Source organism: Collimonas silvisoli (assembly GCF_018305005.1).
GTDB classification, from domain to species: Bacteria; Pseudomonadota; Gammaproteobacteria; order Burkholderiales; family Burkholderiaceae_D; genus Collimonas; species Collimonas silvisoli.
In genome coordinates, this window is record NZ_JAGQEG010000047.1 from 1 (window position 1) to 43,991 (window position 43,991).

Annotated in this window: 28 protein-coding genes, 1 tRNA gene and 3 pseudogenes; 12 read left to right on the forward strand and 20 right to left on the reverse strand. The window is 54.7% G+C overall.

All coding sequences use genetic code 11. The features are described 5' to 3' along the window. Window positions 1-143 precede the first annotated feature (143 nt). The 7 genes from pcaD to KHU33_RS14105 form a co-directional block, all read right to left on the reverse strand. Entirely contained in the window at window positions 144-923 is a 780-nt protein-coding gene (pcaD, locus tag KHU33_RS14075; RefSeq protein ID WP_211463936.1) for a 3-oxoadipate enol-lactonase, read from the reverse strand. A 51-nt stretch (window positions 924-974) separates the two neighbouring features. After that, window positions 975-1,772, reverse strand: a complete 798-nt coding sequence (locus KHU33_RS14080; RefSeq protein ID WP_211463938.1) for a 1,6-dihydroxycyclohexa-2,4-diene-1-carboxylate dehydrogenase — start codon at window positions 1,770-1,772, stop codon at window positions 975-977. Between the two features lie 2 nt (window positions 1,773-1,774). Further along, window positions 1,775-2,794 (reverse strand): benzoate 1,2-dioxygenase electron transfer component BenC, encoded by a 1,020-nt coding sequence (gene benC / locus KHU33_RS14085; RefSeq protein ID WP_211463940.1) that lies wholly within the window; start codon window positions 2,792-2,794, stop codon window positions 1,775-1,777. A 38-nt stretch (window positions 2,795-2,832) separates the two neighbouring features. Then, the gene (benB, locus tag KHU33_RS14090) at window positions 2,833-3,324 is read right to left on the reverse strand and encodes a benzoate 1,2-dioxygenase small subunit (protein WP_211463942.1); all 492 of its coding nucleotides are present in this window, start codon (window positions 3,322-3,324) and stop codon (window positions 2,833-2,835) included. Then, window positions 3,321-4,691, reverse strand: a complete 1,371-nt coding sequence (benA, locus tag KHU33_RS14095; protein WP_211463944.1) for a benzoate 1,2-dioxygenase large subunit — start codon at window positions 4,689-4,691, stop codon at window positions 3,321-3,323. Before benA ends, benB begins: the two co-directional genes overlap by 4 nt. 54 nt (window positions 4,692-4,745) lie before the next feature. Beyond that, on the reverse strand, window positions 4,746-5,666 hold the full coding sequence (gene catA / locus KHU33_RS14100) for a catechol 1,2-dioxygenase (protein WP_211463946.1): 921 nt from the start codon (window positions 5,664-5,666) through the stop codon (window positions 4,746-4,748). 180 nt (window positions 5,667-5,846) lie between these two features. Continuing rightward, window positions 5,847-6,956, reverse strand: coding sequence for a muconate/chloromuconate family cycloisomerase (locus KHU33_RS14105; RefSeq protein WP_211463948.1), 1,110 nt, complete (start codon window positions 6,954-6,956; stop codon window positions 5,847-5,849). Window positions 6,957-7,058: 102 nt separating this feature from the next. Here KHU33_RS14105 and KHU33_RS14110 point away from each other — a divergent pair, with 102 nt between their 5' ends. Then, the gene (locus KHU33_RS14110; protein ID WP_211463950.1) at window positions 7,059-7,973 is read left to right on the forward strand and encodes a LysR family transcriptional regulator; all 915 of its coding nucleotides are present in this window, start codon (window positions 7,059-7,061) and stop codon (window positions 7,971-7,973) included. Between the two features lie 340 nt (window positions 7,974-8,313). Continuing rightward, window positions 8,314-9,213 carry an amino acid ABC transporter substrate-binding protein gene (locus KHU33_RS14115; RefSeq protein ID WP_211463952.1) on the forward strand — a complete coding sequence of 300 codons (900 nt, stop codon included), beginning with the start codon at window positions 8,314-8,316 and terminating at the stop codon, window positions 9,211-9,213. Between the two features lie 130 nt (window positions 9,214-9,343). On the opposite strand, the pseudogene KHU33_RS26410 reads toward KHU33_RS14115, so the two are convergent. Beyond that, window positions 9,344-9,514 (reverse strand): annotated as a pseudogene (locus KHU33_RS26410) (RNA-guided endonuclease InsQ/TnpB family protein); the annotation flags it as partial. A 118-nt stretch (window positions 9,515-9,632) separates the two neighbouring features. Between KHU33_RS26410 and KHU33_RS14120 the strand changes: the two are divergent. After that, entirely contained in the window at window positions 9,633-10,649 is a 1,017-nt protein-coding gene (locus KHU33_RS14120; RefSeq protein ID WP_211463954.1) for a hypothetical protein, read from the forward strand. Window positions 10,650-10,704: 55 nt separating this feature from the next. Here the strand turns inward: KHU33_RS14120 and KHU33_RS14125 are convergent. The 3 genes and pseudogenes from KHU33_RS14125 to KHU33_RS14135 all read right to left on the reverse strand — a co-directional run. After that, window positions 10,705-10,782 (reverse strand): annotated as a pseudogene (locus tag KHU33_RS14125) (transposase); the annotation flags it as partial. A 122-nt stretch (window positions 10,783-10,904) separates the two neighbouring features. Further along, window positions 10,905-12,212 carry a M20 family metallopeptidase gene (locus tag KHU33_RS14130; RefSeq protein WP_211463956.1) on the reverse strand — a complete coding sequence of 436 codons (1,308 nt, stop codon included), beginning with the start codon at window positions 12,210-12,212 and terminating at the stop codon, window positions 10,905-10,907. A gap of 296 nt (window positions 12,213-12,508) precedes the next feature. Next, entirely contained in the window at window positions 12,509-13,903 is a 1,395-nt protein-coding gene (locus KHU33_RS14135) for an aminotransferase-like domain-containing protein (protein WP_211463958.1), read from the reverse strand. Between the two features lie 427 nt (window positions 13,904-14,330). On the opposite strand from KHU33_RS14135, the gene KHU33_RS14140 reads away from it, so the two are divergent. The 9 genes from KHU33_RS14140 to prpE are packed head-to-tail and all read left to right on the forward strand — an operon-like array spanning window position 14,331 to window position 23,363. Next, a complete protein-coding gene (locus KHU33_RS14140; RefSeq protein ID WP_211463960.1) occupies window positions 14,331-14,813 on the forward strand; it encodes an MSMEG_0572/Sll0783 family nitrogen starvation response protein in 483 nt (160 codons plus the stop codon). Between the two features lie 16 nt (window positions 14,814-14,829). Next, on the forward strand, window positions 14,830-15,909 hold the full coding sequence (locus KHU33_RS14145) for a Nit6803 family nitrilase (protein ID WP_211463962.1): 1,080 nt from the start codon (window positions 14,830-14,832) through the stop codon (window positions 15,907-15,909). Further along, complete coding sequence (locus KHU33_RS14150) at window positions 15,842-16,954, forward strand: MSMEG_0568 family radical SAM protein (RefSeq protein ID WP_211463964.1); 1,113 nt, start codon at window positions 15,842-15,844, stop codon at window positions 16,952-16,954. The genes KHU33_RS14145 and KHU33_RS14150 overlap by 68 nt, the downstream gene beginning before the upstream one ends. Next, on the forward strand, window positions 16,951-17,535 hold the full coding sequence (locus KHU33_RS14155) for an MSMEG_0567/Sll0786 family nitrogen starvation N-acetyltransferase (RefSeq protein ID WP_211463966.1): 585 nt from the start codon (window positions 16,951-16,953) through the stop codon (window positions 17,533-17,535). The genes KHU33_RS14150 and KHU33_RS14155 overlap by 4 nt, the downstream gene beginning before the upstream one ends. Next, entirely contained in the window at window positions 17,532-18,548 is a 1,017-nt protein-coding gene (locus KHU33_RS14160) for a sll0787 family AIR synthase-like protein (RefSeq protein WP_211463968.1), read from the forward strand. Before KHU33_RS14155 ends, KHU33_RS14160 begins: the two co-directional genes overlap by 4 nt. A 1-nt stretch (window position 18,549) precedes the next feature. Next, entirely contained in the window at window positions 18,550-19,755 is a 1,206-nt protein-coding gene (locus KHU33_RS14165) for an MSMEG_0565 family glycosyltransferase (RefSeq protein WP_211463970.1), read from the forward strand. Further along, window positions 19,748-20,035, forward strand: coding sequence for an MSMEG_0570 family nitrogen starvation response protein (locus KHU33_RS14170; protein WP_211463972.1), 288 nt, complete (start codon window positions 19,748-19,750; stop codon window positions 20,033-20,035). Before KHU33_RS14165 ends, KHU33_RS14170 begins: the two co-directional genes overlap by 8 nt. A gap of 55 nt (window positions 20,036-20,090) precedes the next feature. Beyond that, complete coding sequence (locus tag KHU33_RS14175; RefSeq protein WP_211463974.1) at window positions 20,091-21,380, forward strand: MSMEG_0569 family flavin-dependent oxidoreductase; 1,290 nt, start codon at window positions 20,091-20,093, stop codon at window positions 21,378-21,380. Between the two features lie 21 nt (window positions 21,381-21,401). Next, a complete protein-coding gene (gene prpE / locus KHU33_RS14180; protein WP_211463976.1) occupies window positions 21,402-23,363 on the forward strand; it encodes a propionate--CoA ligase in 1,962 nt (653 codons plus the stop codon). Between the two features lie 517 nt (window positions 23,364-23,880). Here prpE and KHU33_RS14185 read toward each other — a convergent pair. The 9 genes and pseudogenes from KHU33_RS14185 to hemW form a co-directional block, all read right to left on the reverse strand. Then, a complete protein-coding gene (locus KHU33_RS14185) occupies window positions 23,881-25,245 on the reverse strand; it encodes a TolC family outer membrane protein (protein ID WP_211463978.1) in 1,365 nt (454 codons plus the stop codon). After that, window positions 25,242-26,615, reverse strand: a complete 1,374-nt coding sequence (locus KHU33_RS14190) for an HlyD family type I secretion periplasmic adaptor subunit (RefSeq protein WP_211463981.1) — start codon at window positions 26,613-26,615, stop codon at window positions 25,242-25,244. Before KHU33_RS14190 ends, KHU33_RS14185 begins: the two co-directional genes overlap by 4 nt. A gap of 39 nt (window positions 26,616-26,654) precedes the next feature. After that, the gene (locus tag KHU33_RS14195) at window positions 26,655-36,488 is read right to left on the reverse strand and encodes a beta strand repeat-containing protein (protein ID WP_230414266.1); all 9,834 of its coding nucleotides are present in this window, start codon (window positions 36,486-36,488) and stop codon (window positions 26,655-26,657) included. 423 nt (window positions 36,489-36,911) lie between these two features. Then, a pseudogene (locus KHU33_RS26875) lies at window positions 36,912-37,367 on the reverse strand (lipase family protein); the annotation flags it as partial. A gap of 41 nt (window positions 37,368-37,408) precedes the next feature. After that, window positions 37,409-37,948, reverse strand: coding sequence for a hypothetical protein (locus tag KHU33_RS14200; protein ID WP_211463984.1), 540 nt, complete (start codon window positions 37,946-37,948; stop codon window positions 37,409-37,411). Between the two features lie 308 nt (window positions 37,949-38,256). Next, a complete protein-coding gene (locus KHU33_RS14205; protein WP_230414267.1) occupies window positions 38,257-40,407 on the reverse strand; it encodes a peptidase domain-containing ABC transporter in 2,151 nt (716 codons plus the stop codon). A gap of 176 nt (window positions 40,408-40,583) precedes the next feature. Continuing rightward, entirely contained in the window at window positions 40,584-41,804 is a 1,221-nt protein-coding gene (locus KHU33_RS14210) for a glycosyltransferase family 4 protein (protein ID WP_211463986.1), read from the reverse strand. Between the two features lie 788 nt (window positions 41,805-42,592). Beyond that, window positions 42,593-42,682 (reverse strand) — tRNA-Ser (locus KHU33_RS14215). Between the two features lie 92 nt (window positions 42,683-42,774). After that, on the reverse strand, window positions 42,775-43,991 hold a 1,217-nt coding region (hemW, locus tag KHU33_RS14220; RefSeq protein ID WP_211463988.1), incomplete at its 5' end, for a radical SAM family heme chaperone HemW.

Consider the following 43,991-nt stretch of genomic DNA (forward strand, 5'->3'; position numbering starts at 1 on the left):
AAAACAATCGTAGGCTTGTTGCTCATGATTAGTTTCCAATCTAAAATTAAAAATAGCTCACCAAATAAATACCGCCACCCATCTACGCCGCACAAAGGCTTGAGCCAACGGCGATGAGTAACAATGCTTGTGCGACAGTCGATTCAGGCTTTTAAAAAATCAGATAAAGCCTGAGTAAATAATTTCTCAGTTTCGATATTGGAGAGGTGTGATGCTGGTAGCGTCATCATTTCAGAATCTTTAATTTTTTTGTGCATCAATATTGCATCCGATTCGGTTGTCACTAGATCATATTGACCGGCGATGATGAGCGTGGGGTTAGGGATAGCGTGTATTTCATCGCGTAAATCGGCATCTGCCAACGCCTCGCAACAATTTGCATAACCACCGCCATTTTCGGAGCGCAAATGCGCGACCAGCCTGGAAATGATTGCCGAATGGCTTTTCACGAATGATGGGCTGAACCAGCGCGAGGCCGCGCTATCGGCAATCGCATTCAAGCCTTCTGCTCTCACTGCTTTCGCCCTGTTAAGCCAGGCATTTGCCGTTCCAACCTTCGCTGCGGTATTCGTCACGACCAATTTCTTCAAACGCTCAGGTGCATGGATACCCAGCCACTGCCCAATCAATCCTCCCATCGATATGCCGCAAAAATGCGTTTTTTCTATGTGGAGAAAATCGAGAAGAGCTATCACATCTTGCCCCAACTGTTGCAATTGATATGGTCCTTCCGGCGCGGCTGATCGACCATGCCCGCGCGTATCATAACGAATCACATAAAAATCCTTGGCGAGTGCATCGGCCTGCGCTTGCCACATGCTGAGATCTGTTCCCAACGAATTCGAGAACACGACAGCGGGGTGATCAGGGTTTCCTTCGGCGAGAAAAAAAATGTCCGTTTGATTGATGTTGGCGATAGGCATGCAGAGTCCTTTTATGAAATATCGGGAGACAAAAAAACAACCGATCTGGTCCTACCCCTGATCGCCGCCTCCGACAGGAAGCACCGTTCCGGTAATGTATGAAGATTCATCCGAGGCAAGGAACAAAATAGCGTTCACTTGCTCATCAATCGTTCCGTAGCGATGCATCAAGCTGGTCGCGATGGTTTGATCGACAATGCCTTGATACCAAACCTCCTCTTCCTTGCTCAGCTTATTGGCATTGCGCGGTATTTTCCTCGGTGGTGCTTCTGTCCCGCCCGTGGCTACTGCGTTGACACGGATGCCATCCTCTGCATGTTCAAATGCGAGACTGGCGGTGAGTGCATTGACGCCACCTTTTGCTGCGGAATAGGGAATGCGATGAATGCCGCGTGTCGCAATGGACGACACATTGACAATGACGCCGCGCTTTTGCGCGATCATGCTCGGCAAGGCAGCGCGGCAGCACCATAAGGTCGGAAACAAAGAGCGGCGAATCTCCGCTTCAATTTGCGCTTCTTCATACTCTTGATAGGGCTTGGCCCAGATCGTTCCGCCTACGTTATTAATGAGAATGTCGATTCGCCCAAATGCATTGAGACTCGCTTCGATGAGTTCTTTCGCACCGGCATAGGTTTCCAAATCCACCTTGGCGACGATTGCTTTTGCCTTTTCTGTTGTTTTCAATTCGCTGATTTCAGCAGCAACCTCATTAATCAGTTCAGAGCGATCTGCCAAGACGACTTGCCCGCCTTCACGCGCAATCGCTAGCGCGACACTTCGTCCGATCCCTTGTGCGGCGCCGGTCACAATCACGATGTTATTCTCGAAGCGTTGAGAGTGACGCATGATCAAACCCCGCTGCTTGCCGAGAATTTCTCGTAATGGAAATTCGCTGGTTTTACACCTATCTCGCCCAGCCAATTTCTCACGGCATCGACCATGGCGACTGGCCCGCACAGATAGATATCGACATCGCCGCCATTGAGCCAATCGGATTCAACATGCTGAGTCACATAACCTTTACGCGGATGCCGGCTATCCGCGGCTGCAACGCAAGTGCGGTATTCAAATTGCGGATGTTTCGATGCAAGCTGGTTCAATTTGTCCAGCGCGACCAGATCCGCGTCATTGGTTACCCCAAATACCATACGGACGGGTTGCGTAAAGCCGTGAGCGTCGAGCACATCCAGCATCGACAAAAACGGGGCAATACCCGTCCCGCCGGCTAACAGCAAAACAGATCGTTTCACTTCGCGCAGAAAGAAACTGCCGTAAGGGCCGGAAAATGTCATTTTCTGACCAGCCTGCGCCTTCTCGGCCAAAAACTGGCTCATGCGGCCATTCGGCACATTACGCACCACAAATGCAGCTTGCGGTGCGCCTGGCGGGGAGCTGAACGAGTAAGAGCGCGTCAGCGTCGTTCCGGGAATCTCTACATTGACATACTGGCCCGACAAGAAATCAAGGCCGGACGGGCTATCTAAATCTATCGAGAAGTTGATGGTTGAGTCGGAAAGATGCTGCACCGACGCGACACTGCCAGAAAAACTGGATACGGCAGTTTTACAAGCACTCGACGTAGCTGGAATTCTGACGACGCAATCCGACTTAGGCCGCATCTGGCACGCCAAGATATAACCCTCTGCCGCATCCTTCGGGTCCAAGGCATCTTCAATGTAACTCGACTCGGGCAAATCATAGTTACCCGATTCACAAAACCCGCGGCAAGTGCCGCACGCGCCATCACGACAATCTAGTGGAATATTGATTTTCTGACGGTATGCCGCATCTGACAGCTTTTCATTTTCGTTGCATGAAATGAAGCGGGTAATGCCATCTTCAAATTGAAGTGCTATGTGGTAGTTCATCGACTTGTCTCCTCGATGTTACGAAGGTGAAACTTGTTTTAAATGTGATAAACGTCGATTACCTGATTGATGTAATCGTTTTTCAACACCACGTATTTGTTCAAAATCTTCGGACTGCCGCCGGAAAAATCGATGACGTATCGCGACATGCCGAAGTAGCTGTAGTTCGTCTTATAACGATGACTCAGAGTGTGCCAATTGAACCGGACAGTACATACATCGCCTTCCTGCTTTTCCAGTTCCACGTTCGCGATGTTATGGCTGGTTCGGGTATCCGGCGTGGTGGCGCTGGAGCGCTCTGTCTTGATGCGGAATACCCGATCCTCCAGACCCTGCCTGTTGGGATAGAAAATGAGCGAAATTTCTCGTTGCGGATCGGTGACCAGCTTATCGTCGTCGTCCCATGACGGCATCCAGAACTGCGCATCGGCGTCATAGCACTCCAGCCACTCGTCCCACTGCTCATCGTCCAGCAAGCGGCTTTCGCGGTATAGAAAGCCATTGATTTCAAGCAGGCTGATGTTCTTCATGCTTTGCCCCCCTCTTCACGCAAGGCTTTTTTCATCACGTCCAGCCAATAGCGATGCTGTATGGTGTACAGGCCTTCATCTTCGGTTTTGACACCGCTCATCACCGGTTGCAAGCCGATTTCTTTGGCAGCGTCGTCCGCGCCTTCGATCCAGTGCTGAGAACCGCGGCACATATCGTTCCATCCCAGGGAAATCCCCGCGAAACCTTGCTGGCAGGCGCGGAACTCTTCCAGATCGTCGGGCGTCGCCATCCCGCTGACATTGAAAAAATCTTCGTATTGGCGGATGCGATGTGCACGTGCTTCATCGGATTCGCCTTTGGGAGCGATGCAATAAATCGTGACTTCTGTTTTATCGACAGAAATCGGGCGCAACACGCGAATTTGCGAACCGAACTGGTCCATCAAGTACACGTTGGGGTACAAGCAGAGATTGCGCGAGCGCTCGATCATCCAGTCGGCCGTCGCCTGGCCAAAATTCTTGGCAAATTCTTCGCGACGCGGATAGTTAGGACGATCTTCCGGATTGGCCCATGTCGTCCACAGCACGAGGTGCCCATGGTCGAAGGCATAAAATCCACCGCCCTGCTTGCCCCACTTGCCGGCATCCATCGCTCGGATATTATCCTCACGCCTTGCATCTTGTTCCTTGCGGTGATTGGTGGTTGCCGCATAATTCCAATGCACAGCCGAGACGTGATAGCCATCCGCGCCGTTTTCGGTTTGCAGCTTCCAGTTCCCTTCAAAGGTATAAGTGGACGCGCCGCGTAACACTTCGAGGCCGTCAGCGGACTGATTGACGATCATGTCGATGATCTTGCCTGCCTCGCCTAAAAATTCCGCGAGCGGAGCCACATTTTCGTTCACGCTGCCAAACAGAAAGCCTTTATAACTCTCGAAGCGGGCTACCTTTTTCAAATCGTGCGAGCCTTCTTTATTGAAGCACTCTGGATAGCCGGCATCGTCAGGATCTTTGACTTTCAGCAGCTTGCCGCTGTTGTTGAAAGTCCAGCCATGAAATGGACAGGTGTAAGTGGCCTTATTACCGCGCTTATAGCGGCACAGCTGCGCACCACGGTGGCTACAGGCATTGATGAATGCGTTCAACTTCCCCTGACGATTACGCGCAATGAAGACTGGCTGACGACCGATATGCGTGGTGTAGTAATCATTGTTATTGGGAATCTGGCTCTCGTGCGCCAGGTAAATCCAATTGCCCTCGAAAATATGCTTCATTTCCAAGTCAAATAAAGCTTCGTCGGTAAAGGCGCTGCGATGCAAGCGATAGTCACCTTTTTCCTTATCTTCAATCAGGTAGTCGTCCAGGCTTTTCAGCCTTGGCGTATTGTCGGGATGGATGGGGATCATGATGGTTTCCTTCTGTTTAAGGAACGGGCGGTGGATCAGCACCGTCCGTTTTTTTTACGCAGCGGCGCGGGTACGCTCAACCTCAGTGGAAGGCGCAGCAGGCGTTTCTGAGTACAGATGGAAATCAAAATCAATCGAGGAAAAAGGCTGGCTTAAACCTTTTGCAGCGAGTTGATCCCTAGCGGAGATTTTATGTATGGCGGGCACCAAGCCTTCGCGACTGGCAAACGCGAAATCGTCCCACAGATATTCATCGCCATCGATATTGATTTGGGTGGTCAACTTGCGGTGACCAGCGCCGGTGACAAAAAAATGAATGTGCGCAGGACGACGACCGTGACGGCCTAAGAGATCCAATAATTGCTGCGTCGAGCCATCAGGCGGACAGCCGTATCCCGCAGGAACAATGCTACGGAACTGGTATCGCCCGTTGTCATCGGCAATGATCGTGCGACGCAGATTGAATGCCGGCTGCGACTTATCAAAGAAAGAATAGTTGCCCAGCAGGTTGGCGTGCCAAACTTCAACCTTTGCGCCCGGCATTGGTTTGCCATTGGCATCAAACACAGTGCCTTGCATGAATAGAATTTCTGCCGGACCGTTTTCCGTCCCGTCATCCAAACGAGCGAAACCCTTGCTTTCCGGCGCACCGGCAACGTATAAAGGACCTTCGATCGTACGCGGTGTACCGCCTGTCAATCCTGCCTTTGCTTCAGCCTCGTCAGCGCGGATATCAAAAAACCGCTCCAGGCCTAGGCCCGGAGCAAGCAAACCAAGTTCGTTTCTTGCGCCAGCTGCAGACAGATATTCCAAGCCTTTCCAGAATTCGCTGGCCTGAATGTCGAGGTCTTCAATCGCCTTGCACAAATCTCCGACCAACCGCAGGACGATGTGCTGTACGCGCGGATTCGCTTCGCGGGTAGCGGAATCAATGATCCAGCTCTTTACCAGAGCGTCGATTTCGGTATGTGTCATTGCTGTCTCCTGAAAAATTAGTTAATAGTTATAAGGGGTATTGAAAAATTTGCTGCTACGCTGTATTGCAAAAACCGGTCATCGACCAGGTACTTATCTGTCATCCTCTCGAATGGAGGACGGGTGACGGCATAAAGGCATGACAAGGTTTGACGGGGTCTAAAGCAGCTGCGGGCATGCTTATTTGCGGCGCAGGAAGTTTAATTTTTCACGGTCAATTTCAACACCTAAACCTGGTCTGGTCGGAACCTGAAGCATGAAATCCTTGTAGACCAACGGTTCGCGCAGCACTTCCTCGGTCAGCAACAAAGGGCCGAACAGCTCTGTGCCGTAAGACAAATCGCTGAAAGTGGAAAAGACATGGGCAGACGCCGCGGTTCCAATGCCGCCTTCCAGCATCGTTCCTCCATACAAACTAATCCCTGCGAGCTGGGCGACAGTCGCGACCTGAATGGCGGGCGTCAAACCACCGGATTGCGTGATCTTCACAGCGAATACATCCGCCGCTGTTTTTGTTGCCAGATCAAATGCATCCATTGGTCCATGCAAAGCTTCATCAGCCATCACTGCGACCGAGAAGCGATGCGCCAATCGTCCCAAACCTGCTTTGTTGTCTGCGCGTACAGGCTGTTCGATTAGATCAATACCACCAGCTTCAAGGGCCGCTATGCCATTGACTGCATCCAGCTCACTCCATGCCTGATTCACATCCACACGCACGCTGACTTCATCACCCAGCGCTTTTTTGATGGCCAGAACATGGGCGACATCGTCTGCCACCGAACGCAAACCGATTTTGAGTTTGAAAATGCGGTGGCGGCGGAGCGCCAGCATTTTTTCGGCTTCAGCAATATCTTTGCTTGTATCGCCGCTCGCCAACGTCCATGCAACGGGTAAAACATCTCGCACGCGTCCTCCCAGCACTTCACTGAGCGGGATATTCAAGCGACGCGCCTGCGCATCCAATAAGGCCGTTTCAATCGCGCATTTGGCAAACCGGTTGCCCTGAATGATTTTGCGAATCTTTGCCATCGCTTTGGCAACGTGATTTGCATCCATCCCGACCAGCAAAGGAGCAATATGGGTATCAATATTGGTCTTGATACTCTCAGGACTCTCTTCGCCATAGTTCAGGCCGCCGATTGTTGTCGCCTCGCCCCATCCCTCAACGCCATCGGCACACACCACACGCACCAGTACCAGCGTTTGCGTGTTCATGGTCGCTACCGATAGCTTGTGCGGACGTATTGTCGGCACATCAACAAGAATGGTTTCTATACTTTGAATCATATTTTATTCGTATAATTAAACGGGATAACGGCAGGTTAGGTCAGCAAAACCCCATCGTCCAACACCGATTTGCTCTCGATTCAATACTTTCCAGGTATAGATATGGAATTACGCCATTTACGCTACTTTGTGGCTGTTGCAGAGGAGAAGAATTTCACTCGCGCCGCCAAACGGTTATTTATTGCCCAACCGCCATTAAGTCGGCAAATGCAGCAATTGGAAGAAGAATTGGGCGTTTCTTTGATTGAAAGAGATTCGCGCCCGCTACGGCTCACCGAAGCAGGCCGTTTTTTTTACTCACATGCGCAGCAGCTATTGGGCGAGGCAGCTGACCTGAAATCAATGACACAACGTGTCGGGAAAATTGAAAGGACGCTTTCCATCGGATTTGTGGCGTCAACGCTTTACGGAATGCTGCCAAAAATCATTCGGCGTTTTCGCTCCGAATACAACGCTGTCGAAATCAGCCTTCATGAAATGACCACGATGGAGCAAATCCAGGCGTTGAAGGACGGTCGCATTGACGTTGGATTTGGACGAATCAGATATGAAGATTCCAGCATCCGACGCATTGTGCTGCGTGAGGAGCGATTGATTGTGGCATTACCTGTAGGTCACCCGCTAACCGAATCCGCAACCCCGCTTAGTCTGAAGGATTTGATTCACGAAACGCTGATTGTATTTCCGAAAGCGCCGCGCCCCAGCTTTGCCGACCAGGTGTTAGCGGCCTTTAGCGATCGCGCGATACATCTGGAAAAAATTCTCGAAGTCAGAGAACTGCAAATTGCTGTTGGTCTTGTGGCTGCCGGAGAAGGCATCGCAATTGTTCCTGCCAGCTTGCAAGGGATGAAAAGAAATGATGTCAGTTACATGGAGCTCGGTGAAAAACATACGACCTCCCCGATCATTTTCAGCGTGCGTATGTCGGATCAGTCAGATGAGTTGAGAAAGCTGCTTCGACTAATCTACGACGTCTATGATGCTGAAAACATTCCGCATGTTAAGGAATTTTTATGAGTTCATTATTGACCGCCATCCAGCTCCTGCGCCACGCCGTAAGTGATCAATACAAAGCGCGCCAGCCTGAACTTTGATCTCCGCCTACGTGTTTGCCCTTCACCAACGGTGGTTTGGATTTTCTTTGTAATTTAATAGTTATCTAATACCGCAATGAAACAAACGTTGAATTTAAAATATTTTCGCAACGTTTATTGCTTTCTGTAAACCCCTGCGTTATTCTCGTACCTGACCTCCAGCGAAAAACTGGATGGAACGTAGCGAGATAGGTATGACACATCGTTTTCCGATGGTATTGATCCCAGAGTGAAGTCTGTATAAATCGTTGATGGAACTAGCAATGCGACATATATCCCGAATTTTTTTTGTTTTGATTTTCACTGCTTTAAGTATGCAAGCCGAGGGCGCCAACGATACCCTCAAAAAAATCAAGCAAACCGGCGTCATAACTATTTCTTATCGTGAAGCATCAATTCCATTTTCCTACCTCGACGAACAGAAAAAACCCATCGGCTATACGATTGATCTGTGTATGCGTTTGACAGAAGCAATTCGCACCGCGTTGGAACTGCCAAAGTTGCAAATCAACTGGATACCAGCGAAGTCCGTACCCGTTGCGATAACCTATATTACGGAGAACAAAGCGGATTTGGAGTGCGGAAGTACGACTAATACGAAAGTGCGAAGAGATGTGGTGACTTTTACGATGCCGATCTACATTGCGGGCATCAAAATCATGTCACATAAGTCGCTTGCAGCCAACGATATGCATCAGCTCTCGAATAAAAAGGTTGCTGCTAACATCGGTACGACCGCTGCGAAGCTGGTTGAGGCAACGAATCAGATGAAATTGTCGGCAGCCACTTTGGTAGAGACGAAGGATCATAACGATGCATTCCAGAAACTGGAGTCGGGCCAGGTGGATGCGTGGCTGACGGATGATGTCTTGTTGTACTCCTACCGCGCCGCCGCAAGAACGCCCGAAGACTTCGTTATTTCCAATAGATTTTTAACTAGCGAACCGTATGGCATTATGTTTCAAAAAGACGATGCCGCAATGAAGAAAATACTTAACGGTGAGCTTTTCCGCTTAATCAATACCGGCGAATTCAATAAAATTTATGCGAAATGGTTCGAATCGCCAATCCCACCAAAAAATATCAGCATTGGCTTGAAAATGAATCTTTTGTTGAAAACTTACATGTCTGCGCCAAGCGAAGATCTTCCTGCGAATTACTGACTTGGCTATTTGGTCTGCCTGAACATATCCTTTGTGGAGCGCCCCCCGTCTTGCAAAAAATTGAGAAACCTTCGTTTGAAAATCGCAGGCTCTCGTAAGCATACGTTTAGATCCTGTGACATTTGTTAAATCTAGCTTCGGCAACTTCGATGCAGATATTCAGAAACCAGTGCCCCCTCGCATCTTGCGCAAAGCTCGTACCATCCTCGATCTTGCCTTCAGGCAGGGGCCGCGAGTTAACAACTCGGAAGATGTTGCCAGCGAATCGGAAGGCATCGCCTTCACTCTTCAAATCCCGCCCCCCCTGCCGAACAAAGCTGTTCGCCAGAAGCCCCTACTTTTCGGCGATCGACGCTCGTTCAGTGGCGTGTACAACCTACCATGTGAATGTGAGTAAGTCCGTAATCAACGAGGAGGAAATGATGAAGCTAACAAGTATTTGTGGAACAGCACTGCAATCGGCCACACGGCCGAGCATTCGTGAGACGCCCGCCAAATCGGCAGGATCGAAGGAGAGATCGCGCGGCTTCGGCGGCTTGACCAGGGCGTTGAAAAACCTTCCGACCGCTTTATCACAATCGTGCCAACCTGCCGCCGCCCCTCCTCCGCGCAGATCAGCACAATCGCTACAGAATGCCAAAGATCATCGTATCGGCGATATTGCTGCTGCTATTGAGCACGCGCGCAAAGGTTACGCAAAAGGTAAACCTTCGCCAACGCTTGCGGGCTCCACGCATGTGAGTGGTAGGGTCGGTCGCCAGCAAATGCCAGTCGATCAAATCGCATCGACATCGCATTCGCTACCGCCGCGTCGGCTGATCGAGTTGATGCACGAACAGCTTGCTACTGATCTGACTACAAAGGACAAATATCACGCGGAGGTCCAGCTTCGCATACCGGAACCCCTCATTCCATCTCCTGCCGCCAACGTTAGCGTGGGCAGCCTCGAAAGTACCCAAGCCTCCACTTCGAACAGATTGCCGGAATCCGATGCTCTCATGTCTGAAGCGGGGGATGTCTCCATTCGGTGGGCGGCTGACAGTCATCCGACTAACCTACTCTGGCAAAAGCTCGGAAAAGAGCAAAAACAGGAAATCTTCGACGCCATGAGCGACCGCGGCGATCTGGCGGGAATCGAACTGTGGGAACGTGCCAGTCGCGGTGATATCCACGCAATGGATCGGCTGGATAATCATTTACTACAACACTATTACAAGGACGAGTTCGGCAATGCCAACCATTTGCGCTTCGCCCCGACCGAGGCCAATCGTGTTCCAAGGGAGACAACCCCGGCTGACACTCGGGCCTATATGCGCACAATGCAGCCGCTCCTGGACGCGCATCTGGAAGCATTGGCAAAACAAAGAGTACCTACAACATCGGCCAACGGTACCTGGTTAACCTCGTTGTTCAAGAGAGCCAACAAGAAGGCGTAATCCGGAAAAAGCAGTAATGGAAAGCAAAGTTGTCAACTCAAGCTAAAAATCGTTGTAGGAACCAACTGTACGCCACGTTCACCTCGATTTCCCGCACCAGTTGCCGCTCTGAATGAATCCCAAACAGGTAGCCGGGGTGCAGTTCACTATGAGCAGCTTTTTTTGCATCCTAGATCAACATCTACCGCGACAAGAAAATGACCGACAGGTGCTGCAATCCTCTCTTTGACCTACCTCCTCGAACTTGCGTTGGCACTAATGTTTCGATATGGTCTGTAACAGAAAAAGCGTGGCCCTTTGTGTTGCGATTGAAAGAGAGGCGACTTCAAGCGTTTCTTGTTCGCTATGCGCACCGTGCCCCCATGGACCGAGTCCGTCCAGATTGGCGGCGACGACGTCAGCAACATAGGAAATATCGGCGCCGCCCCGCTGCTCTGGCGGGATCGCCTGCAATGTTGGCCCCTGCAGACTTTTGCTGATCGCATTGAACTCAGTGAGCAGTGTTTGATTCGCCTCACTCGGCTCCATAACCGGGATAATGCTGTGAAATTCGAAACTACTGCGAGCCCCGGCCAACGCATAGTTAGCTATGGCGATCATGTTTTGTTGCGCCTTGTCGCGCTGTTGATTGGTCAAATAGCGCAGGTCGCCACGTGTCATGGCCTGAGCGGCAATGATGGTTTTTTTGCCACTCACTGTGCCGTTTTCTTGTTCCGCATTCTCCTGCAATGTCTGGCCGCCTAGCTGAAGGCCGGGATTAATGGTTAGACCAGGAGTGGATGAAAGCGCTCGTTGTATCTCATTGAGGACGCGCGCTTGTTCGTAAATTGCACCGAATCCGGATTGGGGCCCAAAGACTGTCGAGGAATGCTGTGCTTGGCCGCTGGAACGTAAAATCCATTCGCTCAGGCCTCTGCGACCTATTACCAACTCATTTGGTGAAAGCGCAAATTCAAATCCGAGTGCTATAGTGCTTTTTTGAGCCGCATTGACCAATGCCTTGCGTGAAATTTCAGTCGGTTTAGCCGCGAATTCTTCATCACCAGTAATAACCACGATAATGTTGGCTTGCTTTAAGGCACCTACCTGCTTCAGAGCCTTCAGGGCGTACAAGATGGTGACCAAGCCGCCTTTGTCGTCAATCACTCCGGGTCCCGTTGCCCATTTGCCGTCGCTTGTAAGAGAGAAGTGCTGAAAATGGCTGTCATGAGGAAAAACCGTGTCCAAGTGCCCAATCAATAAAATAGATGGACCAGGTTTGCTTTGGAGCTCGGCAATTAAGCTTCCCGCGTGATGCATATTCTGTGGTAACGGTTGCCACCGAGTCGTAAAACCCAGGGCTTCAAATTGAGGAATTAGCAAATCACCGACTTTTTGGACGCCTTCCGGGTTGGTCGTCCCGCTATTTATGTTGACAAGTTTTTCGAGCAACTGTAATTGATTTGAAGCTTGCTCATTTACGTACTGCACGATTTCGGACTCCGTGTTGCTTAAGGGAGAGGCAATCGTATGCCCAACCAATGCACCGCAAAATAGAGTTATAAAAATTTTGGATCTGGACATCGTGTAAATTTCTTTCAATCAATAAGCGCTTGCATCGTCGGTACTCATTTTTGAAATACCAAATGTAAACACATTTACCTAATTATTAACAGGCCCTAGGGAAGCGCTTATATGGACGTCTCTTGGAATGCAAGCTTTAGCAATCTGCTAGTCATCAAAACATGAACACTCCAAGGCCCAAGACTAATGGCTATTAGCCAACAGTAAAATTTCCTGCATCTTGCCACTATCGGTTCGTGCATTCGGTGCTGCGCCCAGTGCCGTGCTGCACATGCCGTAAGTCGCAGCGCTTGCCACTACACGACTGCCGGCCTGACCAGCGGTGTCTCCAGCAAGGTATCCCTGATCAGTTCCAGTGCATGCTGAATGTCGTCGCGTGTGGCGATACCGCCGATGCAGACGCGCACTGCCTCAGCCGGTTCGTTCGATACTGCAAAGGCATCGCTGGCAACAACACCGATGCCGGACGACTTCATCTGTGCGGCGAACGCCTTGGCCGTCCATACAGGAGGAAGGTTGATCCACAAATGAAAGGCTTCCGGCTGTGATACGTAAGAGCGCTCCGGCAAAATGCGCGCGGCCATTTTTTGGCGCGCCATCGATTCCTTGCGAATACCTGCCAGCGCCAGATCGGCGACCCCGTCGCGGATCCAGCGGGTCGCCAAGGCGGAAGTGATGGGCGACGCCATCACGGTCGTGGCGCGCAAGGACGAAGCCAGTCTTGCCGCATATTGCGCATCGGGCGCCGTCATGTAGGCAATGCGCAGTCCTGCGCCGACGCTTTTTGACAGTCCCGTAATATAGAACGTCAGGTCAGGTCCGATGCTGGCGATCGCCGGCGGCCCCGAGCGGGGCAAGAAGCCATAGGCATCGTCCTCGATGATCGCAATCTCGTAATGGCGGGCAATCTCGACCAGCGCTTGGCGGCGCGACAACGATGTCGTGCATGTCGTCGGATTCAACAGCGTCGGATTACAGTACAGGGCCTTCGGTGCATATTGCGCGCATGCGCCGGCAAAAGCCACCGCGTCGATGCCTTCATTGTCCATCGGCAAACCGACCAGCTTGATCCCCAGTTGCCCCGCTAGCGCACGCAGTCCCGGATAAGTCACATCCTCACAGCACAACACGCCGCCCGGCCCAACCAGCATGGTCAGAATCGCCAGCAAGGCACACTGCGCCCCCGGCGCGACGAGTACGCGCTCGGGTTCGATACTGAGGCCGCGCCTGCGCAACCACAGCGCGCCGGCATCGCGATCATCGGGCGAGCCGCCGAAATCCTGATAGCGCATCAGGTCGCGCAAGCAGCCGTTGACATGCGACCAGCCGGCTTGCATCAATTCAACCAACTCGGGCGACTCCGGCTCGGGCGGCATGTTCATCGACATATCGACATTAGGACGCCCTTCCATCACCCGCGGAATTTTAGGCCGTCGGCGACCGCAGATGAAGGTGCCACGCCCCACGACTGAATCGACCAGACCACGCCGATGAGCTTCGCTGTAAGCGCGTGCAACCGTCGTGAAATCCAGATTCAGCGCCTCCGCAAGCTTGCGCTGCGGCGGCAACCGCTGTTCGGCGACGAGATGCCCTGTTGCAATGTCCTCGGCGATGGCATTAGCGATGGCCAGGTAGGCAGGCCCGCTTCCCTTCTTCAGCTTTGGGATCCAGAAATTGGCGGATTTCAACATGAAGCGTCCTTTGATTGAATGCATCGACCATATCAATTGAATGCAATTCCCGTTCCATGCATTTGAATCGGATTTGCACCAGTTAACAGTGCCTCACTCGCCATCCATGCACCAATAAAGAACACATCGCTATTTCAAAGTGCATGGATTTTTTATCGATTGAATGGACGCATTGTATGGATTGCCTGTTTTCCATCGAAAGCCTTTACCAGACTGACCCGGCGGGAAACCAGGAAGCATGCGGAAAGCGCATTTTAATCACCTGATTGACTGGATTTTTTTACAGTCAATTTGATGCACTTAGTCAATTGCATGGCACGGTGAATGCATTCAATCGTAGCGTCGCGGCGCTCGCCGGACAGGCCTGCAGTCAACAACGAGGTCTTGTTTTCAATCATTGCCTAACGCTATCCAAAGGAGTTTCATCATGCCAGTAGTGACCAAAGCCGCTCATGCCCCCGGCGATTTTTTCGTTGACTATGAAGAGAAGGTATTTGAAGACGTCAAAGCTCAACCAGGCGAAAAAGCGCTGGTCACCTTCCATACCGTCGCCTTTGAGGGTTCCATCGGATTCGTCAATTTGCTGCAAGCCACACGCCTCAAGCGCAAGGGTTTCGAAACCTCGATCCTGCTCTACGGTCCCGGCGTGACGCTAGGCGTGCAGCGCGGCTTTCCGACACTGGGCGATGAAGCATTTCCTGGTCACCAGAACTTCAACAAGCAAATCGTGAAATTCATGGAAGAAGGCGGCAAGGTCTATGCCTGCCGTTTTGCGCTGCAAGCCCTGTACGGCCATGGCGAGCCTTCGCTGATCCCGGGCATCCGTCCGATCAATCCGCTCGATGTGCTCGATCTGGTGTTGCTGCATCGCCGCGACAACGCGTTCATTCTCGACACCTGGACGCTGTAAGCGACGAGGGGCGGACATGACATTCAAAAAGAAAACCGTACGGGCGGCCGCGGTGCAGATCGCGCCGGACCTGGAGAGCGCAACCGGTACGCTGGACAAGGTGTGCCAGGCGATTGCAGATGCTGCGGCAGGCGGCGCCGATCTGGTGGTGTTTCCGGAAACATTCGTTCCATACTATCCGTACTTCTCCTTCGTCAGGCCGCCCTTCGCCGCCGGTCCGGAACATCTGCTGCTGTACGAACGCGCGGTAGTTGTCCCGGGCCCGGTCACGCATGCGGTTGCCGCTGCAGCACGCAGTCACGGCGTGGTCGTCGTGCTGGGCGTCAATGAGCGCGACAACGGCAGCCTTTACAACACCCAGCTGGTGTTCGACGCCAACGGCGAACTGCTGCTCAAGCGCCGCAAGATTACGCCGACTTATCACGAGCGGATGATCTGGGGACAGGGCGACGGCAGTGGCCTCAAAGTAGTCGACACTGCGGTGGGCAGGCTGGGCGCGCTGGCATGCTGGGAGCACTACAATCCGCTGGCCCGTTATGCCCTGATGGCACAGCACGAGGAAATCCACTGCGCGCAATTTCCCGGCTCAATGGTGGGACAGATCTTCGCCGATCAGATGGAGGTGACGATCCGCCACCACGCGCTGGAGTCCGGCTGCTTCGTGGTGAACGCCACCGGCTGGCTGAGCGACGACCAGATCTTGTCGATCACGCCCGACGCTTCGGTGCAAAAGGCACTGCGCGGCGGCTGCTGCACAGCCATCGTGTCGCCCGAAGGAAAATTGCTGGCCGAACCGTTGCGCAGCGGCGAGGGCATTTTATTTGCCGATCTCGAAATGGAACTGATCACCAAGCGCAAACGCATGATGGATTCCGTCGGTCATTATGCGCGCCCGGAACTGCTGCATCTGGTGATCGACGACCGCGAAGCCAAACCGGCTTCCACCTTGTTTGTACCGGCAGAGCGGGATAGTTCGGCCTCCTCTCTTTTCAACACTCCCCCCACCACCACTCTCGCGAGGTTCCATCATGCAGACAACTCTTCCCCCGAATCAGCAACTGATCACGGAACTGCAATCCTTCGGGCTGCGTCTTAGCGACCCGAACGCCGGCGCCGCGAGCCGCCGTGGCGGCGCCGGTCCTTCCGATCACAAGGCTGTAACAGTCGACGGCCACACGGTGATGATCCCGGTGCATACCGCCAGCGCGTGGTCGTCGCCGTACGTGGCAACACCGCTGGGAATCGACGGCACCAGCAGGATCACCAGGGATGGCGTCGAGATGGGCGTCATCTCCTTCCCGCGCCAGCCGCGCTTCTACAAGATGCAGACTTTCGACGGTATCGCCTACAGCAAGATTGCGACGCTGCATGGCGCCGACGTCTTGGCGACAACCATCCTGCAAAGCTGCATCCGCTACGAGAGCCGCCGCAAATCCTGCCAGTTCTGCGCCATCGGACAGTCGCTTGCGGCCGGGCGCACCATCCTGCGCAAGACACCGGAACAGCTGGCGGAAGTGGCGCGCGCCGCAGTGCTGCTGGACAAGGTCAAGCACATGGTGATGACTACCGGTACGCCCAACGCCACCGATCGCGGCGCGCAAATTCTGTGCGAGAGCGCTTTCGCGGTGAAATCGGCAGTCAATCTGCCCATCCAGGGACAATGCGAACCGCCTGACGACGATGTCTGGTTCCAGCGCATGCGCGACGCCGGCATCGACACCCTGGGCATGCATCTGGAAGCAGTCACGCCTGAAGTGCGCGCGCGCATCATGCCGGGCAAAGCATCCGTCCCGATCGAGCGCTATTTTTCGGCATTCGAAGCTGCGGTGCGCGTCTTCGGACAAGGCCAGGTCAGCACCTACATCCTGGCCGGCCTCGGCGATACCCAGGAAGCCATTCTTGCGACCAGCAGCAAACTCATCGACATGGGCGTCTATCCGTTCGTGGTGCCGTTCGTCCCCATCTCGGGCACACCGTTGGAAGATCATCCTGCGCCCAGCGCATCGTACATGCGCGATCTGCTCACGCCCTTGTCGGCGATGCTGGAAGCCGGCGGTCTACGCTCCGGCGATATCAAGGCCGGCTGCGGAAAATGCGGCGCCTGCTCTTCCCTATCCACCTACGAGAAGAAGACATCATGAGCCAGGTCGCCGACAAAATCGCGCTGGTTGTGCAAGACGATCCGGCCAAAATCGCCGTCGCCCGGCAAGTTCGCATCAAGCTGGCGCTGACGCCGACGGAGCGTGCAGAAGCCCGGCAGTTACGCCGCGATGTATTTTGTACGGAGCAAGGCATCTTCCGCGACGACGACACCGACGCGATTGACGCCATCGCCCTGCCCATCGTCGCCTTGCTTGAAGACAGTAACGGCAGCCAGGAAGCCGTCGGCACGGTGCGCATCCACGAGTCCGAACCCGGTATCTGGCATGGTTCGCGGCTGGCGGTCGCGCAACACGCGCGCCGCATCGGCTCGGTCGGCAGCGGCCTCATCAAATTGGCGGTCAGCACGGCGCATGCGCACGGCTGTCATGCCTTTCTGGCGCAGGTGCAAAGCCAGAACGTTCCGCTGTTCCGGCGTCTGCATTGGCACAGCCTGTCGGAGCTGGACATCCATGGCCGTCCGCATCATCTGATGCAAGCCGATCTGGACTTCTACCCGCCCATCAGTGACGGCGACATCGGCTTCGTGCTGGCGCGCAACGGTACGAGAGGTGAGCCATGACGCGCGCGCAATCTGCTTGCCCGGCGGCCCCGGCAAGTCTGGTTCAACTAGCCGACACCCTGCGCAATTCGCGCGGAATCGCGCACAAACGCGACATCCGCGAAGTGATGCAAACCGTCCGCCTGGACTTGTCGACCAGGATAGCCGGGCAAACCATTGCCATCGGCGACGACTGTGCGGCCATTCCCGACGGCGACGGCTATTTGTTGTTCGCCATCGAAGGCTTCATTAACGAATTTGTGGAGAAGCAGCCCTGGTTTGCCGGTTACTGCGGCGTGATGGTCAACGTCAGCGACATTTACGCCATGGGCGGCCGCCCCATGGCCGTCGTCGACGCGCTATGGAGCCGCGGCGACGCCGCACAGCCGGTACTGGAAGGGTTGCTCAAGGCATCGGAGGTATACGGCGTGCCGCTGATCGGCGGCCATAGCAATCGCCGCAATGACAGAGAACAGCTATCCGTCGCCATTGTCGGCCGCGCCCGCCGCTTGCTGACCAGTTTCGACGCGATGCCGGGCGACAACCTGGTGGCCGCGATCGATCTGCGCGGTCGCTTCGAAGAGCCCTATTCCTATTGGAACGCCAGCACCGGCACCGCTGCAGAGCGTCTGCGCGGCGACCTGGAAATCCTGCCGTCGATTGCCGAAGACGGACTGTCTGCGGCAGGAAAAGACATCAGCATGGCCGGCATTATCGGTACCGCCCTGATGTTGCTGGAGTGTTCCGGCGTCGGGGCGATCATCGACCTGGACGCCATCCCTTGCCCGCCAGATGTCGACTTTGCACGCTGGCTGAGCGCCTTCCCCAGCTACGGTTTTCTGCTGAGCGTGAGCGATGCCGCCCTGCCGGAAGTGCTGAGTCGTTTCACCGCACGCGATATTGCCTGTGCCGCCATCGGCCGCATCGACGACACGCGGGAAGTTCATCTACATAGTCATGGGCATACAACGCCGTTCTGGGACCTGAATCAGGAAGCGCTGATCGGCTGCGGTCCGGAGAGAAGCGGAGGATGACATGAGCAACCCCGCTTCTATTTCTGCCTCGCCGTCACCGCTGCGCATTGCCATGCTGACGCATTCCATCAATCCGCGCGGCGGCGTGGTGCATTCGATGCAACTCAGCGAAAATCTGCAAGACGCAGGCCACACGGTCACGCTGTTCGCCCCCGATCCCCAACAAAAAGGCTTGTTCCGCCAACCGCGTTGCGGCTTCACGGCCATACCCGGCGCAGGTAACACCGCCAGCGTGGTCGAGATGGTGCGCCAGCGCATCGATGACTATGTTCAGTATTTTTCGCACGCCGATGCACCGCGTTACGATCTCTACCACGCGCAAGATTCGATCAGCGCCAATGCGCTTGCCACATTGACCGAACGCGGCGTCATCCCGGGCTTCGTACGCACGGTACATCACCTCGATCAGTTCGACGACCCGCAATTGCACGCGTGGCAGGAACGCGGCTTCCGTCAGGCCAGCCGGCTTCTATGCGTCAGCAAATTGTGGAAAGACAAATTGCGCGATGAATACGGCGTCGTCGCCGACGTCGTCAACAACGGCGTCGACCTTCATCGCTATCAACCGCTTGCCTCCACGCGCGACGCAACGCTGGCGCAAGAACTGGGGCTGAGCGGTTCGCCGATTTTTCTGGCCGTCGGCGGCGTGGAGCCGCGCAAGAACACCTGCGGCATCGTGCAAGGCTTCCTGCGCCTGCGACGCGCGTATCCCAACGCGCAACTGGTGATCGCCGGCGGCGCCAGCTTGCTGGACCATCGCAACTACCAACAAGAGTTCAACCAATTGCTCAGCCGTAATCAGCTGACGCCCGGCATCGGCGAACCTGTCATCGTCCTGGGCCAGGTGGCAGACGCCGATATGCCGTCGCTGTTCCGCTGCGCCGACGCGCTGGTGTTTCCGTCGCTCAAGGAAGGTTTCGGACTGGCGGTGCTGGAAGCCATGGCCAGCGGTTTGCCGACCATCGTGTCGCGTATTGCGCCGTTTACCGAATACCTGAAAGGCGGCAGTTGCGCCTGGGTCGATCCGGAGGACCCGGCCTCAATCGCCTCCGGCATGGCGCATGCCTGCGACTCAGCGATAAGTCCGCAGCTACGCGAAGCCGGCGCTGACATTTGCAAGCAATTTTCGTGGGCGCAATCTGCGCACCGCCATCTTTCCATCTACCGCGCCTATCTGGCCCAATCAAAGGAGATCTCTTATGCCTGAAATGCATTTCAGCGTGCGCTGGCCCGACAACAGCGTAACCGACTGTTATTCACCGTCGCTGGTCGTCAAGGAATACCTGGAAGTCGGACAAACCTACCCCTTGACGGATTTCGTCGAGCGCAGCGCTACCGCGCTCAACATCGGCAGCGAACGCGTCCGGCAAAAATTCGGCTACGCCTGCTCTTCCGCCATGGACCAGCTGCAACGCATCCAGGACACCGCCAAGCGTTTCGAAGAAGTCGCCGATGCCAAGGTAACCATCGAGGGATTTAGCCCCTGACCTTGCCACCCGCACAGACAAACTCATTACCCGAACAGAAAGAAAAGGAATCGCCATGAACCTCGCAGAGAAGAAGACCGCCGACAATCACTACCCCGTACTCGTCATCGGCGGCGGCCAGGCCGGACTGTCGATCAGCTATTACCTCAAAAAAGAAGGTATCGATCATCTGGTGCTGGAAAAAAACCGTATCGGCCACGCCTGGCGCAACGAACGCTGGGATACCTTTTGCCTGGTGACGCCGAACTGGCAATGCACCTTGCCGGGCTTTCCCTATGATGGCGACGATCCCTACGGTTTCATGAAGAAGGACGATATCGTTGCCTATCTTGACCGCTTCGTAGCCAGCTTTCAACCGCCGGTACAGGAAGGTTCCGTAGTCACCCGGCTGCATCGCGATGCGACCGGCGTCTATGTCGTGGAGACCACGCAAGGCGACTACTCGGCAGACCAGGTCGTGGTGGCGGTCGGCGGCTATCACTTGCCGATCGTGCCGCGTGTGGCGGAAAAGCTATCCGCTGATATTGTGCAGATCCACTCCAGCGAATATCTCAATCCCGAATCGCTGCCTGAGGGCGAAGTGCTGGTGGTAGGCACCGGTCAGTCCGGCTGTCAGATCGCCGAGGACCTGCATCTGGCCGGTCGCCGCGTGCATCTGTGCGTCGGCGATGCACCCCGTGTGGCGCGCACGTATCGCGGCAAAGACGTGGTCGAATGGCTCGACAAGATGAAATACTACGACTTGCCGGTGGAAAAGCATCCGCTCGGCACCGGCGTGCGAGAAAAGACCAATCACTACGTCACCGGCCGCGACGGCGGACGCGACATCGATTTGCGCAAATTTGCCCTGGAAGGCATGCAGCTCTATGGCCGGTTCGAAGGTCTCAGCAACAACGTCGCCTCGTTCGGGTCCGGCCTAGCAAGTTATTTGGATGGCGCCGATGCGGTCTCGGAAAGCATCAAGGACAGCATCGACAAATTCATCGACGCCAACGATATCGAGGCACCCGTTGAGACGCGCTATGTACCGATATGGCAGCCGCCTGCAGACATCCCGGACAGCCTCGACCTGCAAAAGAACAATGTTTCTGCAGTGATCTGGTGTGTGGGATTCCGCACCGACTTCAGCTGGATCAATGAAGCGATCTTCGATGGCCGCGGCTACCCGGGCCATGACCGTGGAGTCACCAGTGCTCCCGGCCTGTACTTCCTCGGCCTGCCGTGGCAATACACCTGGGGATCGGGGCGCTTCTCCGGTATTGCCCGCGACGCCGAATATCTGTTGGATCATATCTTGTCGCGTCGCACCGTGAAATCGGCGCAGACGATGTCGCAGGCCGCTTGATTTTTTACCCTCGATTTGATCATGTCCGATTACCAAACACTGCTGCAGCAATCGACCGACAACCCCAACTCGTTCTGGCGGGAACAGGCGCGCCGCATCGACTGGCAGCGAAATTTTTCTTCCGTACTGGATGATAGCGACCCGCCGTCGCCAAAGTGGTTCTGCGGCGGCTTGACCAATCTCTGCCACAACGCGGTGGACCGGCATCTGCGGGACCGGGAAGACCAGCCGGCACTGATTTTTGTATCTACGGAAACAAACAGCGAGCGCACGCTGACGTATCGGCAACTGCATCGCGAGGTCAATATCATGGCGTCGGTGCTTCTGAACATGGGCGTGCGGCAAGGCGATCGTGTCTTGATTTACCTGCCGATGATCGCGGAGGCAGCAATCGCGATGCTCGCCTGCGCGCGCATCGGCGCGATTCATTCGGTCGTGTTCGGCGGCTTTGCCGCCGCCAGCCTGGCGGTGCGTATCGACGATGCACAACCTGCGCTGGTGATCTGTGCCGATGCCGGCTTCCAGAGCGGCCAACTGATTAACTACAAGCAGCTGATGGATGCCGCGCTGGATAAAGCGGTTCATGCACCGTCCCGGTTACTGCTGATCGATCGCGACTTGTCGCCTTGCGACATGAAACCGGAACGCGACTTCAGGTACGACATCGAACGTGTGCGAGAACTCGATGCCGAAGTTCCTTGTACCTGGTTGCCCTCCGAAGCCCCTTCATACATCCTCTATACCTCCGGCACCACCGGAAAGCCCAAAGGCGTGCAGCGCGACACCGGCGGACATGCCGTATCGCTGGCAACCTCAATGGAATTACTGTTCCAGGCAAAGCCAGGCAACGTCATGTTCACCACGTCGGATCTCGGCTGGGTCGTCGGCCACAGCTACGGACTCTACGGTCCTCTGCTGGCAGGCATGACTAGTGTATTGATGGAAGGATCGCCGGTGCGTCCCGATCCCGGCATCTGGTGGCGACTGGTGAAGACATATCAGGTCAACCTGATGCTGTCATCCGCGACAGCCATGCGCTTGCTGAAACGCCATGGCTTTGGCCAGCCGGATACCGAACCGACCAGACTCGCATCACTAAGAGCCCTGTTTCTAGCCGGCGAGCCCCTGGATGAAGCTACCGCACACAGTATCGAGAAAGCACTTGGCGTTCCGGTCGTCGACCATTATTGGCAAACCGAAACCGGTTCGCCGATGATAGGTTTGCCGCCGACAGGCCATCAGCGCGGCGCCGACGACAAACTGCCAGTGACCGCATTGCCGCGTCGCCATGGCTCTCCCGGTTTAGCGGCTGCAGGCTACCGGCTCGCCGTCGTCGACGAAGAGACTGGCATCCCATGTCCGATGGGAAAGAAAGGGTTGCTCGTCGCAGAAGGTGTCTTACCTCCCGGCTGCCTGACTACCTTATGGGGCAAAGACGCAGACTATCGTCGTATCTATTGGTCTTTACAAGACGGCGCCTGGCGTTATTCCACGTTCGACTGGGCAGTCGCAGACAAAGATGGCTACATCTACCTGCTTGGACGCGCCGACGACGTCATCAACGCCGCAGGCAAGCGTATTGGCACGCGTGAAATCGAAGAAATACTACTCGAAGACGAAGCCGTGGCAGAAGTCGCAGTGGTTGGCACGTCCCACATCCTACGCGGCCAGGTTCCCGTAGCCTTCGTCGTATTGCACAGACACGCGATGCAGAACGATAGCAAAGCGGTGGAGCGACGTCTGATTGACGCGGTTGACAACTCGCTCGGCACGCTCGCCAGACCAAAACGCATCTTGTTCGTCAACAGCTTGCCGCGTACGCGATCGGGCAAGATACTGCGGCGCGTGATACAGGACGTCATTGCAGCAAAATCCATACAAGACTTGGATGCGCCTGACTTGCAACTGATTATTACCGATCTTTCGAGCGCGTTTCATGCAAAGGAGAAGCAACAGCTTATGTTAGAAGAGTCATCTCCATGATTGGCACGTTTTTGCTTTTTTTTCCAAGATTGAATATGCTTGAATACCTAGTCAGACAGGGGTATTCATACCCCTCTTATATATAACAGTATATTGGTCGTTGGCCTCCCAAACGTTTAAAGACGGGTGTCCGAGTGCCCCTGCCTCGGACACATGATCAGTGAACACAATATTTTTTTACTTGATTGAATAATTTTTAATCACCTAACAAATAACTCATCAAAATCCGTTTCGGCTTGATGCTTAGCTTGCGGAATTTCCTCCACCGGCGAGACATCGGAATCGAACTGTTCGTGTAAGCAATGCAAGCGCACAGTGACGTTTTTCACCGCCCCTTTTTCTCGATGACGACGAGTAAATCACTCAATATCTGCTCAGAGGTGGAGTCAAAGTCGTAGACATACACCATCGAACTGAAATTCCATCGCCATCCGGCCATCGGTCGCCGCACTTATTAACTCAAATTCGTTACTAGCTCCACCTCTTCCGATGCTCATCGTTTGCAACAATCAGCTGGTTACCGTTCGCGCACAAGCAAATCATTGATACCCAGTAAATCAGCTTCCTCTAAGCTACCCGCGGCCGCTTTCAATTTAAGTCCTTGCAATAAAGTGTCATAGCGGGCTTTTGCCAGATTCTTTTTAGCTGCGTAGAGCTGCTGTTCGGCATTGAGCACATCAAGATTGATCCGAATTCCGAGGTGATATCCAGCACGGTTGCCTTTGACTGCGCTTTCGCCTGACTCGACTGCGGAATTCAACGCTTCAATCTGTGCCACGCCATTCACTACACCGGCAAACGCCTGTTGCGCATCGGTGGCGGCCTGGCGGCTTGCCGCCTCTAAATCGGCGCGTGCCTTGCCTGCGTTGGCGACGGCTTCGCTGACTCTCGCATTGGTCATTCCACCGGAATAGAGCGGAATATTGACTTGCAAGCCAATCTGAAGCGACTTTGCCCGCGTCGCATAATCGTTCGGTGTTGTCAGGCTGTTCGAGGCATAGTTGCTGCCGTATGAACTGGTCAGATCAATCGTCGGCAGATAATCCGAGCGATTTTTCTTGATATCCACTTTGGCGGCTGCCAGCGCCGCAGTTTGTGCTCGTACGGTGGCATTGCCTGTACGGGCGTGCTCCATCCAGGATCGCGCGTCCATCGGAAGCGGCTCTGGCAGCGTGACCGCAGCGCCTAATACGGCAAGATGATCCAGTTCCTGCCCTGTCACCTTCTCCAGGTCGGCCCGCTTGCTGTCGAGATCGTTCAGCGCCGTTACCTTTTGCGACCTTGCCGAACCCAGGCGGGATTTGGTTTCATCGATATCGGTCACGGAATGCGTACCGAGTGCGTAGCCGCGTTTCACTTGGCCGAGCTGTTCGTTCAGGGCATTGATCTGCGCATCGGCCGCCGCAATTGCTTCCTGCGCGACGAGCACGCCGAAATACGCTTCAGCAACCCGCAACAGCATGTCCTGCTCTGCTTTTGCATACTGCGCAGCAGCTTGTTCCACGAGCAGTTCCGATTCGCGATAGGCATAGAGATTCCCCGCATGGACCAGCGGCTGCGTTAACTGCAAATTCCACGCCCACGACTTCATATGGCGATCAACGGGATCCTCGCCAGTGAAGCGCGTATCGGCACGCGTATATCCCTTGTTCCCCACAACATTGGCTGCCGGCAGCAATCCTGCGCGTGCTTGCGGAATCTTTTGTTGCGCGCTTTCCAGCGCATAACGTGCGGACTCAAAGACAGGATCGCCGCGTTGCGCCAATCGATAGGCGTCGATGATATCGACGGCGTAAGCGGGAGCCGACAACGTACTGGCAGCGAGAACCGTATAACAGGCACGAACATAAAATGACCTTCTTCTTCCTGACAAAACCATCATCGTTCACGGCCACTTTCCTGTAACGCCTTTTGTACTGGCGACAATAGATATTGCATCACCGTGCGGCGTCCCTCGCTAATTTCCGCCGTCACTTGCATGCCAGGCACCAGTTTGTATTTTTTTCCTTGCGCATCCAGCGCTTGGCTGCCTAAGGACAGCAAGGCTTTGTAGGTTGTCGTCACGTTGGTTTTATTCTTTGCGGAGGGATCTCTGCCAGAATCCTGCGGCTGGCTTTGCCCTTCATTGGCATCGGCGCCGATCGTCAATATTTCGCCATCGAGCATGCCGTATTTCTGAAATGGATAAGCCGCAAGCTTCAGTTTGACTTTTTGATTCGGATAAACGAAACCCACATCGTCGTTGCTGACCATGACTTCGGCGATTAGCGGTTCGTTTTCCGGCACCAGAGAGAGTAAGACCGTCCCAGGCGTCACGACAGTGCCGATGGTATGGGTAGCGAGATCCTTGATGGTGCCGGCCTGCGGCGCTTTCAATTCCAACAAGCCGGTTTTATGTTCTTGCTTGATGCTGTCTTGCTGCAGCTTGCGATATTGCCCCTGTGCCTCGATCTCTTCGTTTTGCAAATCGCTACGATATTTGGAGGTCACCTGCGCCACCTGTCTGCTGGCAGCATCAACCGCTGCTGCCAGACTGGCCAAGGTTGATTCCTGGGCACGCAAATCGTTTAGTTTTTCAAGGTATTCCCGCTGCTTGTCCCGCACGGTGACGAGCGGCGCGTAGCCGTCCTTGCCCATGTCGCTGTAGGCGTCGGACTGCTGCTTGAGGAGCGGCGTTATTTCACGCAATTTTGCGAGCACCTCTTTGCCCGCATCGTAGTCGCGCTGACTTTTCTTGAGCATCTCCTGCGCACCGCCGAGTGCGTCAGTATAGGCGCGCCTACGCTCGCTGTATTGCGCAGCTACCTGGGTATACAGGTCAACGGGATCATCAGCCCTTTTTACCAACTGCGATCCAGCTAATTCCGCATCGATCCTGCGCAATTGAAGCGAGCGCATGACGAGCTGGGTCTGCAGACTGGTTTCGTCCGCCCGCGCTTCTTTCGCATCCATACGGATCAGAACCTGGCCCGCAGCCACCGCTTGCCCTTCCTTCACCAGGATGTCTTGAATGATCCCGCCATCGGCGGGCTGCACAATCTTGACATAGCTTTGCGGCACCAACTTGCCCTCGGCGCTGGCCACAATATCCAGCTTGCCGAAAATGGACCAGAGCATCAGGATGGTACACAGGACGATCACCATGTACATGACGGTACGCGGCAGCCGTGCCGGCGGACTTTCCTGAATGGCCAACAACCCTGGCGCGAAGTCGAGGGCCTCTGGCGATAGCGGAGATTTCCTATCGTTCATCAGCTTGACCCCGACCTTGACATCCTAAACATAAGCACGTCATCGGATCTGAGCCGCTCCACCGCTGACACTCCCCCATGGATGCAAAGTCTGAGCGGCCGTAGCAAACTGCGCGCTGGATAGCTCGCTTTGTGCGGTTGCGACATTCATGCCGGTGAGGCTGCCGCGCGTCCCATAGCTATACGCCAAGTCGCCCCCTAAAGCAGTTGTATCGCTACTGCTCAGATGGTCAGTCAGCAAAGCGTTAGTCAATGCCCAGCTGCTTAGCTTTGGATTGGCAGCCAACGCTTGATTGAAGGATGTCACCAGCGCCTGGAAATTGAAGTTTTCCACATTGCTATTGCGTAATGCGTCCGTCGAGCCATGCTTGAAATCGGACATCGCTGCATCAATCACCTGCAGATTGGTCACCTTGTTACTGCCGGCGTACCAATTCTGCAAAGTGATGTGCTCGGTTGTTCCCATGTTCAGGATCAGATTGTTGCCGCTCTTCTGCAAGTTCAAATCCGCATAAGCAAAATTGCCGCCCAGAGAAATGGTGTTGTTGGTGCCGGCCGCTGCGGTGACGACGTCTTGCCCATCGCCTTTGTTGAACGCGATGATATTGCTGCCACTGCCCGTTGTCAGCGTGTCGTTGCCAGTCCCACCAACGATAAAGTTATGTCCCGTTCCGCCGGTAATGACGTCCGTGCCGGCGCCGCCCAACAGAACGCCATTGCCGCTGGCTTCGGTGAGATGATCATTGCCTGCCCCGCCTTCAAGAATACTGGTGCCGCTGCCGCCTATCAGGCTATCGCTTCCGCTATTAGCGGTGATCACGTCATCTAGCGTATTACCCGTCAACGTCAACATTCCGGTTCCTGTACCAGTGATGCTCTGTACATTGGCCGGTAATACATAACTCACCGAGGTCAATACCGCATTGCTGTTAGTGCCTGTGGATTTGGCTTGAATCACGTCTGCAGCATTGTTGACCACAAAGGTGTCATTGCCTGCCCCACCGACCAGGGTGGCGACGCCAGAACCGGCAATCAAGGTATCGTTGCCACTGTTGGCGATAATGGTGTCGGCGAGACTATTACCAGTGCCGCTGATGCTGGCAGTACCGGTCAAGGTCAGCTTTGTGACTGTTGCCGGCATAACGATGCTGACTGCGGAGGCAACCGCGGTCAAACTCTGTGCCAACAACGTCGCCAGCGTGGCAGTTGTCCCATCCGCAAAGCTGACCCGCGTAAATGCCGGACTATTGATCACCACCGACTTGCCACCGCTGATCGTGAGCGTCACAACGGTGGCACTACCTGTTCCAGTAGAACTGGCGTTGATGCTGCTTGAAGTAATGCCCGAGCCGAATTCCAGTACGTCGTTGCTGGCGCTATTGTTGATGCGAATGTCACCGTCACCGGCATTGACGACATAGGTTGTAGCCCCGGCGGCGGCGGTACCCGCATTTCCAGAAAAGGTATCGCCGCCGGCACCGCCGATCAGAGTGTTTTGTCCGCTGCCGGCGACCAACGTGTCATTGCCGGAACCGGAAATCAACGTGTCGTTGCCAGCACCGGCAACCAGAGTATCGGCGCCAGTATTACCAGTAATCACGTCGTTAAGATAATTGCCGATCAATATCAGGTTTGCACTACCAGTGCCAGTGAGGTTTTGAATATTGGCGGGCAACACATAATAGTTAACTGACGTCAAGACTGTGCTGCGGCCGGTCGAGCCAAGTTCGGACACTGTGTCACCGATGTTGTCCACCACGAACGTGTCGTTGCCACTGTTGCCGATCAGCGTGGCAACGCCACTACCGGCTATCAGTGTGTCGTTACCGTGATTACCGGTAATGGCGTTGACCAGGCCATTGCCGGTCAAGACGAGATTGCCGGTACCTGTGCCAGTCAAGTTTTGCTGATTGATACCGAGCGTGTAACTGTTTGAAGATTGCACCGCATTGACACCGCCGACTTGCGCGTTGATGACGTCACTAGCATTGTTGACGATGAAGAGATCGTTGCCGCTGCCGCCCACCAATGTCGCAACACCGCTGCCGGCCACCAGCGTATCGTCGCCGTTGTTGGCGGTAATCACATTGGCGAGATTATTGCCGGTCAGCGCTAAGGCGCCGCTACCGATGCCCGTCAGGTTTTGCACATGCGCCGCTAGCGTCGCGGACACCGACGTTTGTTCGGTGTTATTGCCAGTGTTGGCGCTCTTGGTAATGACATCGCTTGCATTGTCGATGACGAAAGTATCGTTGCCGCTACCGCCTATCAGGGTGGCTATGCCGCTGCCGGCTATCAGCGTATCGGCACCGCTGTTGGCCGTAATAACATTGGCGAGGTTATTGCCGGCCAGCGTTAACGCGGCGCTACCGATGCCGGTCAGGTTTTGCACATGCGCCGCTAGCGTCGTGGACACCGAGGTCTGCTCGGTATTTTTGCCTGTGTTGGCAGCTTCGACAATCACGTCGCCAGGGTTGTCGATGACGAAGGTATCGTTACCGCTGCCGCCTATGAGCGTGGCCAGACCGCTGCCGGCGATCAACGTATCGTTACCGCTGTTGGCGGAGATGACGTCAGCAAGGTTATTGCCGGTGCCGCTGATGCTGGCGCTTCCGGTCAAGGTCAGGTTGGTTTTTCCGGCAGGCATGACGATGCTGGTCGCCGACGTCATCGAGGCAGCGGTATGCGCCAGCAACGCGCTGAGGGTCGTTGTGCTGCCATCGGCAAAATCAACCTGGCTAAAAGCCGGGTTGGTTATCGTCACTACATTGCCGCCATCCATCGTCAACGTCAACACCGTTGCACCATTCACAACCTGGGAATTCGCCGTGATGCTGCCAGCGGTAATGCCGGCGCCGAAATTCAGCGTATCAGCCTTCCCACTTTGCGCAATCGTCGTCTTGCCGTCGCCAGCATTGACCACATAGGTGGTGCTGCCGCTGCCGCCGAATAAGGTATCGCTACCGGAACCGCTAATCAGCGTGTCTTTGCCGGTTCCGGCCCGCAATATATCGTTGCCCGTTCCTGCATGCAAAGTGTCGTTGCCGGCATTTCCAGTGATGGTGTCATTGAGGCTATTCCCAGTCACCGCGAGGTCAAACGAACCGATCAAGGTAACATTCTCAATATTGGCCGCCAGGACGCCATTAGTCGACGACAGCACCGGGACTGTTATGATGCCGTCAGATCCCGGCGTGTAGTTTGTAGTGACGATCTTGCCCAGCCCGTCATTGGTGTAAGCGCTATAGTTTCCATTGGGATAGGAAGACCAACCGCTGCTGGAACCGCCTGGATGAAAAGTGTCGACACCGGACGTGCCATCGGGTTTTTGCCAACTGTCGCCGACCAAAGTGCCGAGACCATCGTAATTGCTTGTCCGAACCGAACCGGCCGAACGCACTGTGGTGCTCGTCTTATTGCCGTTGGCGTAATAGCTTGTGTTGCTGGTCGATCCATCGGAATAGGTGACCAGTTCTTTGGATAGCATGCCGTTGGGGGTATACCTGTCATGGGTAACCGTACCGTCCGGTCCGGTAGTGACCACGCTGGAGATAGAGCTGCTGAGATAATAATTCGTCGTGGTACTGAGTCCATTCGCTAAAACTGTGGTCGTTGACGGCATTTGCTGGAGCGTAGGTCTAGGAGGAGGAGACTCTAGGCGGAGGTGGACCACCCATTGAGGATCTGGGGTACTTCCAGAGACGCTGCCATCGGGGTTGTAATACGTCGTTGTACCAGTCCCGTTTGCAGCGATAATATCCGTCGACGTAAGGGTGCCCTTTGCGTCGTACCAGGCTTCACGACTTGAACCGTCAGCATTGGTAACGTTGGTGAAACTGACAGGACCGTTGTCGGAATACACCGTATCCGTATACGAGCCGTCAGCATTTGTATGATAAACACCATCAATCGATCCGTCCTGATAATAATCACTGTGGTCAAATACGTCGTCGAGAAGATGGGCAGTGAGCACATCTTTAGTGGTGCCGTTCGCGTAGTAACTCGTAGTAACCTCTGTCCCATCTGTGGCTAATTGTTCATTCGAACTGAGAATCCCGTTGTTTAACGTCTGCAAGATGATCGTGCCATCGGCGTTAAAGGTATCAATCCAGGTTTTTCCCGCGCCATTAGATCCGGAATACACGGCACTCCCGTCTGCCTTCGTCAGCAAGCTCACCTTTGAGCCACCGGCCTGGCTGACTGTCGTGGTGTAAGCCTGAGCGGATGTTGTCACCGTTGTGCTGTCGCTGCTTTGCGTCAGTAAGGAGACGTCCGTAAGCCATACAGCAGTATCCGCATTACTTAGAATATTGCCGACAATGATTGCCGGCACCTTATTTCCGTTTGCATCCATCCCGGCCCCGGGCATTATCTCGGTGAGTATGTCGCCATTGGCATTGCTAACGATCGTTTCGGTACCGTTGCTCAAATAAATGGTCTTCCGGGTGCCACCCAGGTTGTCCGAAGCCGTGTCAGGCGCGGTGATGACAATGTCACCGGCGGCATTGACGCTGGGCGTTTGTCCCGTGGAGAAAGCCACCGGCGTTCCCTTGTCGACGGCGATGCTGCCACTCCCCTTATTTGCGGAAATGACCGATGTGGTGATCGTTCCATTCAGGTTATACAGCACCGTGGTCTGGGTGTATGTTCCCGTGGAGCGGTCGCCAATGAGCGTGGTGTCGCTCAGCATCCTGCCGTCCGCGTTGAAGACTGCGGTATCCGTGGCGCCCGATATCTGGCTGGTCCGAATCGTGCCGCCGCTATTGCCCAGCGTGGTGTCGGCCGTGACCACAGGCGCGGACTGCTTCAACAGCGCTGCCAGCGTCGTCGTAATGCCGTTGGCAAATGCCACTTTAGAAAACGCCGGATTATCAATTGCCACGGTGCTGCCGCCGTTCACTTGAAGGGTAACCACCGTCTCGCCATTGACCACCGCCGAGCTGGCTATGACGCTGGAGAGCGCTATACCGGTGCCGAACGCCAGCGTATCGGCGCTGCCGCTGTTGCTGATCGTGACAACGTTGCCGATATTCCCTGCGTTAACGGCGTAGGTGGCCGTACCGCCACCGCCTTTGAGCGTGTCATTGCCACTGCCTGCGATCAAGGTGTCGTTGCCGCTGTTGGCGGTAATGACATCGTCCACATCGTTGCCGGTAGCCGTCAGGTTTGACTTGCCGGTCAGGATCATGTTCTGAATCCCTTGGCCCAGGGTCACATCCACCGCCGAGGTGGCCGCAGTGATGCCGGTGGTGGCTTGCGCCAGCAAGGCGCTGAGGGAAGCGGTGCCGCCGTTGGCAAAACCGATCTGGTCAAGCGGGCCGTTGGCGCTGGCATCGATCGCCACCGAGCCGCCCAGGCTGTTGCGAATCGTGATGATGCTCGAACCGTCGGCAGCCTTGGCTGCCGTGGCACTAAGATTGGCTAGGCTAACCCCATTTCCAACACGGAGCTTATCGGCGGTGCCGCTGTGTTCGATGGTCGTGACTTGGGTACCCGCGGCGATGACATAGGTGTCGGAGGCGCCGCCTCCGATGAGCGTATCGTTGCCGCTGCCGGCGATCAAGGTGTCGTTGCCGCTGTTGGCTTGAATCGTGTCGTTCAGCGCATTGGCTGCGGCGGTCACGTCGGCGCTGCCGGTCATGTTGAGCGTGACGATGCCGGCGCCAGCTGTGGTGCTGACTGTCGAATAGCCGGTCTTGCCATCGGAATAGGAGGGCGACAGCAATTGCGTCAAGCTCACCGTGCTGCCGTCCGCAAAACTTACCTTATTCAAGCCGCCGCCCTGTACCGTTACCGAGCCGCCCGCATTGTCGGCGATGGTAACAACCGTGACGCCGCCTACCACCGCACTGCTCGTGACGAGATTGCTTTTGCTGATCCCGGCCCCAAATGTCAGCGTGTCCGCGCTACCGCTATTGCGGATGACGACATTGCCGTCGCCGGCGTTGACTACATAGTTCGCGATCCCGCCACTGCCATTCAGGGTGTCGTTGCCAGTGCCGGCAATCAGCGTGTCGTGTCCTGTGTTGGCGGTAATGACATCGTCTCGCGCATTGCCGGTGGCGGAGAGATTGGCGGTGCCGGTCAACGTCATATTCTGGATGCCGGACGCCAGCGTGACGTTCACGGCGGAGGTCGCCGCTGTCGGGCCGACGCTCAGTTGCGCCAGCATTTCTCCCAGCGAGGCGCTGCTACCGTCAACAAAACCGATCCGGTCCAGCATGTCGCCATTGCGGCTGCCGTCTATGACGACTGCGCCGCCCTTGCTGTTTTTAAGGGTCGCAATCAGCGAGCCGTCGGCGGCTGCCGCCGTACTGACCGTGAGATTTGCCTGGCTGACGCCGGCCTTAAAACTCAGCGTATCGGCGTTGCTGCTGTGGTTAATGGTGGTGACGGTGCCGGCGGCAGCGCTCACCACATATACCTCCGAGGCGCCGCCTCCGATCAGCGTGTCGTTGGCGCTCCCGGCGATCAGCGTGTCATTACCGGCATTGGCGGCAATGACGTCGTTGACGTTATTGCCGGCGCCGCTGATATCCGCGGTTCCCGTCAAGGTCAGATATTGCGTTGGCGGTCGCTTCCTTTTAACTTTGCCCAGAACGTCATTGACCGCGGCATAGGTGGTATTACCAATCGCAAAAGCGGGCGAAAGCAACTGCGCGACCGTCGCGACCGTGCCGTCCGCAAAAGTTGCCTGGCTCAGCGCACCTTGATCGAAAGTAACGGAGCCGCCCTGATTCAGCGTGAGCGTCACCGCATTGCCGCTTGACGATGTCGAGGCGTTGGCCGTGATATCCGCGATGCTAACCCCCGCCCCGAATTGCAGCGTGTCGCTGGCTGCGCTATTGACGATAGTGGTATTGCCGCTGTCGCCATTGATGACATAGGTTGCGCTACCGGCGCCGCCGAAAAACAGATCCGTGCCGGCGCCCGCCACCAATGTGTCGCTACCGCTGCCGCCTGTCACCGATGTGGCGTGCTCCGCGGTGCCACCGTCACCCGCGTAGAGAATGTCTGTACCCGCTCCGCCGAATAGCAGGTCGATGCCGGCGCCACCGTGGACTGTCGTGTTGCCGGTACCGGCGATCACGGTGGTAGCGCCACCGGCAGTACCGCCATCGCCTGCATAGAGAATGTTGGCGCCCGACCCGCCGAATATTTCGTCGACGCCGGCGCCGCCGTGCACTGTCGTGTTGCCGCTGCCGGCGGTCACCATGGTCGCGCCACTGGTATCGCCGCCATCGCCGGCGTCTATCGAATTGTTGCCTGTCCCGCCGACAATGGTGTCGACGCCGCTGCCGCCGATGATGGTGGTATTGCCCGATCCCGCAGTAATCGAATCCTTGCCGCTGCCGGCCACCAGGGTGTCACTACCGGCGCCACCGGTTATCGTGGTAGCGCCGCTGCCGGCTTGTGCATAAGTGCTGCCGTCGCCGGCATTCAGGACATCGTTACCCGCCCCTCCTAACAGGGTATCTTGCCCGGCGCCGCCATCCATCAAGGTATTGCCGCTGCCGGCTTTCAGATACTCTGTTCCGGCTCCGCCGATCAGGCTGTCGGTGCCGCTGCCGCCGATCAAAGTGTCCTTGCCGCCCGTGCCAAATAGCGCTGTGTTGCCGCTGCCGGCTTCCAGATAACTGTTATTCGTGGTCGTCGACGTAGCCCAGTTATCCGTGTTGTCGCCACTAAAGATCGAGTCGTTACCGGTCCCGCCAAACACGGTGGCGTTGCCACCATCGGCAACAATGAGATCATTGCCCGACTCGGCATCGATATAGATGCTACCGCCGCCGCCGGCAATGGTGTCGTTGCCAGCTCCACCGAATATCGTGTTGCTACCTACGCCGGCCCAGATTTGGTCGTTGCCGCCGCCGGCATCCACATAATTGTCTCCATTCGACAGGATGAAGACACTGTCCCCGGTGCCGCCGAAGATGGTGTCATTTCCGGTTCCGGGGGGCGCAGAGGCCACCATAGAGCCGTCGTAACCGGCGGGGGCATTGAAAGGCGCCGCCGCATAAGAGACGTCGTGAAATACTACACCCAACGAGTTTGCAGTCGAGCTTGGTGTGGTAGACCAGTCCGGTTGTACTCCGCTCGTTTCGACTCCGCCTACGACCGTCACCGACCCCGGCCCGGCAACAATCGTATTGTTGCCCGTTCCTACAAAAATGGCGTCGTTACCAGTACCGCCTACAATCGTGTTGTTGCCATTGCCTACGCCGATGAAAATACCTTTTTGATTGCTGGCGGTTGCGGCGCGGGACTGGCTCATTGCGGTACTGAGAGAAACGGCAGATCCGGCATAAATTTGGTTGCTGCCATTGCCGACCAGGATGATATCTTGTCCACCGCCGCCGCCGATCGTGCTGTTGCCATCGCCCGTACGAACCGTATCGTTGCCGGAACCTCCCACGATGCTGTCGCTTCCGCCGCCCCCGATAATGGAGTTCTGTCCGCTGCCGGTGGTGATCAGGTCGTCGCCGCCATCGCCTGTGTACACCTTAACAGAAGGGTTATCGGGGTGGACGATGCCGGTGATGGCGTTGGTGGGGATCGCAGGTGCTGGCCCGGCGTTGAAGGTAACCCCGAGCGCGTTGCTGACGAGAGGATTGCCGTTCGAATTGGCCGCGCCCACCAGGGTCGATGTCAGTTGCACCGATTGACTCTGCGTGGGATCGCCGGTATAGACCAAGCCGACCGTGACACTGTCAGCGCCAGCGGGGATGGTCAATGTGACGGTGCCATTACTGAATGAGAGAAGATCAGCCCCAGTGTTGACGGCAAACTGCGAACCGTTGCCGCCTGCCAAGGCCAAGGTAATTGTTTGAGCCTGATCGCTGATTGCCGAGGCGTAGATTGTCAACCCTTGCACGTCTCCTTGCGCCGCGACGGCGGCGTTGGTCGGAGCGTAGTTGCCCGACGCGAATGGATCGCTACCGGTGCCAGCAACAACTGCAGACTGCTCCCGAAAATGAATACCGAGGAACCCAGTCAAATCCGTTTCCGCTTTATTGAGATCAAAGTGCTCGAAAACGACCCTGCCTGTTCCGCCTATTGCGCCGCTACCTGCTGTGAGAGTACCGGCTCCTTGTAACGGATTTCCGGCACTATCTGGGGCATATATATACGTAGTGCCATCGCTGGCGGTCCAGGTAAAACTGGAAGTCGCGTCGACCGCCCCGATGAGTTGTGTGTTTCCAACCCACACTGTGCCCTTACCACCAATGTCAACAATGTAATCCGTACTAGAGCTGATACCGGTAAATTCGAACTTGTCGTTAATACCTTGACCATACAACCAATCATTTGCGAAACCGGCTTGCAGGTAATTAGTACCTTTGCCCCCCTTCAGAGTGTCGTTTCCAGAGCCAGCGATCAACACATTACTGCCATTGCCACCGACAAGCATATTCCCTGAGGCACCGCCGATCATGACATAGTCACCGCCAAAGCCACCGGAAGCACTCATGCCTCCACTACCAGCCTGGACGAACCAGTTATTGGAGGAGGCGACAATAGCTTCCGCCATGGCGTCATTGTTCCAGATGAGTTGATCGGCTGCAGTGACAAGCCGCTGCCTACCCAACTGGACGCCGCTATCATGCGCAGCAATATCGCCTAAATTGAAACTGACGCCGCCATCGACGCTGTTGAAAAACGCTTGATAAGTGGCGCCTGCGACACCGGATGGAGGAAGAACCCAGTAGTAATCTTCGATCGCCGCCGATATCACCGCATTGTCAATCGGACTGGATTGCACGACACCATTTTTCCCGAGCTTTGCCATATCCTCCGCAAACAAGGTCAGAGGACCGGACGCAGGGTTGGCCGTGCCTATCAGCGGACTTTGCGCGTTCAACAACTCTGTCATAAAATCGGCAGGCCTACCTTCCAGGGCTCGCGCGTAAAGCGTTTTATCAAATAGCGCCGACAACAACGTCGGTAATTGCAGCGTATCCAATCGTAATTGATTACTGATTTCAAGAAGCGCGTGCAAAACGATAGAATGCAAATTCACTGATCCAACGGCATCACCACCGCCGACTGTAATTTGATTGTTTTTGCCGACGACAAAGAGTGAGTTACCGAGGATCCCTCCAAATTTTTGATTCAGCACCTCACCTTTAACGTAATAAGCCGTGACATCTGATTGGCGAGCCAAACTCACCCCATTCCCAAGTAAAGGAATAAAACTCACCAATTTGGGATCTACGTAGCCATTTGCCGCCAGCGCTGTCGCCGTAGCAGCTGCGACTATTGGATTCATCGCAGTAGCCATGAACGGTGCATCAGCAAATATCGTTGATTGCACGTCGAACCATACCGACAAAATGGAAGCGAGACCAGCGCCAAGTGAATGGCCGGTGAAAGTAATATGAGCGCCGGGATTAGCGGCTTTGACCCGCTCATAATAGAGCGCGGCCAAGATCAATTGCGATGAACCGAAACCTGAACCCAGCCCAATATCTGCCAGTGCATCCGCGGCTGTTTGCCCATTGTTCGATCCGATAAGAAAATCCGTTCCCTCGAAAGCAATGACGATATCGCTTCCGTTTTGATATGCGGATGCAGAAAACCCACTGCTCAGTGCATTATTCGACGTATCAGAGGGAGCTGGAACATTCGTTACCTGCATCCAGCCTGATGGCAGATTTCTATTTGCAATTCTGTTAGATACACCCCGGTTATCGTTATAGGCTGCGGCTGACAGAATTGCATATATTGCTGGTGATATAGTTGTTGATGACATGTTCCATCCTAATATTAAGGCGCTAGTATTATTTAATTTACTTAGTAAACGAATGTCGGATCAATTCGTTTGAAGTATTTAGGGAGAGTCGGATCACCGTTTACTTCGACACTTTTCTTTTTTGCCAGCGTCAAAAGTGTCGTGTCTTTTGGAGGAAAGCTTTCAATCAGCATATTCGTTGCGTAAATCGCTTCAGGAATCTGCTCGAACGGTATTCGTTTCCAACTGTCTCTCTCCCACAGAAAACCAATGTAAGGCGGGGTGGGATTTCCATAAAGCCTGGCTTCTCGCACAGTAGGAGGAATTCCAACAACATAGAGTCGTCCCTCATTCACATTCAAGATTAAAGGATCCAGATTTTCATGCCACACCAATGGCTTTGCGGAAAATTCCGGTAGATTGATTGTGAGCCACGCCTCTCGCGCAATTCTGCCGTCAGAACGTTTTTTCTGTTCGACGACGATAATTCGGCCGTCATTGAGTTTCACCTCTTCTTGCCATGTAACGATAATTTGAGAACAGGCGCTTAGATTCATCATGCATCCGACAATCACAATCAGTTGGACAAGTTTTTTTATCACGATTTAATTCCTTTAGTAATTTTGATCACGCTAGGGCAAGCGCTAATACACCGCCTAATAATCTTATTCACTCTTCTGGATGGGGCAGATAGGTATTTTTAGCCATTTCGTCTGCGCAAGAAAAAATGGCGATTGGCGCAAAAAACCAAAAAATAAAAATTGACTCAATCAAGGAAATGATTTTCCTTGTTCCATTTCTGGTGAAATTCGTTCTCATAAATAGTCTCAAAATGGAGTCGTTAACCTTGCAGGAATTACGTTGTTTTCTCATTTCAAATGCAAATGCAAATTCAATTTTTGGTGAATACTCAAGTTGGAGATTTGCTTCCCACTCCGTGAAGCTCGACATGCGAATTAACTGCAGTCAGCGTCATCGATCCGATCCGCACCACCTCATCCACCAGCAAACTCTTCGGCAACGCATGGGTGATGAACAGCATCGTCACCTTGCCCTTCAATTGATTGATGGTGCCCGCAAAATGTTCGGCAGTCGCTGAATCGAGACTGCTGGTCGCCTCATCGAATACCAAAATTTTCGGTTGCTTGAGCAAGGCTCTGGCAATCGCCATCCGCTGCTTTTGACCGCCGGATAATCCGACGCCACGTTCACCGATCTCGGTCTGGTAGCCCTGCGGGAGACGCTCGATAGTGTCGTGAATCTCCGCCATGCGGCAGGCATGGACAACCTGGTCGAAGGTTGCATGCGGATTGGCCATCAACAGGTTGTCGTAGATGGAGCCGGAGAACAGGACGGTCTCTTGCGGCACGACGCCAAAATAGTGGCGCAATTCGTTCGCCGAGAGATAGCGGATATCGTTGCCATCGAGCTTGATCTGGCCTTCGGATGGAACGTAGAAGCCTTGTAACAGCTTGGTCAGCGTACTTTTACCGGAACCTGAGGGACCCATGATTGCAATCACCTTACCTGGCGTAACCGTCAAGCCAAAATTCTGGTACAGATACGGCAGATTCTCGCCATACCGAAAACTCAGATTGTCGATCTCGATGCTACCCTTGCTCTCGCGCAGGCGACTGGGCAGGATCGAATACGGTTCTTTCGGCGCGTTCATGATGTCCCCCAGCCGTTGCACCGACATATTCGCCGTTTGAAACTGCTGCCACAAACCGACGATGCGCAACATCGGTTGCGAGACTCTGCCTGCGAACATCTGAAAAGCGATCAGCATACCGATCGTGAAATCGCCGTTGTGCATCACGGTATAGGCGCCGACAACCAGGATCATCAGCGACATCAGTTGCTCGATGCCGTTGGCAACCACGTTATAGGTGTTGGCAATTTGCTTCATCCTGAAACCCGCCTGCAGGTAGTCGGCCAGATAGTCGCCGTAGCGCGCCGACAGTTGCGGCTCCATCTGCAGGCTCTTGACGGTTTCCAGTCCGGATACATATTCGGTAATGAATGCCTGATTACGCGCACCCAGCAAAAATTGATGGTTGAGACGACCGCGGAAAACCGGCGCCATGATTAAGCTAAGCACGACGATGGCGCCGATCAGGGACAAGGCAACCAGGGTCAACGTGACGTTGTAATAGAACATGATGCCGACGAAGATCAGCAAGAACGGCAAATCGAGAATCAGCGACACGGCTGCGCTGGCGACAAATTCACGAATGCTTTCCACCCCATGCAGGCGCGCAGCGATGACACCCGTCGGGCGATGCTCGAAGTAGCGCGGCGGCAGTTTGAAGAGATGATCGAAGACGGCACTGCCCAGGACGGCGTCGACCCGGTTGCCGGTGTGCAGAACCAGATACTGACGGACCCACGACAGCAACGCCGAGAACAGCATGAAGACAGCCAGACCGATGGCGATGACAATCAGGGTGCTTTCTGTGCGATGCACTACCACTTTGTCGATGACGACTTGCGTAAACAATGGCGTACCGAGCGCCAGCAACTGGATGATCAGCGAGGCAATCAGAACGTCGCGCCATACGCGGCGATGTTTTAAAAGTTCTGGGATAAACCAGCTGAAACCGAATTTGCTCTGATCGGCTTGCGCGCCGTCCGGGTCCGTGATTGTTTTGGCATTCAGCGCGAGCTGGAACACGGTGCCGGCATAGGACGCCGCGAACTCAGCCTGCGTCAAGGTTTTGGGCGTGTTGCTGCCGGCGTCGAATAGGATGACGTTATCGTCATTGATTTGCACGATGATGGCAGGACGACTGGTTCTGGGTGCAGGTTCGACGCCGGCATCGTTGGCCGCTTGTGCCGACGCATCGGGAAGCGGATTGCCGCCTTCTTGAGTACGCATGACGACCAGGCATGGCAGATGCAACGCAGCTAACGCCTTGCTATCGCAGTCCTTGCGCTTGATCTTGAAACCTAAGGCACGTCCGGCGTGCACCATTGAGTCGGCACTGTAAGGGGGTGGAAACTGCTGCTGCAATAGATCGCTGTCGAATGGCTTGCCGTTCAGCGCGCAGAAACTCCCCATCGCCCAAGTGACATCTTGAACCGAAAACGCATGAGTCAAAGCAGATTGTTTGCGCTCTGAAGCAAGACTTGTGGAGAGCAGCTTTAATATTCGACGGCGCATTATTGGCTTAAAAAGGCTGCGTTAACTACAAAAAGAATCGATATAGAAGAGTGAGATAACTCGTTTTGGGACGTCTACAAAACCAGTTTTTCAATCAGGCCCAACTGTGCCGGCAAGCAAATTGTCCGCAGATCGAATCTGTCGACAATGGTGCGGCGGGCGTTGTGTCTGATTTGTGCATGCGCGCGAGCGTCTTCCAGTGCTTCGACAACGCGCTGTGAAATCTCGCCTGGTGAAAAAAAATCGACGAGAATGCCGTTTTCGCCGTCTCGAATCACTTCTTCTACCGGGGCCGTTCTGGAACCGACGACAAGACACCCCGTGGACATGGCTTCCAGCATCGACCACGACAACACGAACGGAAAAGTGAGATAAACGTGGACGCGCGATATCTGCAGGATCGCGAGAAAGGACGAATACGGCACTTTGCCAAGAAAGTGCACGCGGCTGAGATCGATCGCATCTCCCAGCTCGTTCAGCAAACGCTGCCGAAAGGTCAAGCCGTCAGCTAAACCTGGCCCATAGCTGGTTTCATCACCGCCGACAATCACGACATGGGCGTTTGGACGACGATCCAAAATGGCAGGAAGACTGCGCATGAAACTCGGAAAACCACGATAGGGCTCCAGGTTGCGCGCAACATAAGTGACCACTTCGTCACCCTGTTGCAAGACGATCTCGGTGCCTGGAATGCTAAAACTGGCGTTATCGTTCGGCCTAACCAGTTGGGTATCGATTCCCTCGTGGATGACACTGATGATCGACTGATAGCGTAGCGGATAGACGGACCGTTGCCACAGCGTCGGACATTGCCCCCAGTCGACCGATTCCAACGCCAGCAGATTGCCGAGGTTTTTCGTCCGCAAACGCGGCGGCCTGTCCGGCGTGGAAGGATCATTCGGATCAAAGCCGACGTCAGCGCCCTGCTCCTTATAGAAAAATTCGAAATAACCTAATAACGGCGTATTCGGAAAGACATCTTTCAGATACCAGATTTCTCCCCAGCCGTTGTGGCCAAGCATGATGTCCGGCACGAAGCCGGAATGCTTCAATTCCATCGCAACCCGCGCCACTTCCTGCCCATTCAGTATGCCGGCCTCGGTCTCGCGCAGATAATGATGGATCCCTGGGGTCACAACCCTTTGAGGCCTATAGACAATCTTCTTCACACCCGGAATCGATGCGTCCTGGCGCTGGGTAATAAAGACGATCTCGTTTCCTGGAACGGACGCCAGGTGACAGGCAAGATGGAGATATTGGCCAGGGAAATTTTGGTGAACGAAGAGAATTTTCATGTGCGCCGCGGGATTGAGTTCTCGTCTAACTCTTTGTTGTAATGCGAGATTGCTTGCCAACTATTCAGACGAGACGCCAATGCACCGATTTCCGTCGCTTTTGAAGAACGTAAGTACGTTTTATTACTTCGTCAATGATCTGAAAATCTGAATTAAATATCAATCAGCCAATCCCTAAAAGGTTGTAGGGATTTCCCTGCAGCAACAATCATTCCTCATTGGCGCGCAAGATGGCTATGCACAACAGATATGCAAGCGGAGGTGGGACGAGGGTTACAAGTTTCTTCGGAAAAAATGAGTCGGCAGGCTAGCAACTCTAACGATGAGGTGGCAAGTTATGGACTATGGCTTACTGGTGCATGGCTTGAGACTGGGGCATTAAAGTCAGAAAGCGCTCAAGTAGCACACTTCGTCCTTGAGGAAATGATTAAAGGCTACCGTCGTAAGTCACGACCGCCGAGGATGGTTGTTAAGCCAGCCCGATACCTGCGCTCTGAAACTGCCGAGCCGAGCATTCGTTTCCCTCTACGATTCCGCAGTCAAAAAATCTATATCATTTTCTTGGCCAACGCTACGTAACGTTTCATACGATCTGAACACCTTCTTATTTTCATCGGATATCGCTCAGTTGTATATCGTGCGGCACTGTGATTCCGTTGACCTACCACCGTCCACACGATGCCAATACCGTTCAATCTGAGCCAAACATAGATGGCATACCGAATGGCATACCAGAACATCCAGAAAAACAAAAACCCCTTAAACATCAAGGGGTTAGTGAAAATATCTGGCGGAAGGTGTGAGATTCGAACTCACGAAGGCTTTAACACCTCGCCAGTTTTCAAGACTGGTGCATTCAACCGCTCTGCCAACCTTCCGGGAAGGCCGCCATTATACCCAATTTGCAAGAATTTAACGATGCTGGCGGCGCTTTTTATTGGAATTCTGCCGGGAAAAGCCGGCAAACGACTCAATCCAGCAGGAACATCTGCTGCAAATCATTCAAAAAACGCTGCCCAAGCGCGGTCGGCCGGATGATTTTGTGATCGCGATATAGCAACCCCTTGGCTTCGGCCTGGTTCAAGGATTTTTCTATCGCATTGACGGCCAGCCCGGTGCGCTCACTGAACAGATTCACCTCGAAACCATTATTCAGGCGCAATGCATTCAGCATGAATTCGAAGCCCAGGTCGTTGCGGCCGATTTCCACTTCTTCCTGCACCACATTGCCCAGCCGGCTATGTTCCAGATAGGCCTTGGGTTGCTTGTAGCGCATCTGACGGATCACGCGATGCGGGAACGACAGCTTGGAGTGCGCGCCGGCGCCGATGCCGAGATAGTCGCCGAATTGCCAGTAATTCAAATTGTGCCGCGCCTGCCGTCCGGCCTGGGCATAGGCCGATACTTCGTAATGGCCGTAGCCGGCAGCGCTGGTATGGGCGCTGATCATGTCTTGCATTTCGGCGCTGGCGTCGTCGTCGGGCACTACCGGCGGATATTTTGCGAAATAGGTATTCGGCTCCAGCGTCAGGTGGTAGAGCGATAGGTGCGGCGGCGCAAAACCGATGGCGGTGGCTACATCCTGTTGCGCCTCTGCCAGCGTTTGCGAGGGCAAGGCGTACATCAGGTCGAGATTGAAATTATCGAAAGTCGCATGCGCGATCTCGACCGCGCGGCGCGCTTCGCCGTCGTCGTGAATCCGGCCCAGCGCCTGCAGATGGCGGCCATTGAAACTTTGAATTCCTATCGACAGGCGATTGATGCCGCTGTTGCGGTAAGACTTGAACTTTTCCACTTCGAAGGTGCCTGGATTGGCTTCCATCGTGATTTCCGCAGCGCCGTCCAGCGGCAATAAGGAACGCACATCCGACATCAAACGATCCAGTCCGGCCGCCGACATCAGGCTGGGCGTGCCGCCGCCGATAAAGATCGTATAGATCTTGCGGCCCCAGATCAGCGGCAGCGCCGCTTCCAGATCGAGGCGCAAGGCGGCCAGGTATTCCTCTTCAGGAAAACCGCCCTTGGCTTCATGCGAATTGAAATCGCAATAAGGACATTTCTTTACGCACCACGGGAAATGGATGTACAGCGACAGCGGCGGCAAGGCGCTCAGGCTGAGCGCGCCTGGTTGCAGATACGCCAGCGCCGCTTGGGCGGCAGCGGATGGCTGGTCGGCGGCCTGGCTTT

Excerpts from the sequence above, each read along its gene's own strand:
- pcaD (WP_211463936.1), bottom strand. The coding sequence starts at position 923 with ATGCCTATCGCCAACATCAATCAAACGGACATTTTTTTTCTCGCCGAA.
- KHU33_RS14080 (WP_211463938.1), bottom strand. The coding sequence starts at position 1,772 with ATGCGTCACTCTCAACGCTTCGAGAATAACATCGTGATTGTGACCGGC.
- benC (WP_211463940.1), bottom strand. The coding sequence starts at position 2,794 with ATGAACTACCACATAGCACTTCAATTTGAAGATGGCATTACCCGCTTC.
- benB (WP_211463942.1), bottom strand. The coding sequence starts at position 3,324 with ATGAAGAACATCAGCCTGCTTGAAATCAATGGCTTTCTATACCGCGAA.
- benA (WP_211463944.1), bottom strand. The coding sequence starts at position 4,691 with ATGATCCCCATCCATCCCGACAATACGCCAAGGCTGAAAAGCCTGGAC.
- catA (WP_211463946.1), bottom strand. The coding sequence starts at position 5,666 with ATGACACATACCGAAATCGACGCTCTGGTAAAGAGCTGGATCATTGAT.
- KHU33_RS14105 (WP_211463948.1), bottom strand. The coding sequence starts at position 6,956 with ATGATTCAAAGTATAGAAACCATTCTTGTTGATGTGCCGACAATACGT.
- KHU33_RS14110 (WP_211463950.1), top strand. The coding sequence starts at position 7,059 with ATGGAATTACGCCATTTACGCTACTTTGTGGCTGTTGCAGAGGAGAAG.
- KHU33_RS14115 (WP_211463952.1), top strand. The coding sequence starts at position 8,314 with ATGCGACATATATCCCGAATTTTTTTTGTTTTGATTTTCACTGCTTTA.
- KHU33_RS14120 (WP_211463954.1), top strand. The coding sequence starts at position 9,633 with ATGATGAAGCTAACAAGTATTTGTGGAACAGCACTGCAATCGGCCACA.
- KHU33_RS14130 (WP_211463956.1), bottom strand. The coding sequence starts at position 12,212 with ATGTCCAGATCCAAAATTTTTATAACTCTATTTTGCGGTGCATTGGTT.
- KHU33_RS14135 (WP_211463958.1), bottom strand. The coding sequence starts at position 13,903 with ATGTTGAAATCCGCCAATTTCTGGATCCCAAAGCTGAAGAAGGGAAGC.
- KHU33_RS14140 (WP_211463960.1), top strand. The coding sequence starts at position 14,331 with ATGCCAGTAGTGACCAAAGCCGCTCATGCCCCCGGCGATTTTTTCGTT.
- KHU33_RS14145 (WP_211463962.1), top strand. The coding sequence starts at position 14,830 with ATGACATTCAAAAAGAAAACCGTACGGGCGGCCGCGGTGCAGATCGCG.
- KHU33_RS14150 (WP_211463964.1), top strand. The coding sequence starts at position 15,842 with ATGCAGACAACTCTTCCCCCGAATCAGCAACTGATCACGGAACTGCAA.
- KHU33_RS14155 (WP_211463966.1), top strand. The coding sequence starts at position 16,951 with ATGAGCCAGGTCGCCGACAAAATCGCGCTGGTTGTGCAAGACGATCCG.
- KHU33_RS14160 (WP_211463968.1), top strand. The coding sequence starts at position 17,532 with ATGACGCGCGCGCAATCTGCTTGCCCGGCGGCCCCGGCAAGTCTGGTT.
- KHU33_RS14165 (WP_211463970.1), top strand. The coding sequence starts at position 18,550 with ATGAGCAACCCCGCTTCTATTTCTGCCTCGCCGTCACCGCTGCGCATT.
- KHU33_RS14170 (WP_211463972.1), top strand. The coding sequence starts at position 19,748 with ATGCCTGAAATGCATTTCAGCGTGCGCTGGCCCGACAACAGCGTAACC.
- KHU33_RS14175 (WP_211463974.1), top strand. The coding sequence starts at position 20,091 with ATGAACCTCGCAGAGAAGAAGACCGCCGACAATCACTACCCCGTACTC.
- prpE (WP_211463976.1), top strand. The coding sequence starts at position 21,402 with ATGTCCGATTACCAAACACTGCTGCAGCAATCGACCGACAACCCCAAC.
- KHU33_RS14185 (WP_211463978.1), bottom strand. The coding sequence starts at position 25,245 with ATGATGGTTTTGTCAGGAAGAAGAAGGTCATTTTATGTTCGTGCCTGT.
- KHU33_RS14190 (WP_211463981.1), bottom strand. The coding sequence starts at position 26,615 with ATGAACGATAGGAAATCTCCGCTATCGCCAGAGGCCCTCGACTTCGCG.
- KHU33_RS14195 (WP_230414266.1), bottom strand. The coding sequence starts at position 36,488 with ATGACAGAGTTGTTGAACGCGCAAAGTCCGCTGATAGGCACGGCCAAC.
- KHU33_RS14205 (WP_230414267.1), bottom strand. The coding sequence starts at position 40,407 with ATGGGGAGTTTCTGCGCGCTGAACGGCAAGCCATTCGACAGCGATCTA.
- KHU33_RS14210 (WP_211463986.1), bottom strand. The coding sequence starts at position 41,804 with ATGAAAATTCTCTTCGTTCACCAAAATTTCCCTGGCCAATATCTCCAT.